Origin of the sequence: Mariniphaga sp., assembly GCF_041687215.1 — a bacterium.
Lineage (GTDB): Bacteria > Bacteroidota > Bacteroidia > Bacteroidales > Prolixibacteraceae > Mariniphaga.
Genome location: NZ_JAWLCI010000005.1, coordinates 57672 through 115342 on the forward strand (window position 1 = coordinate 57672; position 57671 = coordinate 115342).

The following is a 57671-nucleotide window of genomic DNA, read 5'->3' on the forward strand; positions in this document are numbered from 1 at the left end:
GTAGCCGGAATTATTCTCAGCCGGTTGTGGGTTTTGGGGAAATTTGAAACATTCACCAAAGAAATCATCCTGGCCAATTTTATTCTTCTGCTGTATTTCAGTGTGCATGTTTTATTGTATCCACTGCTGATGCCCAATCCGGGTGAACAACTGGTAAAAAATATACGGGCAAACCAGGAGTCAGGAAATGTACAAATTTATGTTTACGGGAACATACGGGCGGCATCAAATATCCGTATTCACAGCCATCACGAAATGAATGTGGTGACCATGGATACGATTTACACACTTCCGGAAAACACAAATCACCTGCTCGTTTTCAGTCCGAAGGAAGAATCATTCCTTGATTTAAAAAACTACGAAATACGTCCAGGTTCGGAAGAGTGGAGTCGCGTTCCGGTGGAAAAGTTTCCGGGCTTTATGCAGCCAACTGTGCGGAATTTAAAAGAAAGCGGCACAAAATATTTTATTGCAAAACCTAAATAATCAGCTATGAACAACCTGACCAGAAAGCATTATTACCTCATTGGAGCCTGGTTTTTCATCAATTTGTTGCAAGCCATTTTTACCGGGTTACATTCCGATGAATCGTATTACTGGATGTATTCTGAAAATCTGGCATGGGGTTTTTTCGACCATCCGCCCATGGCAGCACTGTTCATTCACCTGGGACATTTGCTTTTGCCAGGAGAACTGGGCGTAAGGCTTTTTGTAATTCTTTTATCTACTGCAACTTTTGCGCTCATTTTAAATGAGTTAAACGAAAAAGAAGACCTTTTTTTTCTGGGTGTTTTTGTGTTTTCATTTCCACTCATCCACACTCATATTGCAGGATTCCTGGCCATTCCAGATGTACCACTTTTGTTTTTCATACTCTGGTTCCTGATTTTTTACCGAAAATTTTTACAAAAACCCTCAATTCTGCTATCTGTTTTGCTGGCAGTAGTTGTTGCCGCTATGATTTACAGTAAATACCACGCTTTTCTGGTTATCGGATTTACCGTACTTTCCAACCTGAAACTGCTTCGAAACAAATATTTCTGGATTACCGTTGTAATCTCTGTTTTGTTATTAATTCCGCATGTTTGGTGGCAAATTGAAAATGAATTCCCCACATTTAAATACCATTTGGTGGAACGTGCCAAACCGTTTCGTTTAAAACACATTACCGATAATTTGCTGAACCAACTGGTGATGGCCGGACCTCTTACCGGCCTTTTGGTATTCTGGAAACTCACCAAATTCAAAATTAAAAATGATTTCGACCGTGCGTTGGTTTTTAATATTGTTGGATTTTATCTTGTACTTTTCCTGCTTAGTTTTAAAAATCGCATCGAAGCCCACTGGGCGGCAGCCATTATGCCCATGCTCATGCTGGCAACTTATCCGCTGGTAAAAAACGATTTCAAAATTAAAACATGGTTTAAACGGCTGGCCGTTCCGGTAATTGCACTCATGTTCCTGTATAGGATTTATCTTGCCCTGGACGTGATTCCCAACGTGGGTTACACCAAAATTACTTTTTATAACCGCGAGGCGCATGCACTGGAAATTAAAGAACTGGCGCAGGGGAAAAAGGTCGGTTTTTTTGATAATTACGCTGCCATTAGCAATTATATTTTTTATACCGACGACTCGGCTGTGCACCTTTCAACGCCCACTTACAGGTTTAATCAGTACGATTTGTGGAACGAAGAAAAATTTGCTGAAGGCGAACCGGTTTTCACGGTGCAGTCGAAACACCTGAATCCGCCAAATCTTCAGCTTATGGCAACCGGGCAGGAGAAAGGTTTTATTGTAATTGAAGAATTTCAGTCGCTGAAAGGCCTCGAAATTGAGGTTTTAAATACGGTAAAAAAGGATGGTGTTTTTTATTTTGAAGTCGGGTTGCACAACAATAATCCACATCCCATTTTAATAAATCACATTTCAGAACCCACATTGGCTTTAATGCAAAACCGTGATGAAATGGAGATATTCCGACTTGCATCATACTTAAACAATGAAAAAATTGATGCGGAAGAGGTAGTTACTTTTCGGATATCGGTTCCCGAAGAAAAAATAGATACCGATTTGCCGGTAACGATTTATACCCGGACAAAAGAAAATATACGAGGAGAAATTTCGTCTTTAAAAATACCATAATCTTCTCCCGCCTTTAATCCACACCAAACAGATTAAAAACATCTCTTGAACCATCGAGTGTAATAGCATATTCACCTGCCGGTATTTCAGGCACCTCAATTAAATATGAACTCTGTCCATATTTTGAGGCTTCAAACGGAATAAATTCGATGTCTAAAGCAGTGGATTGATTGAAGTTTACGGTGCCGGTAACAATTGTTCTTCTTTCTTTTTTAAGGTCTTGTTCCATTCTGAAAATATTTACCACCTCTACCGGATCTCTGTCGTTTTCCCTTACACGTGCTATCAATCTTAACTTTTCCCCTTCGGCAATCCTTACCGGGCTCTGTAATCCATTTACCATATTCATCCCTTTTCCTTTGGAAACTCCGAATAAAGCAGCACCTATATCTGCTTTGGTCGCAGTTGAAGCTTTTTGTTTTTCCAGTTGTTCAAAAGAAGTTTCACTCGTTACCAGTATAATAATTCCAGAAAATTCCGGCTCTTCAATGGTTATTTCCTGATAAAGTTGCTTAAAACCCAAAATGAATGTGATAAGCAAAATTGAAATTGTTGTTTTCATATTCGAATTATTTAAAACAGTTTTATTTCAACAATTTAGCTCAACTTTTCATAAATTACAATACCTTTTAGTATTTTTTTTGAAGGATTGAAAAAATATTCCAATGATTACATGAAACGAAATTTGCAAATTCTTTTTCTGTTGAGAAATAGTAAAGTACGTGAGTTGTATTGGCATCTGTTGAAACATTGAATATCAGGAACAACTTTAGATGTATTCTTTTAAAGTTAATTAATATCATTTTATAATACTATCTATTTTATTTATGTCTTTTTTCTTGATTATATTGAATATTACAGCTTTTTGGTAATTTACTTATCTCAATTTTAATAATTTGTTAATTTCATGTTTTATTCAAAACAAAAAAGATGTCTATTTAAAATATCATATCATTTTTGAGCCATTGAAATAAAAATAATAGGGTTGTTTGTAAAATATTTAAAAAAAATGATTAAAAATGATGATTATGTAAGGGTATAAATTAAAATCTATTATTTTTTATTAATATGTTAAAAATTAAAGTAAAAGAAAAAACGTTAAACATTTAAAATTAAAACAATGAAAAAGATTTATTTGATTACAGCGGGTTTACTACTCATGATGACATTTTCTCCTGCCCTAAAGGCGCAGGAATGGAGCACAGGACTTGATATTTACAGCAGCTATGTTTGGAGGGGAGCAAAATTTGGTTCCGGTCCGGCTTTTCAGCCATCAGTTGAATTTAGTGCAGGTGGATTTGCCATTGGAGCCTGGGGTTCTTATAATGCCTCCACCGATGAAGCTGCCGAAGCTGACCTTTATGCAAGCTACGGTTTTGACCTTGGAGAAAATGCTTCGCTTACGTTAACGGTTACTGATTATTATTTTCCGGGTTCAAGCTGGCTGGATGGTGACTCGCATTACATTGAACCCATGCTTGGTGTTGGATTAGGTAGTTTTTCGCTTACCGGCGCCTATATGATGAACGCGGGCGAAGGTGACGTTTATCTGGAAGCAGGAGTTTCGGCAGGAGCAGTTGACCTGTTTTTAGGCGGTGGCGACGGCGCCTACACAGTTGACGGAAAATTCAATGTATGCAATATTGGTATTGGCACTTCCAAAGAAGTAAAAATCACTGATTTATTTTCACTTCCTGTTTCAGGAGCAGCCATTCTGAATCCTTCATCCGAACAGTTTCATATTGTGGTAGGAATTTCATTGTAAAATATAAAACAGACTGTTATGAAAAAAATTGAGGCAATTATTCGAAAAACCAAATTCGAAGAGGTTTGGGAAGCCCTGCACGAAGCCGGTATTGAGTTTTTCTCATACTGGGATGTTCGTGGAGTTGGGCAGGCCCGCGAAGGTCGTGTTTACCGCGGGGTGGTTTACGACACCAGTACAATTGAACGTACGAAACTCTCCATAATCGTTCGAGATAAAAACGTGGAAAAAACTGTAAATGCCATACTTGGTTCAGCACGCTCCGGGGAAATCGGCGATGGAAAGATTTTCATTATTCCTATTGAGGAATCTTACCGCATACGCACGGGTGAAAAAGGCGACGAATCGCTTTACATAAAAGGAAAAGAAGAGTAATAAACACACTAAAAAGAAATTATCATGGAAGAACTTTCTATTTCGATTAACAATATATGGGTTTTGGTTGCCACATTCCTCGTAATGTTCATGCAACCGGGGTTTGCTATGGTTGAAGCCGGATTTACCCGTTCTAAGAATACGGCAAACATTCTTACCAAGAACCTGATGGACTTTGCCATTGGTTCCATTTTGTTCTGGTTGATTGGATACACGTTAATGTACGGTGATTCAATTGGCGGTTTTATTGGAATGCCCAGCCTTTTTTTTAACGACAACGGCATTGGCGATTACGCCAACAAAACCGACCTGATGTTCCAAACGGTTTTCGCAGCCACAGCCGCAACAATTGTTTCGGGCGCAGTAGCCGAGCGTACCAAATTTAATTCATACCTGATTTTTACGGTTGTAATTACCGTATTTATTTATCCCATTTCAGGGCACTGGAAGTGGGGTGGCGGCTGGCTCGACCAACTGGGATTTCTCGATTTTGCCGGATCGACGCTGGTGCATTCAGTTGGAGCCTGGGTAGGTTTGGCAGGCGCCATTGTTCTGGGGCCTCGGGCTGGTAAATATGTAAAAGGCAAGGCAAAAGCCATTCCCGGTCATAACCTCACCTTTGCAGCACTTGGCGTTTTTATTCTTTGGTTTGGCTGGTTCGGTTTTAACCCGGGCTCGCAATTGGCTGCAGCCGGTAACGATAATACCCTGGCCATTGCACACATTGTACTTACAACTAACCTGGCAGCAGCCGGCGGCGCAGTTGCAGCACTTTTTGTTTCCTGGTGGCGGTATAAACGTCCTGCCTTGTCGCTTGCATTAAACGGTGCTTTGGCCGGTTTGGTAGCCATTACTGCAGGAACTGATATTGTTAGTCCTGGCGGAGCTCTTATTATTGGCTTGATGGCCGGAATTATCCTGGTTTTCAGTGTAGAAATTATCGACCAGAAATTTAAGGTTGACGACCCAGTTGGTGCAGTTTCTGTGCACGGAGTAAACGGTGCTTTTGGTACCCTTGCTGTAGGATTGTTTGCCACTGAAGGCGGACTGTTTTACGGTGGCGGTTTTGACTTGCTGATTTCGCAGGTAATTGGTGTGGCTGCTGTTTTTGTGTGGGCTTTCGGTTTGGGATTAATTCTGTTTAAAACCATAAAAGCAACAATCGGATTGCGTGTCTCCAAACGCATCGAAGAAGAAGGCCTCGATGTATATGAACATGGAGAAAGTGCCTACAACTAAACACCTTCTTCAGCTTTTTAGTCTGTAGCTGTCTGTATGGAGCCGTTTGTAGGGGCGGCTCCTTTTTTCAAAGAAATATCAGTTTTATTATCAAAGCAATAAACTGAAAACAGAGAAAAGTAGTTTATTTTTTATTTTAGTTAGAAGCAAGAACCGGTTTATTAAAAATGTAACCGGTTCTTTTTTTTGTCTATTTTTGTCCTCTTTAAAAAATTGAAATATGCAAACCTGGTTCGAATGTAAAGTGAAATACACAAAAGTTCTGGAAAGCGGTAAAGAGCAAACCGTAACCGAAAACTTTTTGCTGGATGCCGTTTCGTTTACCGATGCTGAAACACGCATAATAAGGCAAATTCAGCAAATGGTAAAAGGAGAGTTTACGGTAACCGACATAAAAAAATCGAAAATTGCCGAAGTTTTTCCCTATGATAATGGCGAATGGTGGTTTAAAGCCACTATAAATTTGGTTACCATTGATGAAGAAGCCGGAAAGGAGAAAAAACTTCGCACCTATTACGTAGTTATGGCCGACGACATTAAAGAAGCCCTGGCCAGACTGGATGAAAGTCTGTCGTACATGGTAATACCGTATGTGGTTTCATCTTTGGCAGTTAGTACCATTGTGGATGTATTTCCTTACGAACCTTCAGAATCAGTTGTGCCGGAAGGTTTTAAACCGGTTGATTCTTAATCTGCCTCTAAAATATCTGCACCAGATGGCCTGAGCAAGTGATGTAAAATCATTATTAACCTCAGGTCAATAAATTCTTAAGGTCTCAATTCATTGGCATTAGTCCCCAATATTTCGTATTTTCGTTGAAGTACTTAAAGTTACATCAATTATGAAAAATATCGAAAGGAACAGGCAAAAACCAAGGAAGAAAGACCGGAGGGAAATGATTCAATACATAAACCTGCAACTGGCTGCATTGGGCCAACCTTTGTTTACTGATGAAACAGAAGAAGGGGCTAAACTTGCAAGCGCACGTTTTATGTCGCTTACCGAGGGGTTAATCAGTAGCTTCATGGAAAAGTCGAGGTTGCTCACCGGGCATCAGTCACCAGTTGATTCACGTATTCAGAATTTTCTGGATGATTATTTAAAAGACCTTAATTTTGAAAAACCAACACGCTTGCCGGATTCCACTCTGGTTTTAAATCAACCCGGTATGGCCCGCGAAGTCAGTCTTCCGGCCAATGGCAACTCATTCAAAAGCGAATTGTTAAGTTCTTACCGGCTGAAACAGGGAATTCTGAATAATCCGGCTGCTGACAAACGCACAACAAAAGGAACATTTCACATTGTGGAAGGCGGCCTTCCGGTTGCACTCGACAAAAAAGAAGTTCCCAAAATTGCTTTTGCCCACTTGCTTCATGAGGCTCTTCGGCCTACCGATGAAATGAACATTCTTCCGTTTACAGCCAACCAGAACGACAAGGCAAAAACTATGGTTTCTTTATTGCTTCGCCCGGTAGTTTGTCCTGAAGTAAAAGGTGTAATCAGCGAAAAAAGTATGGAGGTACGATTTTTCGCACCCGGCAGTCTGGTTAGTAACCTCGACTTTGTGGAAACTATTTTTGGAAACGCCGGCGACCACAATCTGGCCGAAAACGATGCAGCGCTTGACATTGAGCACTGGACCGGGCATACCGGTTGCATCATTCTGGCCCCACAGCTTACAAAACTCAAAAAGAAGGACGTTGGACTGCCGCATTATAATGATGCTACCGAAAGACAACGTAACGACGGCATGTGCTGGACTGACGAAAATGAGTTGTACAACGATGGAAGTGCCTTTAAGGTAACCTGCCGCGACGAACGGGGAGTTGTTGTAACACTAATTGCCGACAACTATTACGGCTATTCCAAAAAAGAAATTAAAACCCAGATAAGTTATTCGGCCAATCTTTACGGACTGGTTGAAGAAGAACATGCCGGCGGTGCTGTTGCCTTCCCTTGCGGAAACATGGGCGACAATATTTACGGGGAGCCTTTTTCAGGAAAATTCGATCATAAATATTCTTTTGAAGATGTTAAAATACTATTGGATGGCAGAATTGATGTTTTGCCTGAAAATTATGCCATCGACAAAAAATATCCCAATATTATTTACATTCACGAACATGCCGATATTGACATTGATAAGGGCCATGTAACCTGGATGCACACCGGTAAAGAACAAAAGCTGAAGCTTTCTCCGGAAAAAATTTATGTGCACCCAACAGGCCATAAGTTTCAACTTGTAAAACATCCGGAACAAAAGCTTTGGCGTATTGTAGATACAGCACCCGAAGGCATTTTCTGCCATAAACCCAGCACCGTTTCGGGTGGAGGAAAATCGGAAATTTCCAAATCGATGCAAAATGCCATAAAGTATGGTTCTTTCTATATTCAGGATTTGGAAAAGGATTCTGAAATGGTGGACATGCTTATAAATTATGATTATATGCAGCGATGGAAAACCATTTATCCGAATGCCCGGCCTTCACGTCCATTTCTCAGCCCTCACAGAACTCTGGGGTCGGCAGTAAAATTGCTTACCCCGTCTGATCAATATACCGATGAATACAATGAGTTTCTTGAAAGTATTCCAACGCATGTTAAAACACTTGCGCTCTATATAAAACGTATGTACCGGACTCAGCAGGATAAGGGATCATGGAAAGAATATTTGAATGTGGAAATTGTGAATGGCCGGAACGGAAATGCTTTACGCTACAAGCACAATAAAATAATAGCCAGCTACGTCCGTATCGGGTTTAGTCCGGAAGGTCAATGGTACCTCCATAAACTCAGGTCTGATTTTATTCCCAGCCGGAAAATTCAAATGGAAGATGATATAACTGCTACTGTTACACTTCCGGCGCATCAGTTGAATAATCTTAACCCGGAATACAAAAATAAAAGTGTTAAGCTGACAGGCAATTGCGAAAGTTTTTTATTTCAAAGGCCCGACGAAGCAGTAATCAGAGGTTACGACAAAGATGCAGAGGCTGATATTGTTGAAAACAACACCTTCCTTACCAATTACGAACCGCTTACCCGACAGGATGCTATTGATTTATATGAAGATACCATTCATTTTGACCAATACACTGAGCCGGTTAAAGAATTGATTAAAAAAGTGGCAGAAGGACATAAGGATTGTTATTTTGTTGCTCCGTCGCACCCGCGGATTGTTAATGGCGTTCCCACAAACAACCCAAGATACCTGCAACGAAACCTGTTTAAAAATGAAAATGAGGAAACACATTTGGCAGAAGTGGGAGTGAGGCTTTTTAGAAAAGTTCCCAAAGATAAGCCGGTACATTTTCCGGTAAATGCTGTTCTTCCCGGACGTAGAAACAACCCGGCAGAAAAGGAAAAAGGAATCCGGTCTTTGAGCGTTTACAACCCGATTCATTACCAGGAAATTCCTGAGCTATTTATGGATTTTATCTGCAGCCTTACGGGAAAATCACCATCAACAACCGGAGCAGGTTCTGAAGGTGCACTCACAAAAGGCCCGTTCAATATGCTGGTGCCCACAACCGATTTAAATAATGCGTTGCTTTCATATATTCTTTCCGAATATCAGGGATTCAGTTCTGCTGCCGGGTACATTGGCCAAAATAAACGGTTTGACCATGATATCAGTATTTTAGTTCCCGAAATTTGGGCACGGCTTGAACCTGAAGACCGGGATGCCAAAAAATTAATAGAACACAATTGTCTCGACAAGCTGGAGGATTTTGAAAACAACGGAGAAAAAATCCTGGCCAGCCGGTTGGGATACCGCATCAATAAAAATTTTGCCTTCCGCTGTATGAACAAACTCTTTGACGAACCGCTTGAAGTTTTCAATGATGAAATGCTTCATCCCGAAATTCAGAGTATGGAAGATTATGTGGATGGTATTAAAAATATTGTGGAAGCACAACAAAAAGTAGCTCTCAGATATTTTGAAGAAGGAAGTGTGGAATCTGCCATTCCGCCGCTAAAAATATTATTGCACATTATGGCATACTGTCATTACGAAGGAAAAGAATTAAGCGATCCGGATCTGAGAAAAGAGTTTGAAAGAGAATATGTACTTCAAACCGACTGGTACAAAGAAAGACTCCACCTGAAGCAACAAAAGGATGTAAACTTTCTGAAAAAACAAATGCAATATTTAGAGGATTTTATTTCAGAACCCAATAATAAATTGCTTGTTGAAAAAATGGGAATTCAGAGTAAGCTGAAAAAAGCTGAGGAACAGCTTAATTACGTTGATTCTGAAAAATATTTTAATGATTTGGCTGGCACAATTGGTGCCGATCCATTATTCAGAAGAAAATAAAAAAAAGCGGCCTGCCGGAATCCCGGCGGGTCGCCTTTAAAAGCTAATTATCTGGCAAACTAAAGATTGACCATTACTTTGTAAAAATTAAATTCGTCGCGTTTAATCGGATCGAACTGGAAATAGGCAACAGCAATGCGGCAAATATCCTGAATAGTTTCATATATCTCTGCCACTTCTTTCTGAGCGTAAGTATTTAATTCATTCTCGCTCTCCAGTGCTTCAAAGCAACATTTAAAGTCTTCTATTTGCTGTGCAGTTTCAAAAATTTTATTAAACAACGTCTCAGGAACTCCCTTGTGTATAATTTTTTGCTTTGTTTCCTCATCGAGGTTTTTGATAAAAGTGGATAAAAGTTTATAAAGACTTAAATGATCTCCATTTTTTGCATCGCTGAAATAGTCGCTGTATCCCAGCTTTTTAAACACTTCTTTTAAAAACGATTTGTCATTTTTAAAGTCCACTTTTAAAGCAGCACGAAGAACTTTAAGGCTTTGCAGCCCGGCTACCATTACCTCATGCCAGTCGCGGTACTTTTTATCGTAAACACTGTCGAGGTTTTCTTCATAATACTTTTCAATGGTATCGTTAATCCAAACATTTAACGAGGTAGCGTACTCCGGGTCCCAATCTTTTCTGATTCTGGACAGTTCGTAAATGTTTTCCTTGAACGATCTGGCTATTTTTTGGCAGGCCAGAATTGTGGCAGTGCTGGTTGGACATGCAGTTGCGGTTTCCATGATACAGTTTTTTTTATTGAGTTAGCAGTACTTACAAAACTACCAACTATATCGGAAAACACCTGACAAATGACCAAAAATCTCAGATGTTTTACAGTTATGTTTTGAAACTATGTTACATAACAATGTTCTGGAAAATAATTTCTTATGAATATAAAGAAATTTTTCTGTAATAAACTTTAAAATAGCAAGTTATGGCAGATACGTCAGGAATGCCTCTTTTTTAATTCATTTACCACATCGTCGATGCGATGCCCTTTGTGCGACAATAAAACAATTAGGTGATACAATAAATCACTGGCTTCGTAAATAAAATTTTCATTGTCGTTGGCCATGGCGCCTATAATTGTTTCAACAGCTTCCTCTCCCACTTTTTGTGAAATTTTGCCGGTTCCTTCTTTAAAAAGAGAGGTTGTGTACGAACCTTCGGGCATTTCCTGCTTGCGTTTGTCTATAAAATCCTGAAGGTAACTCAGAAAACCAATACCGGATTCTTTGTTTGTTTCGAAAAAGCAGGTATCGGCGCCGGTATGGCAAACCGGTCCCACCGGATTGGCTTTAATGAGCAAGGTGTCGTTGTCGCAATCCACCAACAGGGAAACTACGTTCAGGAAATTTCCCGACTCCTCGCCTTTGGTCCACAACCTGTTTTTGGTTCGGCTGAAAAAGGTAACTTTTCCAATCTCTTGTGTTTTTTCCAGGGCTTCTTTATTCATAAAGCCCACCATTAACACTTTTTGGGTTGAATTATCCTGAATAACTGCCGGAACCAGTCCGTTCAATTTACCGAAGTCAATTTGTTCAATTCCTGAAAATGGATTCATTTGTATATATTTTGCCGCGAATTTAGCGATTTACAATTTAACGCACCACAATTCCATGTTCCCGCAAATACTGCTTCAGCTCGGGAATGGGAATTTCGTTGTAATGAAAAATGCTGGCTGCCAGTCCGGCATCGGCTTTTCCTTTGGTGAAAACATCCACAAAATGCTCTTTGGCGCCTGCTCCGCCCGATGCAATAATTGGAATTTTCAACGAATCAGCCAGTAGGGCAAGCTGTTCGTTGGCAAACCCGTTTTTGGTTCCGTCATGGTTCATTGACGTAAACAGAATTTCGCCAGCGCCCCGGTCTTCTGCTTCTTTCGCCCACGAAAACAATTCCTTGTCGGTTGGAATACGTCCGCCGTTTACGGTCACTGTCCAGTGGTTGTTTTCATCTCCGCGCGCATCGATGGCCACAACTACAAACTGGCTTCCGAAACTTTTGGCCAAATCGTCAATCAATTGCGGATTGCGTACTGCCGAAGAGTTGATGGAAATTTTATCGGCCCCGGCGCTGAGCAGTTTGTCGGCATCGATTAATTCGCTAATTCCTCCTCCAACAGTAAAGGGAATGTTCAGATGAGCGGCAATGCGTTTCACTAACTCCACAAAGGTTTTGCGGCCTTCGTGCGTTGCCGTGATGTCGAGAAAAACCAGTTCGTCTGCGCCGTCGGCAGCATATTTGGCACCCAGTACCACCGGATCGCCCACCTCTTTAATATCCACAAAATTTATCCCCTTCACGGTTTGCCCGTTTCGGATATCGAGACACGGTATAATTCTTTTTGCAAGCATTCGCAGTTAAATGTTTAAAGTGTTTTAATTAACCAATTAATCAACAATCCCACTACAATCGCTAAAGTAAACGAAAGCAAGGTTCCCAAAAGAAAATATTCGGCTTTTTTGTTCCCGTCTTCATGGGTATCGTTAAACCGGAAAATGGATTTGGCTGCAATAAGAAATCCAATGGCAGCAAATTGGCCGGTGGTTATAAATATTATAATCAACACACGTTCGAAAATACCAATCCATGCCGAAACATCAGGTTTGCCCTTTTTGTTTTTATCCGGAATTACAGCATTTAAAAACATGCCTGTAAAAATTCCTGTAGGATTGGTAATTAGAACAAATCCGGCAGCATAAGTCCAAAACCTGGTCAGGTTTTCTGAAATCGATACATGGGTTGCGAGAGTTGCCAAAATCCACAAAACTGCAATATGCAAAAGCTGGTCAGCCAGAAATGCCGGAATCGTATCCGGTAATCTCGATTTAAAAAAGTCAGTTATGAAATGCAACACAAAAATTACCGGGATAAACAACCACAGGTCAAGTTGAAAAGTGAAAAGTACCGGTAACAGTGAAGCAAGACCGGCATGTAAAATCAGCTTTTTCGACTTCCAGCCGTTTTTTCTTTTATGCTGCACCCATGTGTCGGGCTGCAGCCAGAAATCGGCAATCAAGTGCCCGGTTAACATGGGTAAAAAAACGCTATTCAGAGCTTCCATAGTGTTTTTCTATTATTTGTTCGTAGCGCTCCAGAAACTTCTCAACTACTTTCCAGTTAGCGGCTTTCAGCGTTTTACTTACTGATGGCTGAGAAATCTGAAGTATTTCCCCAACCTGTTCCTGAGATAAACTGTTCAGCTTGTAAAACAACATATTCGCCTGAACCGACGAAAGATTTTTTAACAGGACATCAGCCATGTAACAATAGGTTTCCAGTTCACTGTCCAGTTCTTTATTCCCTGTTACAATAATGATATTGAGGTCTTTCTTTTTTAAACTGTCCAGGTTTTTGCCGGAAAGGACAAAAGCAGGTCCATCGGCCAGTAATACATCTTCGTTCCAGGAAGAAACTTCACCAATACCGATCGCGACTCTAAGGTCAGCAGCTTCATTTTTCCTCCGAACTTCCATCCTGAATTTTAATGCCAGCAATAAAGCATCCACTGGTTTTACAGCCAGTTGAAAACTGTCTCCCCTGTAAAACTTTGGCCTCAAAAGAATTCCCTCATGCATAAATTGCTCAATCCCGTTTTGGATAAAAACCTTCTGTGCTTCATCTAAAACTGAAGAATTTACAATGTCTCCGGTTATAACGGCTATTTGTCTACTTTTTTTCACAGTGCAAATATAACCAAAAAAGGTTATAAAATAAAAATATAACTAAAAATAGTTATATTATATAATTATAACCAATTCCGGTTATAATTTTCAATATCCTTTAGACTGATTTTTCCTTCATAAATCGCTTTGCCGGTTATTACGCCCGGTACACCCATTACAGCCAGTTTGAAGATATCGTCCATGGATGCGATGCCTCCGCTGGCAATAATTTCAACGTCAGGTAAAATTTCCATAATTTCACCGTACAGTTCAAACGCCGGTCCGGAGAGCATTCCGTCACGGCTGATATCGGTGGAAATAACTTTGGAGATTCCTTTTTTATGAAATTCAGCAATGAACTCAATTACCGATAATTCCGTACTTTCCTGCCAGCCGCTTACGGCAATTTTTCCGTCTTTGGCATCGGCGCCCAGGATGATTTTTTCGCTGCCAAATTTTTCGAGCCAGTTCAAAAACAGTTCCGGCTCTTTTACAGCAATGCTTCCGCCGGTTACCATAGCGGCACCCGATTCAAAAGCAATTTCCAAGTCTTCGTCCGATTTCAGTCCGCCGCCAAAATCGATGATTAAATTTGTTTTGGATGCAATTTGTTCCAGCACTTTGTAATTTACAATGTGTTTGGCTTTGGCGCCGTCCAAATCAACCATGTGCAGCCTGTTGATTCCGGCATCCTCAAACATCCGCGCCACTTCCAGCGGATTTTCATTGTAAACCGTTTTCCGCTCGTAGTCGCCCTGCGAAAGTCGCACACATTTTCCGCCAATAATGTCGATGGCCGGGATTATTTCGATTTTACTTTCCATCATTTCTTTTTATAAACATCTCCTCTTTTACCTGCTGAAATCACTAAGATCAGTAATTCCTGTTTTTCAATCTGGTAAATAATTCTGATAGTTCCAATTCTCAGGCGAAAAACATTTTCAACTCCTATAAGCTTCTTAATATCGAGTAGCTGATGTGTGTAAGGATTTTCTTTTAATAATTCCAGCTTTTTAACAATAATTCTTTTTGTGGAAGAATTACGGGATTTCAAAAATTTTGCAGCTTTTTTATGAATTACCAGGGAGTACATCAAAAATTCTTTTTCAAATCATCCCAATCTTCAAAATCGCTAAAGTCTCCCTTTTCAATTTTCTTTTTTACTGAATAGTAAGCCTTTTCTTCTTCAGCAGTTAATTCATCCGGGTCGTTATCATAAATTGTAAAACTGTCTTTGGGTAACAAATCCAAAAAATCCCGAAACGTTTTGTACACCTTTTCTGAAATATCAATTGTAATGGACTTCATAACGCTATTATCTGTCACAAAATTACGACTTCTTAACCATCTTCCAAAATCATTTTCAACACAGCCTGTGCTGTGACTTCGCGATTGGCGGCTTGCTCTACCACAATGGAAAAAGGGCCATCAAGCACACCGTCGGTAACCACTACATTACGGCGAACGGGGAGACAGTGCATAAATTTGGCATCGTTGGTTATAGCCATTTTTTCTTCGTTCACCGTCCAGCCAAAATCTTTGGAAAGGATTTGCCCGTAACTGGTGTACGATGCCCAGTTTTTGGCGTAAACAAAGTCTGCGCCTTCAAAAGCTTTTTTCTGGTCATATTCCACCTTTACATTGCCCATAAAATCAGGCGCCAGTTCGTACCCTTCGGGATGGGTAACCACCAGTTCGTAATCGGTTTCGCTCATCCACTCCACAAAAGAATTTGCTACAGCCTGTGGCAATGCACGTGGGTGCGGCGCCCAGGTAAGCACCACTTTGGGTTTTTCTTTGGTCTTGAACTCCTCAATGGTAACCAAATCGGCATAACTTTGCAGCGGATGCCGGGTTGCGCCTTCCATGCTCACAACTGGTACGCCTGCATAGTCAATAAACTGGTTCAGGATTTTTTCAGCATAATCATCCTCTTTATTCTGAAATTTGGCAAAAGCCCGCACGCCAATCACATCGCAGTATTTGCCAATTACCGGAATAGCTTCTTTTAGGTGTTCCGGTTTGTCGCCGTCCATAACAACGCCCAGCTCCGATTCAAGCTGCCAGCCATCTTCGCTCACGTTCATCACCATAGTGTTCATGCCCAGGTTCATGGCTGCCTTTTGAGTACTCAGGCGGGTACGCAGACTGGGGTTAAAAAATATCAGCACCATGGTTTTGTTCTTCCCCAGATGTTGGTATGCGAATTTGTTTTTCTTTACGTCAAAGGCAATTTCTACCGCCTTTTTTAAATCGGGAATATCTTTTACTGAAGTGAAATGTTTCATGAAAGTAATTATTGTAAAATGTTCATTAAAAATTAAAGCTATTTTTCCATCAAAACCTTGATTTCGCTTTTCAATTTTGGAAGATGATTTACTACGATACTCCAGATTAAATCGTCAGAAATTGTATCGTATCCGTGAATGATGCGATTGCGGGTTCCAATTATCTTTTGTGCATTTTCAAGCCGAAATTGCTTGTCTTTTTTAAAAATTCTGTTCACTGCCTCGCCAATTATTTCGAGGTCTCTTTCAACTGCTCTTTTAGTTTTTATGTCAGATAAATAATCATTGAACCGCATTGGCTTTTCAGAAAAATAGCCTTCAATTTCTTCAACAGCCTGAAGAATATCAAACAACCAGGTTTTTATCTCGTTGTCCATAAATTAATTTTTTGGAAGAATCAATTGATTTTTTTAGAAATGGATTTTTAATTGCCTTTTTTTCAAGCAAATCAACCTTTCTGTTTAAAACACTTTCCAAAGCGAATTTAAAATCAAAATAGTTATCGGCATAACCGAAGACATCCATATCGTCAAAATCAACTATCAAATCGATATCACTGTCGTTTTTGAAGCGTTCCGTTAAAACTGAACCAAACACATAAAGTTCAGAAACATTGTACTTAGCGCACAATTCATTAATTTTTTCGATATTTTTCTCAATAATATCCATTTCGAATGCTAATAAACAAATATACGATTTCTAACCGACTATTTCGGCCTCACCTGGCCATTACCTTCGATAATCCATTTGTAGCTGGTAAGTTCTTCCAACGCCATGGGGCCTCGTGCATGCAGCTTTTGGGTACTTATTCCTATTTCGGCCCCGAGCCCAAACTGCGCCCCGTCGGTAAATGCCGTGGAAACGTTGGAGTAAACCGAAGAAGCATCGACCAGTTTTCGGAAAGTTTCAATCCGCTGCTGGTTTTCAGAAATAATAGCTTCGCTGTGTTTTGAACTATTTTTGTTAATTTGCTCAAGCGCCTCATCAAACGATTCCACTGTTTTAACAGCCATTTTCAGCGAAAGAAATTCCGTGCCGAACGACTCTTCGGTAGCCGGCAACAACAAATTTTCCGGGTAGTTTCCTTTCAGTTTTTCGTATGCTTTTTCGTCGGCGTAAATGACTACGTCCGCTTCGGAAAGAAGTTGACCAAATGCCGGGAGTTCGTCCAGGCGGCTTTGATGAATGACAAGGCAATCCAATGCATTGCAAACCGAAGGACGGCGGGTTTTTGCATTGAAAATAATTTCGCGGCCTTTTTCGGCATCGCCGAATTCATCGAAATAGGTGTGGCAAATGCCGGCTCCGGTTTCAATTACCGGAATGGTGGCATTTTCTCGCACAAAGTTAATAAGCCCCTGACTTCCGCGTGGAATAATCAAATCGATGTACCCGTGTGCACGCAGCATTTCATGGGTTTCCTCGCGACCGGCAGGCAGCAGCGCCACCGTGTTTTCGTCGAGGTTATTATTTTTAAGTACTTTCTGAATAATGGAAACAATGGCGGTGTTGGAATAAATGGCATCGCTGCCGCCTTTTAACACGCAGGCATTTCCCGATTTCAGACAAAGCGAAAAAACATCGAAAGTCACATTGGGGCGGGCTTCGTAAATGATGCCGATAACTCCGAACGGAACCGTTACTTTTTTAATTTTCAGTCCGTTGGGACGGACAGAATTTTTTATTACTTTACCCACCGGACTTTCCAATCCGGCCACATTCCGGATATCTGAAGCAATTCCCTCAATGCGTTCTTTGGTGAGTTTCAGCCGGTCGAACTTTGGGTCTTCCGGATTCATCCGGTCCAAATCCTTTTGGTTTTCGGACAGGATAAAATCCGTATTTATTTCTGCCTCATCGGCCAATTCAAGCAAAACCTTTTTTACTGATTCATTTTCCACCAGATTCAGTTTTCGTGAAGCAACCAAAACCTGTTGCAGTTGTTTTTCAATTTTCATGCTAACCGTTTGTTGTTTTTTCCATGTACAAATAATCGTAGTGCACCAGCGCTTTTTGTTTTTCCGACTGTTTTTCAACTTCCACTTTATCGGAGCCATACTGCGCTTTTCCCAATCCGATGGTATTTCCCGATTCATCCACGATTCGAATCAGGTCGCCTTTCTTGAACTCATTTTCAATGGTGACAATTCCAACCGGCAAAAGGCTCACAGCTTTTTCCGATTTTAAGGCAGCCGCAGCGCCTTTGTTCACCACCACCCTGCCTTTTGTAAATCCATCGGAATAGGCAATCCATTTTTTCACGCCGCTGGCAGGTTTTGGTACCGGTTCAAACCAGGTGTGGGCAACTTCTTTTTCCGAAAGGATATCAACCAGGATATTTTCCTTAATACCGTTTGCCAGGTGCACACTGATGCCGTCGCTGGCGAGCTTTTTGGCAATCCGGAACTTGGTGAGCATTCCACCGCGCCCAAATTCCGAATGGTTACCCGAAATGGCATTTTCGGGTTCGCCATCATTTATCCCCACTTTTCGAATAAGCTCAGCGTTTTCATTTTCGGGATGTGCAGTGTAAACGCCGTCCACATTGCTTAAAATAATCAACGCTTCCGAATTTACCATGGAAGCAATCAACCCCGAAAGTTCGTCGTTGTCAGTAAACATCAGCTCGGTAACCGAAATGGTATCGTTTTCATTTACAATGGGAATGACTTTGTTTTCAAGCAACGTAGTCATGCAGTTTTTCATGTTCAGGTAGTGGCCGCGGCTCGAAAAATTCTCTTTGGTGGTTAAAACTTGGGCACAGGTAAGGCCGTGTTCATTAAAAAAATCGGAGTAGCGGCTGATGAGTTTTACCTGGCCCAATGCAGCCCAAAGCTGGCGTTTGGAAACGGCATCAGTTTTACGTGATGGTTCGAGCACTGCCCGTCCGGCAGCCACAGCACCCGAAGAAACCAAAACCACCTCCATACCTTTTTTACGCAGGAAAGCAATCTGGTCAACCAGGTGGGCAATGCGAGAAACATTTAATGTTCCATCGGCTTTTGCCAGCACGTTGCTGCCCACTTTTACCGTTATTTTATGGTACCTGAACTGCACAATTATTTCCTCAAATCCTTTTCAATTTTTTTGTACGAAGCCAAAACACCCTGAATCAACGACGAACTGAATCCCTTGTGTTCCATCTCATTCAAACCGGTGATGGTTACGCCACGCGGCGTGGTTACTTTATCGATTTCCCGTTCTGGATGGTGCCCGGTTTGTAAAATAAGTTCGGTAGCACCTTTTACGGTTTGGGCAGTAATGAACTGCGCCATTTCGGCACCAAAACCAATTTCAATGCCACCCTGCATGGCTGCCCGGATGTAACGCAAAGCGTAAGCAATTCCGCATGACGATAAAACCGTGGCAGCGGCCATCAGTTCTTCCGGAATTTCAACTGTTTTTCCGAGTTTGTCGAATAACTCAATTACATAATCGCGATGGTCAGCGGTATTGCCATTGGCCGAAATGCAGGTCAGCGACTCCTGTAAGGCAATAGCGGTATTGGGCATTACCCTGAAAATGGGAATGTCTTTTCCAGCCATTTTTCCCAACTCTTCAATTCCAACTCCGGCAACAATAGAAATCAGAATTTTTTGCGGATTTAATGCCGGTTTAATTTCTTCCAACACCTGCTCGATGTGGTAAGGCTTTACTGCCGTAATTAGTACATCAGCCTGCTGAGCAGTTGCAAGGTTGTCTTCGGAAGCATGCACGCCTTTTGCCTTCATTTCTTCCAAAACACTCTCCTTTCGGTCGGAAACAAAAATATCGGCAGCATCAACAAATCCTGATTTCAGCAGCCCCACCACAATGGCGCCGCCCATGTTGCCAACTCCAATAATTCCTATTTTCTTTTTTTCCATATTCAATTCGTTTATTTTATCAAAGATGCAGAAACTTCGGCAAAGGCTTTTGCAAATGCCTTTAAAAAAATGTCAGCTTCGACTTTTTTCAAACTCAAAGGTGGCAGCAACCGAATCATATTCTGCCCGGAAACACCGGTGAAAATTTTGTGCTCGAACAGCAGTTTTTTTCTGAGTTCCGAAACCGGATAGGGGAACTCCAGTCCTATCATCAACCCTTTACCACGAATTTGTATTTCACTGCTTATTCCAGCCAGTTTTCCCATGAGGTAATTCCCTGTCTCTTCTGCATTTTGAATGAGTTTTTCATTTTCAAGCACATCTAAAACGGCAATTCCGGCGGCACAGGCCAAATGGTTTCCGCCAAATGTGGTGCCCAGCATTCCCGGCCAGGGTTTAATTTCTGGGTGAATGAGGACCCCGCCAATGGGAAAACCGTTTCCCATTCCTTTGGCAACCGTTATGATGTCTGGTTTTACGTTGGTATATTGGTGGGCAAAAAACTTTCCGCTGCGCCCGCACCCCGACTGGATTTCATCCAAAATCAGCAGGCTGCCGTATTTTTCCGTTAGTTTTTTCAGACCTTCCAAAAAATGCGGGTCAGGGATATTAATTCCGCCAATTCCCTGAATACCTTCGATGATAATCGCCGCAACTTGTTCGGATTTCAGTTTGGCTTCGGTTGCTTGTAAATCGTTAAATGTCAGAATTACTGCATTTTCGGTTTCATTCACCGGAGCTATTATTTTCGGATTGTCGGTTAATGCCACGGCTGCCGATGTGCGCCCGTGAAACGCTTTTTTATAACTGATGAATTTTTTTCTTCCGGTAACAAACGAAGCCAGTTTAATGGCATTTTCGTTGGCCTCGGCACCCGAATTGCAAAGGAAAAGCTGGTAATCATCGTAACCGGAAAGTTTCCCCAGCTTGTCAGCTAACTCCTGCTGCAACGGATTTTGTATGGAATTGCTGTAAAAACCTATTTTTTTGAGTTGTTCCGAAATAAGCGAAACATAGTGCGGGTGGCTGTGTCCGATGGAAATAACGGCATGGCCTCCGTACAAATCGAGGTATTTGTTGCCTTCTGAATCCGATACATAACAGCCCTCAGCTTTAACGGGAGTTATATTGAAAAGCGGATATACGTCAAAAAGTTTCATGTTTTTAAGAAGTTGGAAGACGGAAGGCCGAAGTCGGAAGTTTAAACTTAAATCCGGCAAATCCAATCTTCATCCATATTTTATTTTAAAATCATCGTCACAACAAAATAAATCTGTGTATCTGTGGCTATTTATTCTTAAAATGCCATCGGTTTTAAATTCAAACCGGTTGTTTCATCCAGTCCAAACATCAGGTTCATATTTTGTATCGCCTGTCCCGAAGCGCCTTTTATGAGGTTGTCGGTCAGACTGATTATCACCAGTTTATATTTATGCTTTTCGAGATAAAGAACAGCTTTATTCGTGTTTACCACCTGTTTCAGCGACGGATTTTTTTCTGCCAAAACCACAAACGGATGGTCGTTGTAAAAGTTTCGGTATAATTCATTTGCGCTTTGAAGTGATCCTTCAAATTTGGTGTAAGCCGAAACAAAAATTCCGCGGGTGTGATTTCCGCGGATGGGAACAAAATTGAATCCTTCGGAAAAACCTTGTTGCAACTGACTAAGACTCTGCAAAATCTCTCCTTCGTGCTGGTGTTCAAAAATTTTATAGGCCGAAAGGTTGTTGTTCCGCCAGCTAAAATGCGAAGTTTCGGTAGGTTTTTGGCCGGCGCCAGTGGAGCCGGTGATAGCTTGAACATGCACTTCGTCAACCAGCAGGTTTGCAGCAGCGAGCGGCAGCAAAGCCAGTTGAATTCCCGTGGCAAAACAGCCCGGATTAGCAATTTTCAAAGCTTTTTTTATTGCTTCGCGATTCAATTCCGGCAGGCCGTAAACAAAGTCGTTTCCTTCCCGTTTGAGTCTGAAGTCGTGGCTTAAATCAATCACTTTCAAATTTTCCGGAAGTTCTTTCTTTTCCATGAATTCTTTGGATTTTCCATGACCCATGCAAAGGAAAATCACATCCACTTCATTTAAAGGAAGCGCATCGGTAAATCGCAAATCGGTATCGCCCAGCAAATCAAGGTGCACATCGGAAACCAGGTTGCCGGCATTGCTCGAGCTTTGCACAAAAACAATTTCTGACTGCGGATGGTAAAGTAAAATCCGCACCAACTCTCCTGCCGTGTATCCTGCTCCTCCTATGATTCCAGTTTTTATTATTCGTTTTTCCATATTTATTGCAAAAGAACGATTAACGATTGCAGAATGATGATTAACGATCGCAGATTGCAGATTTCCAAAATCGTTATTCGTTAATTGATATTCATCATTCGCTCTATATCTTCTTGTTCACCTTGTGGTAAATTTTTAGCGAGTTGCCCAGAATTTTCGTAAATCCTTTCACATCGTCGGCTGTCCAGGCTTTCACCGTTTCGCCGTATTCTCCAAAACCGGATTTCATCAGGTCGTGTTCCGATTCAATTCCCTGCAATTCAAAACGATATGGCATCAGTTTTACAAATACTTTTCCAGTTACATTTTCCTGAGTGGTTTCTAAAAACGTTTCAATGTTGCGCATCACCGGTTCGTGGTACATGGCTTCGTGCAAAAACATGCCGTACCAGTTGGCCAGTTGCTCTTTCCAGTAGGCCTGCCATTTTGTGAGGGTATGTTTTTCAAGCAGGTGGTGCGCTTTGATTATGATGAGCGGAGCCGCCGCTTCAAATCCCACCCGGCCTTTAATGCCAATAATGGTGTCGCCCACATGGATGTCGCGGCCAATGGCATATTTCGAAGCAATTTCTTCCAAAGCCTGAATGGTAGCCGGACCGCTGGCAAACGACTTCCCGTCAATGGTTTTCAGTTCGCCTTTTTCAAAGCCCAGTTCAATGGTTTTTTCTGCTTTAGCCTCCAATTGACTTGGATAAGCTTCGTTTGGCAATCCTTTGTCGGAAGTCAGTGTTTCCTTGCCGCCAACGCTGGTTCCCCAAATTCCCTGGTTAATGGAATACTGCATTTTTTCGAAATCGTCTTCCACGCCGTGTTTTTTCAGAAAATCGATTTCCTGCTGGCGGCTAAGGCTCAAATCGCGAATGGGCGTAATGATTTCAATTTCGGGAGCTAAAACCTGAAACGTAAGGTCGAACCGCACCTGGTCGTTTCCGGCGCCGGTGCTGCCGTGAGCAATGTACCCGGCCCCAATTTTTTTGGCATATTCAATGCTGGCAATCGCCTGGAAAACGCGTTCAGAACTTACAGAAATGGGATAGGTGTTATTCCGCAAAACATTGCCGTAAACCATGTAACGAATGCACTTTTCGTAGTATTCTTCGGTTACGTCAAGTGTAACATGTTCCTTTGCTCCAAGTTGGTATGCTTTTTCTTCTATCTTTTTTAACTCAGCTTCAGAAAATCCGCCCGTATTTGCAATGGCGGTATAAACTTCAAATCCTTTTTCTTCCTTTAAATACTTCACACAGAAGGAGGTGTCGAGCCCCCCGCTGAATGCCAAAACCAATTTTTTTCCCATAGCGATTTTTTTAAAAAGAGTGACAGCAGTGCCCAAATCCAATTTAAAAACTATTCATTTAGGGTGATTACCCTGCTATACTGTTTAATTTAATACAACGGCGCGCCGTCACTCTTCAGGTTTCTCTTTTTTTTTATGAATTCCAGTTTTTGACTGCCGAAACTGTTTTTTGGTTTCAGCTTTTTTACAACATCCATCAAACTTCTTTTTCTGATTCCATTTTCTTTTTTAGGTACTTTTTCCCAGGCCGGATCGTATAACATTCCGGTACAGAGACACTTTGTGCGCTCCATTCGTTCCAGAATATCGTAGTTAACACAACTCTTGCATCCGTTCCAAAATTGCACATCATCCGTCAGTTCCGAAAAAGTTACCGGTTTGTACCCCAGTTCATGGTTAATTTTCATTACAGCCAAACCGGTTGTTAATCCAAAAATTTTGGCATCCGGATATTGTTGACGGGAAAGTTGAAATGCCTTCCGTTTAATTTCTTTTGCAAGCCCGTAACCGCGGTATTCTGGAACTACAATTAACCCCGAGTTGGCTACGAAACCTTTGTTGCCCCAGGTTTCAATGTAACAGAAACCGGCAAAAGCTTCACCGTCGAGAGCAATAATCGCCTTGCCTTCCTCAATTTTGGAAGCCAGATATTCGTAGGTTCTTCTGGCAATACCGGTACCACGCTGTTTTGAAGCAACATCAATGGCATCGTTTATTTCATCCACATATTTTAAGTGCTCTTTCCCAGCCACTAAAACTTTTATATTTTTCAACTCCTTCATTTCTAAAATTTGTTTTTCAATTTAGGGATTATTGAAACCAGGGCGTTAATTAAATCATTGTTTGTTGTGCCTTCACGCCTGATAATCAATATAGTGTCGTCACCGGCAATTGTTCCCAATATTTCCCATTGCCTTGAACTGTCAATAACAGCCGCAATTGTACTCGCATAGCCCGGCAGTGTTTTCATTACGGCCAGGTTTCCCGAAAATTCAAGACCTTTAAAACCTTCGGCTAAAAAATTGTCTTTCGACCTGGCAGGTTTTACTTCTTGCTGGCCATCATCCGGAATTATATAAATGTATCCGTTCAACGGATGAGGTACTTTGGCCACCTGCAAAAACTTCAAATCGCGCGAAAGGGTAGCCTGAGTTAAATCAAACCCTTTTACTTTTAGTGCAGCCAATAATTCTTCCTGGCTATGCACATTTTCTTTTGCAATTATCCGTCGTATTTCAAGTTGCCGCTGTACCCGGTTTTTCATCCTGAATAATTATACATTTTGGTTGCAAAATTATACATTTTTTTATCAATACAAGTTTTTTTATAAGAAATATTACTATTTTTGTCCCGGTTTTTACAAAAACTTTTTAATTAAAAGTTCATGGGGAATAAAACAGGCACAATACAAATAGTAATTCAAAGAAATGCGTTTGAACCAATTGCGGGGCAGGCGCATTTTTTTTAACAGATAAATTGAACATGTTACAAGTAAAACAAGCAAAACTCACCCTCGAAGACGGGACAGTTTTCGAAGGAAAATCGTTTGGGAGCGAAAAACCGGTGGCAGGCGAAGTAGTTTTTTATACCGCCATGACAGGTTATCCTGAAAGTCTTACCGACCCGTCTTACACTGGTCAGATTTTGGTTTCTACCTATCCGATGATTGGCAATTACGGTGTTCCGTTTGGTGAAATTCATGAAGGGATTCACAAATTTTTTGAATCGCACAAAGTGCACATCAGCGGTTTGATTATTGCCGATTACTCGTTCGAATTCAGCCACTGGAATGCAGAAAAAAGCCTTTCAGACTGGTTGAAGGAATACGAAGTGCCGGGAATTTTTGATGTGGACACCCGCGCCTTAACAAAAATTTTACGTGAAAAGGGCTCCATGTTGGGTAAAATTGAATTTGGAGACGAGGTTATTGACTTTTACGACCCGAATATGGAAAACCTGGTGGCACGCGTAAGTTGCACCCAACGGGAAGTTTATGGAAATGAAGGGCCCAGGGTGGTTTTGGTTGATTGTGGTGTAAAAAACAACATCATTCGCTGCTTGCGGAAACGGGGAGCCACTGTGATTCGTGTACCATGGGATTACGATTTTAGCGTTGAAGATTACGACGGCGTGTTTATTTCCAACGGTCCTGGTGACCCGGCTATGTGCATTGAAACCGTTCAGAACATTCGGAAAATAATTGATGAAGAGAAGCCTGTGATGGGAATTTGTTTGGGGAACCAATTGCTTGCGCGTGCGGCCGGAGCAGATACGTATAAACTGAAATACGGACACCGAAGTCACAACCAGCCGGTTTTGCTTCATGGAACCGATAAGTGCTACATTTCTTCGCAAAACCACGGCTATGCTGTAGCTACCGAAACGCTTCCTGCTGATTGGGAACCACTTTTTACCAATGTGAACGATGAAACCAACGAAGGAATCCGGCATAAAACCAAACCGTTTTTTTCTACACAATTCCATCCCGAGGCCTCTAGTGGTCCAACAGATACGGAATTTCTGTTCGACGATTTTATTCAGAGTATTAAAGTTTATAAACAGTCGGTTAACAAGTAACGTATTTCATCATGATAAATTCAAAAATAAAAAAAGCGATAGTTCTGGGTTCGGGAGCGTTAAAAATCGGTGAGGCCGGTGAATTTGATTACTCTGGTTCGCAGGCACTGAAAGCGCTGAAAGAAGAAGGTGTGGAAACAGTCCTCATCAATCCGAACATTGCTACCATTCAAACTTCAGGGGAAATTGCAGATAAAATTTACTTTTTACCGGTTACGCCCTTTTTTGTAGAGGAAGTAATTAAAAAGGAAAAACCGCAGGGAATTTTACTGGCTTTTGGCGGACAAACTGCATTGAATTGCGGTGTAGCCCTTTTTCAATCAGGCGTTCTTGAAAAATACAATGTCGAGGTGGTCGGAACTCCGGTTCAATCGATTATCGATACCGAAGACCGGGATATTTTTCGTATAATGCTGGGTGAAATTAATGTAAAAACACCTCAAAGTATTGCCGCTGCCAACATGGCTGAAGCCAGGGTTGCGGCACAAAAAGTCGGATTCCCTATCATCATAAGGGCTGCTTACACATTGGGCGGACTGGGTAGTGGTTTTTGCGAAAATGAGGATGAACTGGAGAAACTGGCTTCCAAAGCATTTTCTTACTCTCCGCAAATTTTGGTGGAAGAATCCATAAAAGGCTGGAAAGAGGTGGAGTACGAAGTGGTGCGCGACCGGTTCGACAATTGCATTACCGTTTGTAACATGGAAAACTTCGACCCGCTGGGAATTCACACGGGGGAAAGTATTGTTGTGGCGCCGTCGCAAACCCTTTCCAATGCCGAATATCACAAACTCCGGGAGGTTTCTATAAAAATAATTCGCCGGGTGGGAGTTATTGGCGAATGTAATGTGCAGTTTGCCCTCGATCCGCATTCAGAAGATTACCGGGTGATTGAAGTGAATGCACGGCTTTCGCGTTCATCGGCACTGGCATCAAAGGCAACCGGTTATCCGCTGGCATTTGTAGCTGCCAAACTGGGATTGGGTTACGGATTGCACCAGTTGAAAAACTCGGTTACCAAAGTAACCACAGCTGCTTTTGAACCGGCACTGGACTACTGTGTGGTAAAAATTCCGCGTTGGGACCTCAACAAATTCATCGGGGTCTCCAAAAACATCGGAAGCTCTATGAAAAGTGTGGGCGAAATTATGGCCATCGGGCGTACTTTTGAAGAGGCTATTCAAAAGGGGATACGTATGGTTGGCCTGGGAATGCACGGTTTTGTGGGAAACAAAGAGGAAATCAATATTGAAGAAATTGAAGCGGAACTCACAAATCCGACTGATCGCCGAATTTTTGCCATTGCCGAAGCATTTAACAAAGAATTATCCATTGACGATATTTATGAAAAAACAAAGATAGACCGGTGGTTTTTGTATAGGCTGAAAAACATTCATAAAATTAAAACAGAACTGGAACGGGTAAATAAACTGGAGAATCTTCCAATTTATTTACTGAAACTTGCCAAACAGGCCGGATTCTCTGATTTTCAGATTGCTCGTTTGGTGCTTGAAAGTTCGAATAAAAACATTCAGGAAGATTTACTGAAAGTAAGGGAATTCAGAAAAAAACATGGCATTACCCCAGTAGTAAAACAAATTGACACCCTTGCCGGGGAATATCCGGCGCTTACCAATTATCTCTACCTGACTTACAACGGCAGCGAAAACGACATCGAATTCTTTAAAGACGACCTGTCGGTGATTGTGCTGGGTTCAGGCGCTTATCGCATTGGCAGCTCGGTGGAGTTCGACTGGTGCAGTGTAAATGCCATCGACGCCATTAAAAAGGAAAACTACCGCTCGGTAATGATAAATTACAACCCCGAGACAGTTAGTACCGATTACGATACCTGCGACCGGCTCTATTTTGATGAATTGACTTTTGAGCGGGTTTTGGATATTGTTGATTTGGAAAACCCGCACGGGGTAATTATTTCGATGGGTGGACAAATTCCCAACAATCTGGCCATGAAACTGCACAGTCAGAATGTGCCGGTACTTGGAACTTCGCCGGTAAAAATTGATAATGCCGAAGACCGCGAAAAATTTTCTTCGTTGCTCGATAAACTGAAAATAGACCAGCCGCGCTGGGCCAAACTTTCCACCTTCGAAGAAATTTACAAGTTTATTGACGAAGTGGGCTACCCGGTTCTAATTCGCCCGTCGTATGTGCTTTCGGGAGCGGCCATGAACGTGGTTTCAAATTCCGACCAACTGGAGCATTTTCTGGATATGGCTTCCAACGTTTCAAAAGAACACCCGGTGGTGGTTTCAGAATTTATTGAGGAAGCCAAGGAAATTGAAATTGATGCAGTAGCACGCGATGGCGAAATGGTTGCGTACGCTATTTCGGAACATGTGGAGTTTGCCGGAGTGCACTCGGGCGATGCCACCATAGTTTTTCCACCGCAAAAATTGTACGTGGAAACCATCCGGAGAATTAAAAGAATTGCACGGCAAATTGCAGAAGGACTTGAAATTACAGGACCTTTCAACATGCAATTCCTGGCGAAAGACAACGACATTAAAGTGATTGAATGCAACCTGAGGGCATCACGGAGTTTCCCGTTTGTTTCGAAGGTAATGAAACTGAACCTCATTGAAATTGCCACCAAAGTGATGCTTGGCGTGCCGGTTGAAAAACCCGACAAATCGTTGTTTGAGTTGGATTACGTGGGCGTGAAAGCACCGCAATTCTCCTTCGCCCGTTTGCTTAACGCCGACCCGGTACTTGGGGTGGATATGGCTTCAACCGGCGAAGTAGGCTGCATTGGCGAAAATTATTATGAAGCCATTTTGAAGGCGATGCTTTCGGTAGGCTACCGCATTCCAATAAAAAATATATTGATTTCTTCCGGTCCGTCGCGTTCGAAAATTGAATTGCTGAAAAGTGCACAAATGCTCGAGGCAAGGGGTTACAATTTATTTGCAACTGAGGGCACACACAAATTCTTCCACGAAAACGGGGTGAAAACTACTTTACTCCACTGGCCCGACGAAGAAGACAGGCATCCGAACACCATTGAGTACCTCAGGGATAAAAAAATTGATTTGCTGATAAATATTCCCAAAAATTATACGAAGCGGGAATTGAAAAACGGCTACCAAATTCGAAGAAATGCCATCGATTTTAATGTGCCGCTTATCACCAATGCGAGGGTGGCAAGTGCGTTTATTTATGGAATCTGTAAATATGATTTGAAGGACATCAGCATTAAAAGCTGGGACGAATACCAATAAAAAAAGAGGCTGTCTCAAAAGGACAGCCTCTTTAGTTTGTTTTAATTCCCATTTTATTTGTTCCAAACAGGCAATCGTCCCGGTGTCCACGGTGCGTTAATTTTATTCAATTCGGCTTCCAAAGCAGGAATATCCTGTTCTACAATTCGTTTCATGGCGTTCAGTACCGGTGGGAATTCTTCTTCCAGAATTTCAAATCCCTCTATTTGGGTGGTGGTTAATCCGCTGGTTGAACTGGCAGTAGCTCGCGTTACATGTCCCAGCCGATCGTAAAGCGGAACCTGCGCCGGCGGCACTTCTTCGCCACTGGCTTTGGCCGGTACGCCGTTCATTTTGAAGCTTAGCTCTTCCAGTTCTTCGCCTAAATCGCGGGCTTTGTTCATTAGTTGCTGACTGGCGCCGGATGTGGAATATATGGCTTCTTTAAAGTGTTCCACTTTCGAAATCAGTTCTTCTATAAGGCGGTTGCTGCCTACCATGGCAATAGCCAGTTTCCCTGCTTTTTCATTGAATTCCACGTTTTCGTTGTAATTTTCAGAAGGTAGCGTGGCCAGATTTAACTTTTGAACATTGAAATCCACCGGTCCGGCAAGTTCGGTCAATTCGCCTTCGTGCCAGAGTTTTAAATCTACTGAATATTTTCCGGGCAGTACAAGTATTCCATTGCTGCGGCCACTACCCGAAGTTGGATTAAAACTGTTATTTACCCGCACCGCTGTGGGCATGGAGTAGCGCAAATCCCAGTTGATGCGGTTTATCCCTTTTGAAGGCGATTGCGTAAGTTGACGCACCACATTTCCACCGGCATCGTACACAGTAAAAATAAGGTGTGAAGGTTCTGCTTTTTCTTCCAGTTGCATTTCGCGCCAGGTGGGTTGAGGAATGGGCTCACCTTTTTCAAACAGCTCTTTTTCTTTTTCCTTGCGAAGCTGTTTTTTTGTTTTCGGAACCTCTTTCATGTAATAGGTAAAAGTTGCACCAAATGATGGATTGGGCGCTTTGTAGTAAGTATCGCCCTGGTTGTCTTTATTGCTGGTCTGAATGAACATCAGTGCATCTTTTATATTGAAAAGATGAGCATCATTTTCCACCGTTTCGTGGCTGAGTTCGCGCAACGGACTGTAATCATCAAGAATGTAAAATCCGCGTCCAAAAGTGGCCAGCACCAGATCATTTTCGCGTTCCTGAATGGCGATGTCATAAACAGCAATGGTTGGTACGCCAGATTTTAATTGCACCCAGTTTTCGCCATTATCGATGGTGAAAAATGCGCCAAATTCAGTTCCAACGAAAAAGAGTTCAGGACGAATATGGTCCTGAATAATGGTGTGTACCGTGCCATTTTCGGGCAGGTCGCCGCTTATGCTTTGCCAGGTTTGTCCCTTGTTGGTGCTTTTTAAAACATACGGTTTAAAATCGTCGCGTTTCAGGTTGTTGAAGGTGGCATAAACTACATTTTCATCGAAACGGTCAGGCCAGATGTCGCTTACATAGGTGTATTCCGGCACGCCCGGAAACGACTTTGCCTGCGTCCAGGTTTCACCTCCGTTTTCAGTTACCGAAATTACGCCATCATCAGTACCGGCATAGATAAGTCCTTCTTTTACTGGCGATTCAGCAAGTGAAACGATGGTTCCCCAAAGTGAGGTTGATACATCTTTTACAACAGCATCTGCCGGCCAGTATTTTCCCATCACCGGGAAACTGTTGCGGTCAACCTGTGCGGTAAGGTCGTCGCTAATCACCTCCCAGGTGTCGCCCCGGTCGTCGCTGCGGAAAACTTTGTTGGCAGCATGGTAAATGCGTGTTCCCTTGTGCGGGCTTACAAACATGGGCGCATTCCAGTTCCATTTGTAGGTCAGTTCGCCTTTGCGTTCACGCGGTTTAATATTCACAGTTTGTCCGCTTTTTTTATCGTAGCGAAAAAGGTTACCGTACTGATATTCAGTATAAACGATGTCCGGATTATCAGGGTCGGTTGCAATCCAGAACCCGTCGCCGCCCATGGTAACATACCATTCGTCGTTAATAACACCATCGCGGGTAAGGTTGCGCGACGGGCCGCCCATGGTGTTGTTGTCCTGCGTTCCCCCATATACATTATAAAAAGGTTCAGCATTGTCCACATGCACCCTGTAAAACTGGGTTACCGGCAAATTTTCTTTAAAATCGAAAGTGGAACCTGCATCCCATGTCTCGTAAATTCCGCCGTCGCCACCAATAATGTAATGTTCTGTATCTGAAGGATCAATCCAAAGTGCGTGGTCGTCCACATGTCGTGTGCCTACAGGAATATTTGTCCAGGTTTTGCCTCCGTCGAGCGTGTATTTTGAAACGGTTTCCACCGAATATACTTTATTTACATCTGCCGGGTCGCAGTAAATTTCGTTGTAATACTGTCCGCTGGCGTTGTGATTACTCATCTTTTCCCAGCTCTCGCCTTTGTCGGTGGAGCGAAAAAAACCGCTTTTGTCTTCGGCCGCTTCTACAATTAAATAAACGTAATTGGGGTTTACCGGCGAAACATCGATTCCCATGCCGCCAATGTGCACCGATGGCAATCCTTTCATAATTTTACGCCAGGTTTCGCCATTGTCGGTCGATTTGTAAACAGCCGATTCCGGACCACCGCCAATTTTGGTGAAGTGGGTCCGCCGACGTTGTTCCGAGGTGGCATATAGAATATCCGGATTCGATGGGTCCATCACCACATTGTTTACTCCGGTGTTTTCACTAATTTCCAAAACTTTATTCCAGGTTTCGCCACCGTCGGTTGATTTGTAAAGCCCCCGGTCGCCGCCCGGTCCCCAGGCTGAACCTTCGGCAGCCACAAAAACCACATCGGAATTTCGCGGATCGATAACGATTCCCCCAATCTGGCGACTTTCTTTCAGTCCCATGTTTTTGAATGATTTGCCCCCGTCGAGCGATTTGTAAACTCCATCGCCGTAACCAAGCGCCCGCTGGTGATTGTTTTCGCCGGTTCCCACCCAAATTACATTATGGTTGTTTGGGTCCATTTTTACAACGCCAATGGAATAGGCGCCATATTTATCAAAAATGGGCTCCCAGGTGGTGCCGTTGTTGGTGGTTTTCCAAACGTTTCCGCTGGCAACGGCCACATAGTATTCTTTCGGATTATCGGGATTAACTGCAAAATCACCAATCCTTCCGCTAGCCCAGGCTGGCCCAATACTTCTGAATTTGAGTCCGTTAACCAGGCTGCTGGTAATTAATGTGTCGCCTTTTTCTTTGGTTTCTTCCTTCTTTTTTGCAAAAGTTACTGTCCCGGCTAAGATTAAGCTGGTCAGAATTAGTAAAGCTTTTCTCATAATTAGTATTAAGATTTTAATTTTTGATTTCCGTTGGAAAAATACAAAGATGAATAATAATTGAACAGGACAAAAATCACAAATTCTTTTTAACTGAAAAATGTAATATTGAGATATTTTAAATCCGAATCTTAATGTTTACTGCTTAAAGTTAAATTTTATTTCGACTTATGTTTAATATTGTATAAAAAATAATACTTTTTAGTCTGAATTATGTTTTTTAGAATGATTATATATTAGCAAAGTATGTCGTATAACACATGATGTAAAAGTTTGATTTATAACGGTTTGTAGGTTGTGTTAAAGAGTGAGACAGTAGCTTCAAATTTTTTATATTTGAATATGTAGATAATTAGATATTTTTGCAAAAATAATTGATAGTTGTCGACCAGATGGTCAAAAAATATTCAAATATATGTCCAATTCAAGACGCGATTTCATTAAAATCACTTCGTTAAGTGCCGCCGGGCTGGTGTTTGGTGGTCACTATGTACATTCGGCCATGCAGACGAAACGTATTCCGCTGGCTGGAGATGGTGGACCCTTGCGCACACCAACCTATTGCGAAGTGTGTTTCTGGCAATGTGCAGGCTGGGTTTATAAAAACGATGAAGGTCAGATTCAGAAGGTTATTGGAAATGACGATGATCAGAACTGCAACGGACGACTTTGTCCGCGGGGAACTGGAGGCGTTGGAATGTATTACGATGAAGACCGCCTTAAAACTCCTTTATTGAGAGTTAAGGGGCCTGATGGAAAACAAACCTATAAGGAAGTTTCGTGGGATGAAGCTTTCGATTTTATTGCTGAAAAACTTCAGCACATTAAAAAGGAACACGGTCCGGAATGTACCGCATTGTTTACACATGGTTCGGGAGGAAAATACTGGGGCGATTTACTGAAAGCATTTGGTTCCAATAATATTGCTGCTCCATCGTATTCACAGTGCCGCGGACCGCGCGAGGTAGCTTTTATAGCAACTTATGGCGAAGGCCTGAACTCTCCTGAACCACTCGATATCAGGGATACCCGGTGCCTGGTTCTTATTGGCTCGCATCTGGGCGAAAACATGCACAACGGGCAGGTACAGGAAATGTCGGACGCCATCGATAACGGAGCTTCCATTATTACGGTCGATCCGCGTTACTCCACGGCTGCAAGCAAATCGAAATTCTGGCTGCCCATTAAACCTGCCACTGATATCGCACTGCTGCTTTCCTGGATTCGGGAAATCATTAACAACGAATGGTACGACAAGCCATACGTGGAAAAATACACCTTCGGTTTTGAGGAGTTGAAAAACTACATTCAGCCATTCACTCCTGAATGGGCTTACGGAGTAACAACAATCAAACCCGATCAGATTCGTGAAAGTGCACGTGAAATGGCTAATGCAGCACCTTCAGTAATTATTCATCCGGGGCGACATGTAACCTGGTATGGCGACGATACTCAACGACTTCGTGCCGTTGCCATTTTGAATGCACTGCTTGGCTCCTGGGGCAGAAGAGGAGGGTATTATCTCCCTGATAAATTGAGCCTGCCTGATTATCCGCATCCTGAGTTTCCAAAAATAACCCGTACCTGGCGAGATGCTATGAACGGAAAGTATAAACTGGCCGATCTGGCGCTGGCTTCGGGTGTTTGCGATGCGACCATTCCGTCACCCGATCTCGATTGCAATATCAAAGGGTGGATTGTGAATGGCACCAACCTGATTATGACACTGCCTGACCAGAAAAAAACCATTGATGCCATTAATAACCTGGAACTGCTCGTGGTGGTGGATACCATGCCTATGGAAATTACTGGTTATGCTGATGTGGTGTTACCGGAGTGCACCTACATGGAACGGTGGGACGATTTGAGGGTTGCACCGGGCCGCACTCCGAGCATTGCTTTACGCATGCCGGCTGCTGAGCCTAAGTACAATTCAAAACCGGCCTACTGGATGGCCAAGGAAGTTTCAAAAAGACTGGGCCTGGAAGAATACTTTGCCTGGGAAACCTTCGAGGAAAAACTCGACTGGCAGTTGAAACAGGTAGGCTCGTCGCTCGAAGAGATGAAACGTATTGGCGTGAAAAATCTGCCACGCGAGTATGGCAATTTGTTTTATGCTGAAAATGAGGAGGTTGATTTTTATACCAACACAGGTAAAATTGAATTGTATTCAACCGCACTCGAAGCTGAAGGTTTTGACCCGTTTCCGGTTTACACACCGCACATGGAACCGCCCGAAGGTTATTATCACCTGAATTACGGACGCGCACCCATGCATACTTTTAGCCGCACGGCAAACAATCCGAACCTGACTGATTTGATGGATGAAAATACCGTTTGGGTTAATCCGAAAGTGGCCAAAGAGTGGGGACTGCAAAACGGTCAGCCGGTTTATTTGCAAAATCAGGATGGTGTGGTTGCCGACTTTCCGGTGAAAGTGCGTGTAACCGAACGTACCCGGTTTGATTCGGTTTACATTGTTCATGGTTTTGGCCATGCCGATAAAAAACTGAGCCGTGCTTACGGCAAGGGAGCCAGCGATTCCCAGTTAATAACCCGCGTGCTGATGGACCCCGTGATGGGTGGTACCGGCATGAGAGGAAATTTTGTAACATTTCTGTTTGAAAAAGAAAGCGAGGTGCAGTCATGAGATATGCAATGGCCATAGATACCAAAAAATGTGTGGGATGTTCCGATTGTGTGGTTGCCTGCCAAACCGAAAATGACGTACCCATCGGGTATTGCCGCGACTGGATTGTGGAAGTAACCGACGGAACCTATCCACAACTCGAAATTGAAATTCGTTCCGAACGGTGTAACCACTGCGAAAACTCACCGTGTGTAAGATGTTGCCCAACCGGGGCAAGCCACTACGAAGACGGTGGAATTGTTACTGTTACACACAATGAATGCATTGGCTGCGGAGCCTGTGTTGTTAGTTGTCCCTACGATGCGCGGTATTCTCACCCCGAAGGGTATGTAGATAAATGTACGTTTTGTCTGCACCGGATTAAAAAAGGTCAGCAGCCGGCATGTGTGGAAGTTTGTCCTACCAAATGCATGTATTTTGGCGATCTGGACGACCCCAATAGCGACGTTTCAAAAATGCTGAAAAAGCGTAAATACAAAACACTGATACCCGAAGCGGGTACAAAACCTCATGTGTATTATCTGATATAAAACCAGAAAAATGAGAGAAGAAATTATTATTTCGGGAAGATTGAATCCAAATATCGATCCCCACCTGGAAATCTGGCACTGGCACATTCCGCTCTACCTGTTTTTGGGCGGTCTGGCCGCCGGAATTCTGTTTTTCGCCAGTCTTTATACCGTTTTGGGCCAGGAAAACAAATTTCGTGGCGCTGTTCGCCGCGCACCCATCATTGTACCTTTTTTGCTGATTATTGGTTTGGCCGCTTTGTTTCTCGACCTGCGGCATAAACTTTATTTTTGGCAACTGTACACCACCATAAAAATTCAATCACCCATGTCGTGGGGCGCATGGACCCTGATGGCCGTTACGCCGCTCTCATTTGCGTGGGCAGCCATTCACATCCGCGAGTTTTTTCCCAAATGGGACTGGAAATTCTCCATTCTGAAAGAGTTGGAAAAATTTCTGGTCAGATACAAATTGTACATGGCCTGGATTATCCTGTTTTTTTCGGTTATTCTGGGAATTTACACCGGAATTTTGTTTTCGGCATTTAATGCCCGACCGCTCTGGAATACATCCATTCTGGGCCCCTTGTTTTTAACATCCGGGCTTTCAGCAGGCGCTGCGGTAATTATCCTTTTTTCGAAACGAAAAGGAGAACGAATCAATTTTGCCAAAATCGATATCATGCTTATTGGCATCGAACTCTTTTTAATCGTTCACATGTTTATGGGATTTCTGGCGAGCACCGAGGTTCAGATTGAAGCGGCCAACCTTTTTCTTGGCGGGCCATACACCGCGCCATTCTGGATTTTTGTAGTTGTTTTGGGAATGATTCTGCCGGCAGTGCTCGAATTTCTGGAGATTCGAAAATTTCATATTCCAACAGTTATTCCGGTGGTGCTGGTGCTGTTTGGCAGTTTAATGCTGCGTTTTATAATAGCCTACGCCGGCCAGATTAGCCGCTGGCTGTATTAATAATGTTTTAGAAGAAAAATCAAAAATCATTAACATCATAGTATTATGAAACAGAAGAAATACATGAATCCGTACCTCGGAGGCGTATTGCTTGGACTTGTTCTGATTGTTGCATTCTGGGTTTCGGGCAGGGGTCTTGGCGCCAGTGGTGCTGCCAAAAGTGCCATTGTTGCAGGGGTAAAAACTGTTGCGCCTGCACATATTGAGAAATCGGTATTTTACAGCGATTACATGGAAACCCACCCCAATCCATTAAGTGAATGGCTGGTATTTCAAATGTTGGGTGTAATAGTTGGTGGCTTTGTGTCAGGTGCCATTGCCGGACGGTTAAAATTTAAGGTTGAAAAATCACCGAAAATCACCAACAAAACCCGAATCATTTTTGCCGTTTTAGGTGGGATTTTCTTTGGATTTGGTTCGCAACTGGGACGCGGTTGTACCAGCGGTTCGGCACTAACAGGCATGGCTGTGCTTTCACTCAGCGGCTTTTTGTCCATGGCAGCCATTTTCGGAACCGCCTTCGCGCTGGCGTACTTTGCCCGCAAATTATGGATTTAATTTTCTAATTATTAATCAATTATCATTTAAAAAATGGGACCATTAATTGTAAACGAAATAATTTCACAGAATACCAACCTGTTTCTGGCATTTGTCATCGGAATCGGGTTCGGTTTTGTGCTTGAAGCCAACGGTTTTTCTTCCAGCCGACGATTGGCTGGCATGTTTTACGGCTACGACACCACTGTTTTAAAAGTTTTCTTCACGGCAGCCATTGTTGGCTCAGTCGGACTGTTGTTTATGAGTCTTTTCAAATGGATTGACCTGAGTTACATTTACATCAACCCGACTTACCTTTGGTCCACACTGGGTGGCGGTGTGATTATGGGGGCCGGATTTATTCTGGGCGGCTACTGCCCCGGAACCTCTTTTTGCGCGGCTTCCATCGGAAAACTCGATGCATTGGCGTTTATTGGCGGAATGTTCATCGGCATTTTTATTTTTGCCGAAGGTTATCCGTTATGGGAAAACTTTTACAATGCCAAATTTCTGGGAGCTCCATTGTTAAGCGATTATTTCGGCGCATCACGCGGGTTATTAACCTTTTTAGTTATTTTGGTGGCGCTCGGAATGTTCTGGGTTGGCGAATGGGCCGAGAAAAAATTTGCACGCGAAGATTATAAAATGAATCAATAGGTTAAAAGTGAACTAAAATTTAATAAATTTGTTGAAAATCAAAATAATACAATAAGATGAAAGCACGATTAATACTGGCATCAACTTTAATTCCATTGGGATTAATTATTGCAGCTGTGCCTGAAAATACCACAAAACCTTACAAATTAACAGCCGATGAGTTACTGGAAGAGGTGAAAAGCGGAACACAGTTTATTGGCCCCGACCAGGTTGCCGACATGGTGATTTCCAACGACCCGTCGTTGCAACTGATTGACGTGAGAAGCGCAGCGGAATACGAAAAGTTTAACCTGCCCAATTCCATCAACATTCCACTGGTGGATATTCTGAATCCCGAGTGGGAAGAGTACATCAACCAGGATGTAAATTTGAATGTGTTTTACTCCAACGGCACAAACGATGCTAACCAGGCGTGGATGATTACCCGCCAGCTTGGCTACAAAAACAATTACGTTTTGCAGGGCGGTTTAAACTACTGGGCTGAAACGGTTTTGAATCCTGAAGCGCCGGCCAGTACAAGTCCTAACGAAGAAATTTTAAAGTACAATTTACGCAAAGGCGCCGGAATGGCCCTGGGTGGCGAAGCGGCTGAAACCGCACCTGCCATTGGATCACCCAGCACACCAAAACCTCCGGTGCAGAAAAGAGCAACCAAAAAACCTGTGCAGGGAGGTTGCTGATGTGTAATTGAAATATTTGTATTTGTTCTCCGAGTTTATTTTCCTAAACTTGTAAGGCAAGGAATTTAAACCGACGGGATGGGCCGGAAACAGCAAATCCTCCCGAGTTCAGCAGTTGTTGGAATGAATTGGAAAGGAGAAATCTGAATGGAATTTGGAGTCATTTTTTACATTTTAATTTTTGTGACCGCTGTGTTGTACTCTTCGGTAGGACACGGCGGCGCCAGTGGTTATCTGGCCATCATGGCACTGTTTGCAGTTTCTCCCGAAAACATGCGGGCATCGGCTCTGATTCTGAATCTTTTTGTTGCCGGCATTTCGTTTTATTCCTACTTCAAAGGAGGGTTTTTCAGACTGAAACTGCTTTTTCCTTTTATTTTGCTTTCCATTCCCATGTCGTTTTTGGGAGCACGCCTGCAGATTAATCCCGACGTTTATAAAATGATTCTGGGCATATTTTTACTTTTCGCCATTGGCCGAATGCTTTTTGTAGCCAAAAAACCCGAAAGTACCCGGCCGGTAAAAATCCTGTTTGCACTGACAATCGGGGCTTTTCTGGGATTCTTCTCGGGAATGATTGGCATTGGCGGCGGTATTATTTTAAGCCCGATTCTTTTACTGCTTCGGTGGACTACCATAAAAGAGACTGCAGCTATTTCGGCCATTTTTATTTTTTTGAATTCTGCGGCTGGTATATCAGGTCTCGCTTCCAAAGGAGTTTTGAATCCGGTACCTGAGATTTACCTCCTGATTGCGCTGGGCATTGCCGGAAGTGTAATCGGTTCGCATTTGGGAAGGGTCAAACTGACGTCCTTCAAACTTACTTACCTGCTTGCTGCTGTGCTGCTTTTTGCCAGTTTTAAACTGATTTATTTTTAACCATGGAAGTCACAGCAATCATACTGGCAGGAGGTAAAAGTTCACGAATGGGGCGCGAAAAAGGCCTTGCCGGGTTTAACGGAAAACCGTTGGTGCAATCCGCAATCGATGTCTGCAAACAAATTACTTCTGAAATTTTTATCAGCACTGGAAATGCAGATTACAGTCGCTTTGGTTTTCCGCTCATTCCAGATAATTTCAGGGAACACGGGCCCATTGGCGGAATTGAGGCCGGATTGACTGCCGCCAAAACTTCCGGAATTCTTGTTTGTCCGTGTGACATGCCGGGAATCAGCCTGGAGATTTTAAAACGTATTTTACATCAAACCGAAGGGAAAAGGGCTGTGGTTGCTGCTTCCGTTCAGGGAAAAGTTTTTCCCGTGCTGGGATGGTACAGCAAAACGGCGTTGTCGGTTGTTCAAAAACAGATTGAAAAGGGCGATTTTAAACTGATGGCACTGCTCAATGAACTTCAGGCCGAAACTGTGGTAGTGGCTGATGACGAAGCGCTTTTAAATATAAACTATCCGCATGATTTGAAATGATACAGAAACCCAACATATTGCTTGTAGCTGGTACCGGACGGAATATTGGAAAAACCATTACGGTTTGCCGGATTATCGCCCGTCTTGCGCAAGAACACGAGCCGGTTGGCGTTAAAATTTCACCTCATTTTCACGAATTGGATGGAGACCCGAAATATCTCTTTCAGTCAGAAAATTTTGTGATTGTTGAAGAGAAAAACATTTCCCGGAAAGACAGTTCACGGATGTTGCAGGCCGGGGCTAAAACGGTGTATTACGTTCAGTGTAAACCCGGTTATTTAGCCGGCGCAATGGATTATTTGCTTCCATTGCTGGGTTCTGAATCGCCTGTAACTGTTGAGTCGGGCGGATTGTACGATATCCTGGAACCCGGGCTGTTGATTTTCATCACGGGTAAAGAAGTGAAAAAAAATTTTCTTTTCAGGTCCGAAACTCGTGTTTTGCATTTGAATGCTGAAGATGTACAGCAATTTACAGGAGAAAATATTCATTTTATTAACGGAAAAATTGCAATCGATGCTTGAATATAAAACTGCGCTTGATTTAATTCTTTCAACGGCTCAACCGCTGTCAGCCGAAAAAGTTGAACTGCAAAAATCACTGAAACGGGTTTTGGCAGAGGATATTTTTCACGACATGGACATGCCGCCCTTTAACAAATCGGCAATGGACGGCTTTGCCTGCCGGCGGGAAGATTTGCACAACGAGCTGGAAATCATTGAAACCATTTATGCCGGCAAACTGCCCGAAAAAAAGCTGCAGAAAAATCAGGGTTATAAAATAATGACAGGAGCTGTGGTTCCAGAAGGCGCCGATGTGGTATTTAAAAAAGAAGATGCCGAATTGATTGGTATCAACAAGGTGATTTGCAGAAATCCGGGAACCCGAAATAACATTTGTTACCGCGGCGAAGACATTAGAACCGGGGAAAAAATTCTTGGAAAAGGTACATTGATTGCACCGAAGCATCTGCCGGCGCTGGCCGGAGCAGGAATTACCCATCCCATGGTTTTACGGCGACCTTTAGTTACGGTTTTTGCTACCGGCACCGAGTTAGTAGAACCTGGTGAAAAACCATTGTCGTTTCAGATTCGCAATTCCAATTCAGCACAACTGATTGGCCAGATTTCGGAATTAAATATTCAAGCCGGTTACGGCGGAATCATTAGCGATGAAGAATCTCTGCTGGCTGAAAAACTATCCGGAGCGCTGAATTTCAGTGATGTTGTGATGCTTACCGGTGGTGTTTCGGTTGGCGATTTCGACCTGATTCCCGAAATTCTTGCAAAACTTGATTATGAAATTCTGGTCACTGCCACTGCAATTAAACCTGGCAAACCAATGGTTTTTGCTCGTAAAGGGGAAAAGTATTGTTTAGGTTTGTCGGGAAACCCGGTGTCGTCGTTCGTGCAGTTTGAGCTGTATGCAAAACCATTTTTGTACGCTCTGATGGGATACAATTTTCAACCTGAAATATTAAAATTACCTTTGGGAACAGCATTGAAATGGAGAAAACAGGACCGGCTGAATTTTATTCCGGTAAACATTACTTCCGAAATGGAAGTTTTACCGGTGGAGTTTCATGGTTCTGCACACATCAATGCATTGAGCAATGCAACCCATTTGATGGAGATACACAAAGGCGTTGAGAAAATTGAAAAAGGGGAATTGGTAAATGTTCGACCGATATAACAGAAATATTACCTATTTGCGCATTTCGGTTACCGACCGTTGTAACCTGCGTTGTGTTTACTGCATGCCTGCAGGGGGAATTCAACTGCTTAAAAAAGAAGAGATTCTGAGTCTCGAAGAGATTGCAGAAGTGGTAAAAGTTGGTGCAGAACTGGGCATAAAAAAAGTGCGCCTGACCGGCGGTGAACCATTGGTGCGAAAAGGTGTAACAGACCTGGTTGCCATGATTTCTGCAATTGACGGAATTGAAGAGGTTACCATGACAACCAACGGCGTTTTGCTTTCCAAATATGCGGCAGGTCTGAAAGAAGCGGGGCTTAGCCGCGTGAACATCAGTCTCGATTCGGTTTCATCCGAAAAGTATTCTAAAATTACGCGGGGCGGAAAATTGCAAGATGTTTTTACAGGAATTCGTGCAGCCCAAAAGGCCGGATTAACACCCATCAAAATAAATGCGGTAAAACTCAAAAACGAAAACAATGAGCAATTTGATGAAATCAGGAAATTTGCTGCTGATGAAGAACTTAAGCTGAGATTTATTACCCAAATGGATTTGAGAACCGGCGAATTTTCGCAGGTTGAAGGCGGGGAAGGCGGAAACTGTGTGATTTGCAACCGGCTTCGGCTGACGGCAAACGGGATGATTAAGCCCTGTCTGTTCAGCAACAAAGAGTACAACATCAGAGAATACGGAATTAAAGAAGCATTTTTACTGGCACTGAACGCTAAACCCAAAGAGGGAGCAGTGAACAGCAATGGCAGCTTTTACAACATCGGAGGATAATATGGCAGAAAAATTTTCACATTTGAACGAAAGGGGAGAGGCAAGCATGGTGGATGTAGGTGCAAAACCAGACCAGCAGCGTGAAGCCAAAGCTTCGGGAAAAATATTTCTTCAGCCCAAAACGCTGGAACTCATAAAAAGCAATTCCATTGAAAAAGGCGATATTTTTTCGGTGGCGCGTATTGCCGGAATTCAGGCGGCAAAAAACACATTCAACCTCATTCCGCTCTGTCACCAGTTGCAGCTGACCAAAATTGCAGTGGATTTTTCGGTGGAAGACGATGGCATCCGGGTTTTATCGTTGGCAAAATGCACCGGAAAAACCGGTGTGGAAATGGAAGCACTTACAGCGGTAAATGTAGCACTGCTAACTATTTACGACATGTGCAAGGCGGTGGATAAACAAATGACAATGGGCGAAATTAAACTGGTGGAGAAACATAAAAAATGACGCAGGTAAAAATAAAATCACTGAATCTTTCCGAAAAGAAAGGCACAATAAAAGTGCCTGTTAATGCGGTTGAAATAACCGAAACCGGCCTAAAAAACGATGCACATGCAGGCCACTGGCACCGCCAGGTGAGTATGCTGGGCTTGGAAAGTCTGAAAAAGGCGGAGGAACAAAATAGCCGGGCATTCCAATTTGGCGATTTTGGCGAAAACATTACCACCGAAGGACTGGAGCTGCACAAAACCAATATTCTCGACCGGTTTGTGTCGGGCAATGTTATTTTGGAAGTAACCCAGATTGGCAAAAAGTGCCACAAAGGTTGCGAAATCATGAAAATTACGGGGAATTGCATTATGCCCATCGAAGGAATTTTCTGCCGGGTGATACAAACCGGAAAACTACAGGTGAACGATGAGTTGACCTATATTCCGCGTAAAATTAAAATTTCGGTGATTACGCTGAGTGACAGGGCTTATAATGGCATTTACAAAGATAAAAGTGGACCCCATGCCGCCAAAATGCTAAAAGACTTTTTTGCCGGGAACAACAGGCCGGTTCAACTGGAAAAAGTAATAATTCCCGATGATGAAACCATGCTGCAAAAAGCGATTCAGAAAGCGGTGCACGAAAATGCTGACATCGTGGTAACCACCGGTGGAACCGGCATCGGAAGCCGCGACATCACTCCCGATGTTGTTCAAAAAATGCTTGATAAGGAAATTCCGGGAATTATGGAGCTCATCCGGTATAAATACGGTTCGGCAAAACCCAATGCGCTGTTAAGCCGCAGCATTGCCGGGGTGATTAAACAATCGTTGGTTTATGTGCTGCCCGGCAGCGTTGGCGCTGTGAATGAATACCTGACAGAAATTACACCAACCCTGGAGCACTCACTGCGCATGATAAACAACATCGATTCGCATTAGATCTTAAGTTGAAATTGTTACTTTCTGTTTTAAGCTGTTCAGTTGGTGGGCAGCTTTTTTTCTTGAAAATTTGGAGGTTCAAAAACTTTATTTTTTGTGATTTGATATATTTTATTTTGAGTATATGTCGTAAAACATATATAATTAAATCATTGAATATAAATATTATATTCTATTTTGGTATAAAAAATAAAGTGTAATATTATGTTTTTATATTGACATATGTGTATATTTGTATGATTTTTTTGAAATAAAATGACAAGGTGTATCTAAAAACATTCAGGAATGAAACGAACAATTTTAACGGTAATTTTATCTGTTATTGCAATTCTGGTATTAATCAATCTGTTTAATACCGAAGATGAATATTACAACCTGAAACTGGAAGAGTTAAAACAAGAGTACGCTATTAAACCGGTTTCTTCCATCAATCACAGTCTGTTGCCCCAGCTTCAGCGCGAATTTGCCACACCGCAGGAAGTAACCGAATCTTGCATTGGTTGCCATACCGAACGGCACAAGGAAGTGATGAATTCGGCTCACTGGAACTGGGAGCGGGTTTCATACGTGGAAGGCCGCGGACTGGCTGCTGCCGGAAAAAAAAATGTACTAAACAATTTTTGTCTGGGTGCGCAGTCGAACGAATTGGCCTGTGCAAAATGCCACATCGGCTACGGAATGACCAACGACCATTACGATTATAACAACGCACGAAATGTGGATTGCATGGTTTGTCACGACAACAGCGACCTTTATTTGAAAGGTGCTTCAACAGCAGGCTATCCGGACCGTGAGGTAAACCTGACTTTGGTTGCCCAAAGTGTTGGTACTCCTGATAAGATTAACTGCGGCAGTTGCCATTTTTACAGCGGAGGTGGAAATAATGTGAAACATGGTGATTTGGAAGCCGCCCAACTGGCCTGCGATCGCGAAGTGGATGTGCACATGGCAGCCAACGGAATGAACATGTCTTGCGTGGAATGCCATGCCGGCGAAAACCATCAGATTAAAGGACGGCTTTATTCCGTATCGTCAACCAATACCAACCGGGCAACATGCGAACAGTGCCACACTTCAACACCTCATTTCGATGATATTCTCAACCGGCATAATGCAAAGGTTTCGTGCCAGGCTTGCCACATTCCTGAATATGCCAAAGTAAATCCAACAAAAATGGCATGGTACTGGTCCGATGCCGGGAAATTACGGAACGGAGAACCTTTTCAGGAGTTCAACAGCGACAGTACTCAGGAGTACCAATCCATAAAAGGTTCGTTTACCTGGGCTAAAAATGTTAAACCGGATTACATCTGGTTTAATGGCACAGCCGATCACTATTTGCTGGGCGATACCATCAAATCTGTTCCGGTACAGATGAATACATTGTTTGGCTCGCACGAGGACCCGGAATCAAAAATTTTCCCTGTTAAAATTCACCTGGGCGACCAGATTTACGACAAAAAATACAACATTCTGATACAGCCCAAGGTATTTGCAGAAAACAAGGGTGACAGCGCCTACTGGAAAGATTTCAACTGGGAAACGGCCTCAGCAGCAGGAATGAAAAGGGTTGGCCTCCCCTTCAGCGGGGAATACGGCTTTGTGGAAACGGAAATGTATTGGCCCATTAACCACATGGTGGCGCCTAAAGAGCATACTGTTGGATGTGCCGAATGTCATACCCGTAGCGATGACGGGCGTTTAGCCTCACTTGCAGGCTTTTATTTGCCGGGCCGCGATTACAATAAACCGCTTGATTTTCTGGGTACGCTGATGTTTTTTGGTGCACTTGCCGGAGTTATAGTTCATGCTGCAATACGAATTTTGATCTCCATTCGCCGGAAAGAGTATGATACAGATATTATTGATTACCAAAATAAAACCGGAATAAAAGAATAAAGTATGAAACACGTATATGTTTATAAAGGTTTTGAACGCTTTTGGCACTGGACACAAGCGTCACTGATTATATTTCTGGCTTTTACCGGATTCGAGGTTCACGGAACTTTTGATATTTTGGGATTTGAACATGCAGCACGTTTCCACCGTCTTGCCTCGTGGATGCTCATTGGTTTGATTGTTTTTGCCATTTTCTGGCACGTGGTTACAGGCGAATGGCGACAATACATTCCCACAACAAAAAAACTAGCTGAGCAAATCCGGTTTTATAGCGTTGGCATGTTTAAAGGTGAAAAACATCCTACCAAAAAAACCGAAGTTAAAAAGCTGAATCCGTTGCAAAGATTGGTTTACCTCGGTTTTAAACTGGTGTTAATTCCTGTAACTGTAATTTCAGGAATCATTTATATGTTTCACAAAACCATAGACAGGAACGATATTGTTGTTGTCAGCGAATTTTCACTCGAAAGCGTTGCTTTCTGGCACACACTTGGAGCATTTTTATTGATGGTTTTCCTTGTGATTCATGTATATATGACCACAACCGGGCATACGCCAACTTCAAACATACAGGCCATGATTACCGGCTACGAAGATTTGGAAGAGGAAGAAGATGAACCGGTATTAAGCGAGGCCATGCAAAAACAGTAAATTCAGAATTTCAGCATAAAAAAAACAACACAATGAAAACAACAGAATCCATAAAACCAAAGCCTTATATGAATCCATACCTGGCAGGCTTTCTGCTTGGTTTGGTTTTGCTTGCAACCATTTACATTACCGGGCGCGGACTTGGCGCCAGCGGGGCATTTAAAAGTGTGGTAATTGCTTCGGTTGAAACCGTTGCTCCGAAACATGCTGAAAACACAGCCTACTATACAGATTTTAAGGCCGAAAATCCTGAAGGACCCTGGAAAAACTTTCTGGTTTTTGAAGTTTTTGGTGTGCTGGTGGGCGCATTCTTTTCGGGAGTGCTGGCTAACCGTACCGGTCTTAAACTGGAAAAAGGTCCGCGGGTTACCAACGGTGTACGTATTGCCGGAGCTATTTTGGGCGGAGCACTTTTTGGTTACGGCTCGCAATTGGGCCGCGGCTGTACAAGCGGTTCGGCACTAAGCGGAATGGCGGTGCTTTCGCTGGGCGGAATTTTGACCATGCTGGCCATTTTTGGCGGAGCTTATGCGTTGGCTTATTTTTTCAGAAAACTTTGGTTAAAATAGAACAAAATGGGACCATTAGTACCTTTTATTATAAGTGAAGAATTTAGTTTGGTAATTGCTTTCTTTTTAGGCATCGCCTTTGGATTTATTCTCGAACAAGCCGGTTTCTCGTCTACAAAAAAACTGGTTGGCCTTTTTTATGGCTACGATTTTACCGTATTGCGTGTATTTTTCACTGCCGGAATTACAGCCATGGCCGGTGTGCTTTTAATGGGGCATTACGGAATACTCGATTTGAGTGTCATTTATGTGAATCCCACATTCCTGAAATCGGCACTTTTAGGCGGAGTGATTATGGGCGCCGGATTTATTATTGGAGGTTTTTGCCCGGGAACCAGTGTTTGTGCTCTGGCCATAGGCAAGCTCGATGCGCTGGCTTTCGTTTTTGGAGCCATTCTGGGTGTATGGGGATTTATAGAATCTTTTCCTTTGGTTGAAAACCTTTACAATGCCAATAATATGGGAATGCTTCGTATTTCCGATTATCTGGGAATGTCAAACATTACATTTGGATTTTTGCTGGCTTTTATTGCTGTTGGAGCTTTTGTAGCCACCTGGTTTATCGAAAATAAAGTGAATAACCGCGAATCGAAAATTGAACCGGCAAAAAGAAATCGTTATGCACTGGCAGCAGCATCAGTTTTTGTTGTGCTTGCAGTGGTTGCTTTTTTACCCGGCAAACAGGATATTATAAACATGCGGATTGCCGAGGCCAAACGCCAGCAAATCTGTGTGTTTAAAGAAATTCCCGCCGATAAACTAGCCGACGAAATTGTAAATCATTATTATGCGTTAAATATAATTGATGTTCGTTCGCCCGAAGAGTTTGAAAAATTTCACTTGCCCATGGCCATCAATATTCCTTTTGAAAATATGATGGAGCGGCAGTATGAACCGCTTTTCAGGCAACGGATTAAAACCAACGTTTTTTATGCCGACGGCGACACGTTGGTTCGTATGGCTTGTTTGAAGGCAAAATATATTGGCAATTCAGAAAATTTGATTATGCGCGAAAGTGCCGGTGAATTTCAGAAAATGTTTTATCTGGCTAAAGCGCCACCACCCGAAGCGCCCAAAAACGAATTGCAGGCTTATGTTTTTCGCACCGAATCTGCCCGAAAAATGGATAATCTGGTTGAAGCGCTGAAAAATATTGGCGCTCCGGTTAAACGCGAAGTGGTTCAGGTAAAAGGTGGCTGCTGAACCAATTTTAACGGAAATAAAAAAAGCTGCTCATTCGGTTTTAGCCGTGAGCAGCTTTTTTTGTTTCTTTTTCGGTACTTTTGTGGTTTATAAAAATTGAGGAGTATGTCAAAAATTCTTGTTATCGACGACGAACGCAGCATTCGAAATACATTAAAAGATATTCTGGAATACGAAAAATACGAGGTCGATTTGGCCGAAGACGGTAAAAAGGGCCTCGAAATGGTGAAGCAAACCGAGTACGATATTATTCTGTGTGATATTAAAATGCCCGGGATGGATGGCATCGAAGTACTGGAACAACTGAATATTATGGCGCCCGATTCGCCAGTGGTGATGATTTCTGGGCACGGAAATATTGATACTGCGGTGGAATCTATTAAAAAAGGCGCCTACGATTTTATTGAAAAACCACTGGATTTAAACCGGTTGCTGATTACTATCCGCAATGCCATGGACAAATCAACTTTGGTGAATGAAACCAAAATTCTGAAAAAGAAAGTCAGCAAGAAATTTGAAATTATAGGGGACTCGAAGGCAATAAAAAAGGTGACAGAAATGGCCGATCGTGTGGCACCAACAGATGCGCGTGTTTTAATTACCGGCGCCAACGGTACAGGAAAAGAACTTGTTGCCCGGCGCATTCACGATCAGAGCAACCGTGCTTCGGGCCCTTTTGTGGAAGTAAACTGTGCGGCAATCCCATCTGAACTGATTGAAAGTGAATTGTTTGGCCACGAGAAAGGTTCGTTTACCTCGGCAGTAAAACAAAGGATAGGAAAATTTGAACAGGCCAATAAAGGAACCCTTTTTCTCGACGAAATTGGGGATATGAGTCTTTCGGCTCAGGCTAAAGTGCTGCGTGCCCTGCAGGAAAACGTTATTACACGGGTTGGTGGCGACAAGCACATTAAAGTGGATGTGCGTGTGGTGGCTGCTACCAACAAAAACATTTCAGACGAGATTGAAAAAGGAAGGTTTCGGGAAGATTTATACCACCGCTTAAGTGTAATATTAATTCATGTACCTTCGCTGAACGAACGTTTGGAAGACATTCCTCTGCTCGCCAATCATTTTGTAACCCTTATTTGCAATGAATATGGCATGCCCGAAAAAACGGTTACTGACGATGCAATTAAAGAACTGCAAAAAATAACCTGGACTGGCAATATCCGCGAATTTCGAAATGTGATTGAGCGGCTTATTATTTTATGCGACAGGCAAATTACGGGCGAAGATGTTCAGAAATTTGCTGCACCCCTGAAGTAGAATTTTAATTTAGGCTATTCAGGAGTTTCCCATTCATCATTTTCCTTGTCCTGAATGTACGTTTCAATATGACGGTCGTATTTTACTTCGTAAATATCTTTAATGGTAACAATGATGCCTGTTTCCAAAACACCGCCAAACTTTTCATTCATGGCTGTGCCAAAAGTTTTCATCGAGGGTGACAGGTTCATGTAGGCATTTATAAGTGGCGGAACATTCTCACCAAACTGGCGAACAGACTGCACAAGAATTCTGTAATCTTCTTTATAGTCATTCCCGGTAAAAAGAGCATTCATTTCATTTTCGTCGTAATCAAATTCCACCGGGTTTTTCGGATAGACCAGGTTTTCTTTGTCACGGAAGTATTTCTTGAAAAAATATTGAATCAGATTTCGGGCAATGCTGTGAAAGTGCTGATACATAGTTACTTTTCCGAAAAAATATTTGATTTCAGAATGATCGACGGTCAATGCGCCCAACCCGTCCCAAAGATTATCGAGCGCAAATAGGGCTTTGGCCCCAGCCTTGCTCGATTGATAAGCTGGTTGAACAAAAGAGCGTCCCAGTTCCAGTGTGTGCGGAAGAAATTCTTTAATAAACCGTTCAGACAAATTAAAAAGCCTTGATGTAGCCATTTGTATTTCACCATTTTCGTCAACTGGCGCTTCCGAACACAGGATATAACGGTACCCGCCCAAAATTTCCCGGGCGTCCGGGTCCCAAACAATTAATTGTTTATATGGATTATCTGAAATGTCGAAGTTGTCAATATCCGTTTCCTTTCCGGTACCTCCACCAGCATCTCTAAAGGTAATCTCTCGTAAACGCCCTATTTCATGCATTAAAGCAGGCGAATCGTGATGTGAAATCACATAAATTTCATTTCCACCTTTGTTGGTTTTGCGCAGCATCTTATTGGGTGTCAGTTCGGCTATGATCTGTTCCTTCGGAAGTGGTGCAACAATTTCTTTCATTAGTTATAATTTAAATGAAACGGTGTGCAAAATTAACAAAATTGATGAACGGTGATATTGAACGGCCTATTAATTTGTAATTTCAACACGAACGGGCAATTGATAAACTTTTTCTTTTACCCACTCTGCCCATTGCTGGTGTGTTTTGGTTCTGTTGAATACTGTCCAGGGAATGGGCTTTCCAAAATAAATGTGTACATCGGTATTCTGATGTCTCATGGTTTCATCGGGCAGAAAAAACATTTCAAGGTTCCATTTTATTTTCAGAAATTTTCTGATGTTGGCAATACGGTAAAAACGGTTGCTGTTCCGCCCGCTGACAAATACCGGAATAACATCACGTTTATACTGAATAGCTTTTGTAATGAAATGTTTCTTCCATTCCAAATCTGTAATTTTTCCTTTTATTTTTCTGGAGGCCAATCCTGAAGGGAAAATCAGAATCTGAACATCGGAAAGATAGGCTTCGGAGAGAATTCGGGCAACCTCACGACTGTGCCCGCCATGTTTGTTTACCGGTATAAAAAGCGGTTTTAATTGTGGAATATTCATTAGAATATCATTGGATAAAAATCGGGGTTTCCCTAATTTTTCATCCACAGTTTTAAGCAAAAGCATACCATCGAAACCACCCAGTGGATGGTTGCTGGCGAAAATGAATTTGCCCGAATCCGGTACGTTTTCCAGGCCATGAAGGTAAAGTTTTACATTGAATTCTTCAACAACCTTGTTGATAAAAGCAACTCCTTTCAGGTGACCGTTTTGCTCCAGTAGGTCATTCACAAAATCGATGTGCATAATCCGGTTAAAGTACCGGTAAACAAAGCCAGGTATTAAACGAGCCAGCCCCGGACTTTTAGAGGCAAATACCTCACGAATATCTATAGGTTTGAATGGAACAATTTTTCCCTCTTCATCTGTCATTTCACTTCAAATCAATAAAATTCAGGTACAAAATAAAACGATTCGGGAAACATTTGAAGCTTTTACCATAAAAATATTTTTTGGTTGAGCTAAAACCTGAGTTTAAGTATTTCTTTTTAACCGCTTTGAACAAGGTTTTTCGAGTTATTAACGTTTGTTGAAAAAATACATGTTGAAAATAATTTGCTGAAAATGTGTTCGTTGATTTATGTGGTGGATACATTTTGAAGATTTTATAAACAGGTCATCAACAATTTTTCAACAAAACAGAACTGTAATGTGGTGGAATAAAGTGGAATAAAGTGGAATGTTTTGGAATAAATTCTTACTTTTACCGGTAATAAAAAAACTTGCTGAACGAAATGACAGAATTCACAGGAACATATAACGCAACCATCGACGACAAAGGGCGCATTGTGCTACCGTCGGCCTTCAAGAAGGAGATGGGCGATATGGCCCTGGAACCACTTGTTATTGAGCGAAATCTGTTTAAAGACTGTCTGGATATTTACCCTGAGCGCTTTTGGAAAGACCGCGTGGAAGCTTTTAAAAGTACACTCGATCCTTTCGATGAAGAAGACGATGAATTCCTTCAGTTTTTTTACGAAAACTTTATTAAAGTGGGCATGGCGGCCAACGGGCGAATCAATATTCCTGCTGAATACCTCGGGTACAGCAAGTTGAAAAAAAATGCCCGGCTGATTGGAATGGGCCTTTCCATTCGCATTTGGGATGTGGATGTTTACCAAAGCCAGCGGATGGATAAATCAACATTTGCACAACGGTTCAAGGAGAAAAGAAAACAAAAAACGGCAGAATAAATGACAAACCTGTATCATATACCGGTTATGCCTTCAGAAAGCATTCATGGATTGAATCTGTTTTCAGGGGCGCAGGTTGTCGATGCCACTTTTGGTGGGGGAGGTCATTCCCGTCTTATTCTCAATCAATTGGGCAACGGAAGGTTGTTTGCCTTTGATCAGGATGAGGATGCGGCCGGAAATGTGATACATGACGACCGGTTTTTTTTTATCAGGCATAACTTCAGGTACCTCAAAAATTTCCTTCGGTATTACGATGTTCAAAAAGTGAACTCTGTTTTTGCCGATTTGGGGGTGTCGTCGCACGATTTTGATGTGGCGGAACGGGGATTTTCATTCCGGTTCGATGACAAGCTGGACATGCGAATGAACCGGAAATCAGCCGTTGATGCAGCCGGCTTACTGAACAGTTACGGCGAAGATCAACTGGTGTTCATTTTTAAAATGTATGGCGAAATAAAAAATGCCCGACGTTTGGTGTCCGAAATTATCAATTTCAGAAACCACCAACCTTTTCAAACCACCGGACAGTTAAAAGAAATTGCATCGAAATGTGCTCCCCGAGCCATTGAAAACAAATACCTGGCGCAGGTTTTTCAGGCGCTGCGCATTGAGGTGAACGATGAAATGGAAGCACTGAAAGAATTTTTGGAAGCTGCTCTTGAAGTACTAAAACCGGGTGGAAGACTGGCTGTAATTACCTACCACAGCCTTGAAGACCGTTTGTGTAAAAATTTTATGAAAGCGGGGAATTTTGAGGGGAGAGTGGAAAAAGATTTTTATGGAAATGTACAAAGCCCGTTCAAATTGATTAACAGAAAAGTAATCATTCCTCAGCCTGAAGAAATTGAAAAAAATGTACGCGCACGCAGCGCAAAATTACGCATAGCAGAAAAAGTTTGATATGACTGAAAAGACGAAAAATAGCAAAAGAAAACCAGGGATGAAGTCGTTTTTGGGCGGCACCATCCTTACCGACGAGCGGTTTACAAAACAACTTCCGTTTTTAGGGTTGCTTGCATTTTTCGCTTTGGTGCTCATTACAAACCGCAACTGGTCTGAACGCACCATTCGCCAAATTGAAGTAGTGCAGGACACACTTGACGAATTGCGCTCTGAATCGATTACACTTTCGGCCCGTTTGATGGATGCCAGCCGGCCGTCGGAAGTGATTGAAAAAGTTGAAGAATCCGGGCTTGGCTTGGAAGAACCGGTTCGTCCGCCGCAAAAAATTGTTGTACCAAAAAAATAAAACAGAGTGGAAATCAGAAAATCAATAGTATCACGAATCGCCATTGTCTATTTTTTCCTACTGATATTTGGTGTGGTGGTCATTTTTAAAATGATTTCTGTTCAGCAAATAAAAAATGAACGGTGGGAACAAATAGCCAAAAACCTTAAGGAGAACACCCTGTTAGTTGAACCCAACCGCGGAAACATTTGTGCCGACGACGGAAGTGTGCTGGCTACTTCGGTACCTGGTTATTATGTGCGCATCGATCTGGCCGCAGAAGGAGTAAGGCGGGTTTACAGTGCCGAAAGTGATTCCCTGGCCTGGTACCTTTCCAGCTTTTTTAAAGATGCTTCCCGCCAGGATTACAACACAAGACTGAATGCAGCTTACAAAAACGGCAACCGGGGGTTGATGCTCACACCCCGAAAAGTGGATTACCAGGAACTTCAGCAAATTAAAAAATTTCCCATTCTTCGCCGTGGCCGGTTTGGTGGCGGAATGATTATAGAACAGGAAAACCAGCGCGTTACACCGCTTGGTTCGCTTGCATTTCGTACCATTGGCGACCTGAACAAAGGCGCATACGGAGGCGTGCACGGAAACATTGGTTACACCGGCTTGGAAGGAGCTTACGAACAATACCTGAAAGGAAAAGAAGGAATCAGCTATCGCGAAAATCTTTCGGGCAGGTGGGTTACCCGAACTGAAATTGAACCGGAGGATGGGATGGATATTATTACCACCATCAATGTAAAATTACAGGATATTACTGAAAGTGCTTTGCTACGTACCCTCGAGAAGCACGATGCCGACTGGGGAACCGCCATTCTGATGGAAGTTCAGACTGGCGAAATTAAGGCCATTGCAAATTTGGGAAGGGAAAATGGCGGATATACCGAAAATTACAATTATGCACTTGGGCATGCAGGAAATTACGAACCGGGCTCAACATTCAAATTGATTTCGTTAATGGCTGCCATGGAAGATGGGTTGGTTGACACCAGCGATGTTTATGATACCGGCAGCGGTGTTTGGAAATACCGCGACCGTACTATTTACGACAGCGATTACAGGTATGGCGGACATGGAGAAATGACTGTAAAACAGATTTTCGAAAAATCATCAAATGTTGGAGTTGCTAAAATTATTACAGCTGCTTACGAAAGTAACCCCAGAAATTTTGTGGACCGCATTTATGGATTTGGACTGAACAAACCACTTGGAGTGGAAATAAAAGGCGAAGGAAAACCATTTTTTAAATATCCGGGTGATTCTGACTGGTGGGGAACAACCCTTGCCTGGATGTCGTACGGATATGAGTCGAAAATGACACCTTTACAGGTACTTACATTTTATAATGCCGTTGCCAACAACGGGCGAATGGTAAAACCCCGGTTGGTGCGTGAAATCAGAGACAACGGAGTTTTAATAAAACAATTTAAAACCGAGGTGCTGAATCCGATGATTACCACGCGCGAAACAATTGGGAAAGCACAAAAATTACTGGAGGGAGTTTGCGAAAACGGAACAGGTAAATCGCTGCAAAACCCATGGTTTAAAATTGCCGGGAAAACCGGTACAGCCCAGGTTTCAACAGGTCAGACCGGTTATCAGAAAGGAATGTATCTTGCTTCTTTTGCAGGATATTTTCCGGCTGATGATCCAAAGTATTCTCTTGTTGTAACTGTCAATAATCCAAGGGGTGGCGCTTATTACGGTGGTTCGGTTGCTGGTCCTGTTTTTAAGGAAATTGCCGAGCGGGTTTTTGCCGTGAGAAATATGTTTGAAGAAACAGAGGAGGAAGAACCTGAAATACCTGTAAACCCTGTGTTCCCGGAAGAGGAAAAAGGGAAATCTGAAAATATTATCCGTATTGCTCACGACCTCAAAATTCCCAATGTTTCAGGAAAACCGGGAACAACTTTGGCAATTGCTAAAAAAGTTGGTGAGGGTTTGGTGCTCGATGAGATTGAAATTCAGGAAGGAAGAGTTCCTGATGTTCGGGGAATGGGTGCGAGCGATGCCATTTTTACGCTTGAAAACGCCGGATTGAAGGTAAAAATTAAAGGAGTGGGCAAAGTAAAAACACAATCAATACCTCCCGGTTCGGGTTTTGCACGAGGGGCAATTGTTTATTTAACACTGGGTTGAAAATGAAACTGAAAGAGCTTATAAAACATATTAATTATACAGAAATCAGGGGTGAAGAAAACCCTGAAATCAAAGCGGTTGAATTCGATTCCCGAAAAGTAAAACCGGGAACGCTTTTTATCGCGCAAAAAGGATTACATACCGACGGCCATCAGTTTATTCAAAAAGCGATTGATAATGGCGCTGCTGCAGTTGTTTGCGAAGAGTTTCCTTCTGAATTACCTCAAAATATAGCAATAATCAAAGTTTCTGACTCCATGCAAACCACCGGTCAAATTGCTTCAGTTTTTTACGGAAATCCTTCCCAAAAAATGAAAGTGGTTGGCGTTACGGGAACTAACGGAAAAACGAGCATTGCTACGCTTCTTTTCAGGTTGTTCCGGGAATTGGGGTATAATGCCGGACTGATTTCCACTATTTCATACAAGATTAATGAAACCGAAGAAACGGCTTCGCATACCACGCCAGATGCGTTGAAAATTCAACAGTTGCTGGCAAAAATGGAAGATGCCGGCTGCGAATTTTGTTTTATGGAAGTGAGTTCGCATGCGGTTCATCAACAACGCATTGCAGGAATTGAATTTGCCGGCGGGGTTTTTACAAATATTACCCACGACCACCTCGATTACCACAAAACATTTGCAGAATATATTAAAGCAAAACAACGGTTTTTCGATGTGCTGCCGGCAACAGCTTTTGCATTAACCAACATCGACGATAAAAACGGGCTGATTATGGTTCAGAATACCAAAGCCCGGAAAATCACATACTCGAACAGGGCCATGGCCGATTTTCGTTGCAAAGTGATGGAAACCCATTTTAACGGAATGTTGCTGAACCTTGACGGACAGGAAGTCTGGACACGGTTTGTAGGGAAATTTAATGCATCGAACCTGCTGGCTGTTTATGCTACGGCATTGAACCTGGGTCAGGATTCCAATGAAGTTTTAACCCACATTAGCAACCTGGAACCTGTAAAAGGAAGGTTTGAAACCATCAGAAGTGTGGATGGAAAACTGGCCATTGTGGATTATGCCCACACGCCTGACGCTCTGAAAAATGTATTGACTGCCATCGGTGGAATTCGCACCGGAAATGAACAGGTTATTACCGTTGTGGGCGCCGGCGGCGACCGCGATAAAACCAAACGGCCCGAAATGGCGCAGGAAGCTATTTTGGGCAGCGATAAGGTTATTCTCACTTCCGATAATCCACGCACCGAAGAACCGGCGCAAATTATTCGTGACATGGAAGCCGGTGTGGAACAAGAATGGAAAAACAAAGTGGTTTCCATTGAAAACCGGCGTGAAGCCATTAAAACTGCGGTTTTGCTGGCTCAACCCGGCGATATTATTCTGATTGCAGGGAAAGGCCACGAAAATTACCAGGAAGTGAACGGCGTGAAACATCATTTCGATGACGTGGAAGAAGTGAAGAAATGTTTTGGCATGGACGATTAAAAACGAAAAGGTATGCTTTATTATTTGTACGACTGGCTTGCAGAATCCAATATCCCCGGAATAGGAATGTTTCAGTACATTTCGTTCAGGTCGGGGGCGGCAGTTATTTTAGCGCTTTTTATCACCACTGCTTTCGGGAAAAAAATGATTCGCATTTTGCAGAAAAAGCAGATTGGTGAAGAAGTGCGCGATTTGGGACTGGAAGGCCAGGTGCAAAAAAAAGGAACGCCAACCATGGGTGGACTGATTATTCTTTTTGCCATAATTGTGCCCACTTTGCTTTTTGCGCGCCTCGATAATATTTACATTTTACTGATGCTGATTACCACAGCATTTTTAGGGCTAATCGGTTTTATAGACGATTACATCAAAGTTTTCCTGAAAAACAAAAAAGGATTGGCAGGCAAGTTCAAAATTTTAGGGCAGGTTTTTCTGGGGCTTTTTGTTGCAGCAACTTTATTCCTGAGCGACGATGTTATGGTTCGCGAAAATGTTCAAAATCCTTCAGGAAGTGATTTGCGTGAAATAGTTGTGGACCCTGAAACCGGACAGCAAAAAATGATGTTTGTAACTGAAGACGTGAAATCCACAAAAACCACCATTCCCTTCGTAAAAAAGAATGAATTCGATTACGCCTGGCTGGTTGCCTGGGCAGGCGATGCCGCATCATGGCTGAAGTGGGCTGTTTACGCACTGGCCATTATTTTAATTATTACAGCCGTTTCAAATGCGGTTAATTTGACTGACGGACTCGATGGTCTGGCCACAGGCACTTCTGCAATAAGCGGCGCCACGTTGGGTGTTTTGGCTTATGTGAGCGGTAACGTTATTTATTCCGA

The 57671-nt window shown here is 42.6% G+C and carries 56 protein-coding genes and 1 riboswitch (2 of these 57 cut by a window edge); of the genes, 33 read left to right on the plus strand and 23 right to left on the minus strand.

From position 1 onward, the window contains the following. Positions 1-486: the 3' end of an ArnT family glycosyltransferase gene (locus tag ACESMA_RS03645; RefSeq protein WP_372947408.1), read on the plus strand. Its footprint begins 1152 nt before the window's first position; 486 of the gene's 1638 nt are visible here — the last part of the coding sequence; its start codon lies beyond the left edge, outside the window; it ends in the stop codon at positions 484-486. 6 nt (positions 487-492) lie between these two features. After that, on the plus strand, positions 493-2145 hold the full coding sequence (locus ACESMA_RS03650; RefSeq protein ID WP_372947409.1) for an ArnT family glycosyltransferase: 1653 nt from the start codon (positions 493-495) through the stop codon (positions 2143-2145). 13 nt (positions 2146-2158) lie between these two features. Here the strand turns inward: ACESMA_RS03650 and ACESMA_RS03655 are convergent, their stop codons facing one another. Further along, on the minus strand, positions 2159-2707 hold the full coding sequence (locus ACESMA_RS03655) for a hypothetical protein (RefSeq protein WP_372947410.1): 549 nt from the start codon (positions 2705-2707) through the stop codon (positions 2159-2161). 558 nt (positions 2708-3265) lie between these two features. Here ACESMA_RS03655 and ACESMA_RS03660 point away from each other — a divergent pair. The 5 genes from ACESMA_RS03660 to ACESMA_RS03680 all read left to right on the plus strand — a co-directional run bounded on the left by ACESMA_RS03660 (position 3266) and on the right by ACESMA_RS03680 (position 9846). Then, positions 3266-3910 carry a hypothetical protein gene (locus ACESMA_RS03660; protein WP_372947411.1) on the plus strand — a complete coding sequence of 215 codons (645 nt, stop codon included), beginning with the start codon at positions 3266-3268 and terminating at the stop codon, positions 3908-3910. A gap of 18 nt (positions 3911-3928) precedes the next feature. After that, the gene (locus ACESMA_RS03665; RefSeq protein WP_372947412.1) at positions 3929-4285 is read left to right on the plus strand and encodes a P-II family nitrogen regulator; all 357 of its coding nucleotides are present in this window, start codon (positions 3929-3931) and stop codon (positions 4283-4285) included. Positions 4286-4309: 24 nt separating this feature from the next. Next, positions 4310-5524 (plus strand): ammonium transporter, encoded by a 1215-nt coding sequence (locus ACESMA_RS03670; RefSeq protein WP_372947413.1) that lies wholly within the window; start codon positions 4310-4312, stop codon positions 5522-5524. Between the two features lie 220 nt (positions 5525-5744). Further along, positions 5745-6215 (plus strand): DUF4494 domain-containing protein, encoded by a 471-nt coding sequence (locus tag ACESMA_RS03675; protein WP_372947414.1) that lies wholly within the window; start codon positions 5745-5747, stop codon positions 6213-6215. 151 nt (positions 6216-6366) lie between these two features. After that, positions 6367-9846 carry a hypothetical protein gene (locus tag ACESMA_RS03680; protein ID WP_372947415.1) on the plus strand — a complete coding sequence of 1160 codons (3480 nt, stop codon included), beginning with the start codon at positions 6367-6369 and terminating at the stop codon, positions 9844-9846. A gap of 59 nt (positions 9847-9905) precedes the next feature. Here ACESMA_RS03680 and ACESMA_RS03685 read toward each other — a convergent pair whose 3' ends face one another. The 19 genes from ACESMA_RS03685 to argR all read right to left on the minus strand — a co-directional run bounded on the left by ACESMA_RS03685 (position 9906) and on the right by argR (position 24507). Then, positions 9906-10586: a hypothetical protein gene (locus ACESMA_RS03685; protein WP_372947416.1), complete on the minus strand. Its 681-nt coding sequence runs from the start codon at positions 10584-10586 to the stop codon at positions 9906-9908. 206 nt (positions 10587-10792) lie between these two features. Next, positions 10793-11410, minus strand: a complete 618-nt coding sequence (hisIE, locus tag ACESMA_RS03690; RefSeq protein ID WP_372947417.1) for a bifunctional phosphoribosyl-AMP cyclohydrolase/phosphoribosyl-ATP diphosphatase HisIE — start codon at positions 11408-11410, stop codon at positions 10793-10795. Positions 11411-11447: 37 nt separating this feature from the next. Then, positions 11448-12203 carry an imidazole glycerol phosphate synthase subunit HisF gene (gene hisF / locus ACESMA_RS03695; RefSeq protein ID WP_372947418.1) on the minus strand — a complete coding sequence of 252 codons (756 nt, stop codon included), beginning with the start codon at positions 12201-12203 and terminating at the stop codon, positions 11448-11450. A 14-nt stretch (positions 12204-12217) separates the two neighbouring features. Beyond that, entirely contained in the window at positions 12218-12913 is a 696-nt protein-coding gene (locus ACESMA_RS03700; RefSeq protein ID WP_372947419.1) for a DUF3307 domain-containing protein, read from the minus strand. Continuing rightward, on the minus strand, positions 12897-13532 hold the full coding sequence (locus tag ACESMA_RS03705) for a hypothetical protein (RefSeq protein WP_372947420.1): 636 nt from the start codon (positions 13530-13532) through the stop codon (positions 12897-12899). Before ACESMA_RS03705 ends, ACESMA_RS03700 begins: the two co-directional genes overlap by 17 nt. A 65-nt stretch (positions 13533-13597) precedes the next feature. Then, positions 13598-14341: a 1-(5-phosphoribosyl)-5-[(5-phosphoribosylamino)methylideneamino]imidazole-4-carboxamide isomerase gene (hisA, locus tag ACESMA_RS03710; protein WP_372947421.1), complete on the minus strand. Its 744-nt coding sequence runs from the start codon at positions 14339-14341 to the stop codon at positions 13598-13600. Further along, positions 14338-14607: a type II toxin-antitoxin system RelE family toxin gene (locus ACESMA_RS03715; protein WP_372947422.1), complete on the minus strand. Its 270-nt coding sequence runs from the start codon at positions 14605-14607 to the stop codon at positions 14338-14340. Before ACESMA_RS03715 ends, hisA begins: the two co-directional genes overlap by 4 nt. Continuing rightward, the gene (locus ACESMA_RS03720) at positions 14607-14822 is read right to left on the minus strand and encodes a hypothetical protein (protein WP_372947423.1); all 216 of its coding nucleotides are present in this window, start codon (positions 14820-14822) and stop codon (positions 14607-14609) included. Before ACESMA_RS03720 ends, ACESMA_RS03715 begins: the two co-directional genes overlap by 1 nt. A 32-nt stretch (positions 14823-14854) precedes the next feature. After that, positions 14855-15802, minus strand: a complete 948-nt coding sequence (locus ACESMA_RS03725; RefSeq protein WP_372947424.1) for an N-acetylornithine carbamoyltransferase — start codon at positions 15800-15802, stop codon at positions 14855-14857. 38 nt (positions 15803-15840) lie between these two features. Continuing rightward, positions 15841-16179, minus strand: a complete 339-nt coding sequence (locus ACESMA_RS03730) for a DUF86 domain-containing protein (RefSeq protein WP_372947425.1) — start codon at positions 16177-16179, stop codon at positions 15841-15843. Continuing rightward, positions 16148-16471 (minus strand): nucleotidyltransferase family protein, encoded by a 324-nt coding sequence (locus ACESMA_RS03735; RefSeq protein ID WP_372947426.1) that lies wholly within the window; start codon positions 16469-16471, stop codon positions 16148-16150. The genes ACESMA_RS03730 and ACESMA_RS03735 overlap by 32 nt, the downstream gene beginning before the upstream one ends. Positions 16472-16509: 38 nt before the next feature. Then, the gene (locus tag ACESMA_RS03740; protein WP_372947427.1) at positions 16510-17760 is read right to left on the minus strand and encodes a glutamate-5-semialdehyde dehydrogenase; all 1251 of its coding nucleotides are present in this window, start codon (positions 17758-17760) and stop codon (positions 16510-16512) included. A gap of 1 nt (position 17761) precedes the next feature. Next, on the minus strand, positions 17762-18859 hold the full coding sequence (gene proB, locus ACESMA_RS03745) for a glutamate 5-kinase (RefSeq protein ID WP_372947428.1): 1098 nt from the start codon (positions 18857-18859) through the stop codon (positions 17762-17764). A 2-nt stretch (positions 18860-18861) separates the two neighbouring features. After that, positions 18862-19668, minus strand: coding sequence for a pyrroline-5-carboxylate reductase (gene proC / locus ACESMA_RS03750; RefSeq protein ID WP_372947429.1), 807 nt, complete (start codon positions 19666-19668; stop codon positions 18862-18864). Positions 19669-19679: 11 nt separating this feature from the next. Then, positions 19680-20828, minus strand: a complete 1149-nt coding sequence (locus tag ACESMA_RS03755) for an aspartate aminotransferase family protein (protein WP_372947430.1) — start codon at positions 20826-20828, stop codon at positions 19680-19682. Between the two features lie 137 nt (positions 20829-20965). Continuing rightward, positions 20966-21934: an N-acetyl-gamma-glutamyl-phosphate reductase gene (argC, locus tag ACESMA_RS03760; RefSeq protein WP_411289412.1), complete on the minus strand. Its 969-nt coding sequence runs from the start codon at positions 21932-21934 to the stop codon at positions 20966-20968. A 115-nt stretch (positions 21935-22049) separates the two neighbouring features. After that, on the minus strand, positions 22050-23243 hold the full coding sequence (locus ACESMA_RS03765) for an argininosuccinate synthase (protein ID WP_372947432.1): 1194 nt from the start codon (positions 23241-23243) through the stop codon (positions 22050-22052). Positions 23244-23332: 89 nt separating this feature from the next. Then, positions 23333-24025 (minus strand): GNAT family N-acetyltransferase, encoded by a 693-nt coding sequence (locus ACESMA_RS03770; protein ID WP_372947433.1) that lies wholly within the window; start codon positions 24023-24025, stop codon positions 23333-23335. 2 nt (positions 24026-24027) lie between these two features. Next, positions 24028-24507: an arginine repressor gene (argR, locus tag ACESMA_RS03775; RefSeq protein WP_372947434.1), complete on the minus strand. Its 480-nt coding sequence runs from the start codon at positions 24505-24507 to the stop codon at positions 24028-24030. Positions 24508-24725: 218 nt separating this feature from the next. On the opposite strand from argR, the gene carA reads away from it, so the two are divergent. Beyond that, positions 24726-25820 (plus strand): glutamine-hydrolyzing carbamoyl-phosphate synthase small subunit, encoded by a 1095-nt coding sequence (gene carA / locus ACESMA_RS03780; protein WP_372947435.1) that lies wholly within the window; start codon positions 24726-24728, stop codon positions 25818-25820. 11 nt (positions 25821-25831) lie between these two features. Then, positions 25832-29062, plus strand: coding sequence for a carbamoyl-phosphate synthase (glutamine-hydrolyzing) large subunit (carB, locus tag ACESMA_RS03785; protein ID WP_372947436.1), 3231 nt, complete (start codon positions 25832-25834; stop codon positions 29060-29062). Positions 29063-29115: 53 nt separating this feature from the next. Here the strand turns inward: carB and ACESMA_RS03790 are convergent, their stop codons facing one another. Then, a complete protein-coding gene (locus ACESMA_RS03790; RefSeq protein WP_372947437.1) occupies positions 29116-32394 on the minus strand; it encodes a VPS10 domain-containing protein in 3279 nt (1092 codons plus the stop codon). A gap of 415 nt (positions 32395-32809) precedes the next feature. Between ACESMA_RS03790 and ACESMA_RS03795 the strand changes: the two genes are divergently transcribed. The 18 genes from ACESMA_RS03795 (at position 32810) to ACESMA_RS03880 (ending at position 49268) form a co-directional block, all read left to right on the plus strand. Beyond that, complete coding sequence (locus ACESMA_RS03795) at positions 32810-35044, plus strand: molybdopterin-dependent oxidoreductase (RefSeq protein ID WP_372947438.1); 2235 nt, start codon at positions 32810-32812, stop codon at positions 35042-35044. Next, the gene (locus tag ACESMA_RS03800; protein ID WP_372947439.1) at positions 35041-35574 is read left to right on the plus strand and encodes a 4Fe-4S dicluster domain-containing protein; all 534 of its coding nucleotides are present in this window, start codon (positions 35041-35043) and stop codon (positions 35572-35574) included. The genes ACESMA_RS03795 and ACESMA_RS03800 overlap by 4 nt, the downstream gene beginning before the upstream one ends. 10 nt (positions 35575-35584) lie before the next feature. Beyond that, positions 35585-36526, plus strand: coding sequence for an NrfD/PsrC family molybdoenzyme membrane anchor subunit (gene nrfD / locus ACESMA_RS03805; protein ID WP_372947440.1), 942 nt, complete (start codon positions 35585-35587; stop codon positions 36524-36526). Between the two features lie 45 nt (positions 36527-36571). After that, positions 36572-37084, plus strand: a complete 513-nt coding sequence (locus ACESMA_RS03810) for a YeeE/YedE thiosulfate transporter family protein (protein WP_372947441.1) — start codon at positions 36572-36574, stop codon at positions 37082-37084. A 33-nt stretch (positions 37085-37117) separates the two neighbouring features. After that, positions 37118-37720, plus strand: coding sequence for a YeeE/YedE thiosulfate transporter family protein (locus tag ACESMA_RS03815; protein ID WP_372947442.1), 603 nt, complete (start codon positions 37118-37120; stop codon positions 37718-37720). 56 nt (positions 37721-37776) lie between these two features. Further along, complete coding sequence (locus ACESMA_RS03820) at positions 37777-38400, plus strand: rhodanese-like domain-containing protein (RefSeq protein WP_372947443.1); 624 nt, start codon at positions 37777-37779, stop codon at positions 38398-38400. Between the two features lie 15 nt (positions 38401-38415). Further along, positions 38416-38555, plus strand: a riboswitch (molybdenum cofactor riboswitch). After that, a complete protein-coding gene (locus ACESMA_RS03825) occupies positions 38548-39279 on the plus strand; it encodes a sulfite exporter TauE/SafE family protein (RefSeq protein ID WP_372947444.1) in 732 nt (243 codons plus the stop codon). It overlaps the preceding riboswitch by 8 nt. 2 nt (positions 39280-39281) lie before the next feature. Then, positions 39282-39824, plus strand: a complete 543-nt coding sequence (locus ACESMA_RS03830; RefSeq protein ID WP_372947445.1) for a molybdenum cofactor guanylyltransferase — start codon at positions 39282-39284, stop codon at positions 39822-39824. Continuing rightward, a complete protein-coding gene (locus ACESMA_RS03835) occupies positions 39821-40348 on the plus strand; it encodes a hypothetical protein (protein ID WP_372947446.1) in 528 nt (175 codons plus the stop codon). Before ACESMA_RS03830 ends, ACESMA_RS03835 begins: the two co-directional genes overlap by 4 nt. Further along, positions 40341-41516 (plus strand): molybdopterin molybdotransferase MoeA, encoded by a 1176-nt coding sequence (locus ACESMA_RS03840; protein WP_372947447.1) that lies wholly within the window; start codon positions 40341-40343, stop codon positions 41514-41516. Before ACESMA_RS03835 ends, ACESMA_RS03840 begins: the two co-directional genes overlap by 8 nt. Then, positions 41500-42300 (plus strand): GTP 3',8-cyclase MoaA, encoded by an 801-nt coding sequence (locus ACESMA_RS03845; protein ID WP_372947448.1) that lies wholly within the window; start codon positions 41500-41502, stop codon positions 42298-42300. The genes ACESMA_RS03840 and ACESMA_RS03845 overlap by 17 nt, the downstream gene beginning before the upstream one ends. Beyond that, positions 42272-42751 carry a cyclic pyranopterin monophosphate synthase MoaC gene (moaC, locus tag ACESMA_RS03850; protein ID WP_372947449.1) on the plus strand — a complete coding sequence of 160 codons (480 nt, stop codon included), beginning with the start codon at positions 42272-42274 and terminating at the stop codon, positions 42749-42751. Before ACESMA_RS03845 ends, moaC begins: the two co-directional genes overlap by 29 nt. After that, complete coding sequence (locus ACESMA_RS03855) at positions 42748-43677, plus strand: molybdenum cofactor synthesis domain-containing protein (protein WP_372947450.1); 930 nt, start codon at positions 42748-42750, stop codon at positions 43675-43677. The genes moaC and ACESMA_RS03855 overlap by 4 nt, the downstream gene beginning before the upstream one ends. Positions 43678-43962: 285 nt before the next feature. Next, positions 43963-45576 (plus strand): tetrathionate reductase family octaheme c-type cytochrome, encoded by a 1614-nt coding sequence (locus ACESMA_RS03860; protein ID WP_372947451.1) that lies wholly within the window; start codon positions 43963-43965, stop codon positions 45574-45576. A gap of 3 nt (positions 45577-45579) precedes the next feature. Further along, positions 45580-46227 carry a cytochrome b/b6 domain-containing protein gene (locus ACESMA_RS03865; RefSeq protein WP_372947452.1) on the plus strand — a complete coding sequence of 216 codons (648 nt, stop codon included), beginning with the start codon at positions 45580-45582 and terminating at the stop codon, positions 46225-46227. A 32-nt stretch (positions 46228-46259) separates the two neighbouring features. Further along, positions 46260-46796 (plus strand): YeeE/YedE thiosulfate transporter family protein, encoded by a 537-nt coding sequence (locus ACESMA_RS03870; RefSeq protein WP_372947453.1) that lies wholly within the window; start codon positions 46260-46262, stop codon positions 46794-46796. Between the two features lie 6 nt (positions 46797-46802). Then, the gene (locus tag ACESMA_RS03875; RefSeq protein ID WP_372947454.1) at positions 46803-47999 is read left to right on the plus strand and encodes a YeeE/YedE thiosulfate transporter family protein; all 1197 of its coding nucleotides are present in this window, start codon (positions 46803-46805) and stop codon (positions 47997-47999) included. A 105-nt stretch (positions 48000-48104) separates the two neighbouring features. Then, on the plus strand, positions 48105-49268 hold the full coding sequence (locus ACESMA_RS03880) for a sigma-54-dependent transcriptional regulator (RefSeq protein WP_372947455.1): 1164 nt from the start codon (positions 48105-48107) through the stop codon (positions 49266-49268). Positions 49269-49282: 14 nt separating this feature from the next. On the opposite strand, the gene ACESMA_RS03885 is transcribed toward ACESMA_RS03880, so the two are convergent. Both ACESMA_RS03885 and ACESMA_RS03890 read right to left on the minus strand, forming a co-directional pair. Beyond that, on the minus strand, positions 49283-50242 hold the full coding sequence (locus ACESMA_RS03885) for a GNAT family N-acetyltransferase (protein ID WP_372947456.1): 960 nt from the start codon (positions 50240-50242) through the stop codon (positions 49283-49285). Positions 50243-50311: 69 nt separating this feature from the next. After that, entirely contained in the window at positions 50312-51166 is an 855-nt protein-coding gene (locus tag ACESMA_RS03890) for a 1-acyl-sn-glycerol-3-phosphate acyltransferase (RefSeq protein ID WP_372947457.1), read from the minus strand. Between the two features lie 362 nt (positions 51167-51528). On the opposite strand from ACESMA_RS03890, the gene ACESMA_RS03895 reads away from it, so the two are divergent. The 6 genes in view from ACESMA_RS03895 to mraY are tightly spaced (at most 12 nt apart) and all read left to right on the plus strand, a layout consistent with a single transcriptional unit that may run on beyond the window. Continuing rightward, entirely contained in the window at positions 51529-51987 is a 459-nt protein-coding gene (locus ACESMA_RS03895; protein WP_372947458.1) for a division/cell wall cluster transcriptional repressor MraZ, read from the plus strand. Beyond that, the gene (gene rsmH, locus ACESMA_RS03900) at positions 51988-52890 is read left to right on the plus strand and encodes a 16S rRNA (cytosine(1402)-N(4))-methyltransferase RsmH (protein WP_372947459.1); all 903 of its coding nucleotides are present in this window, start codon (positions 51988-51990) and stop codon (positions 52888-52890) included. A 1-nt stretch (position 52891) separates the two neighbouring features. Beyond that, positions 52892-53239, plus strand: a complete 348-nt coding sequence (locus tag ACESMA_RS03905; protein ID WP_372947460.1) for an FtsL-like putative cell division protein — start codon at positions 52892-52894, stop codon at positions 53237-53239. Between the two features lie 6 nt (positions 53240-53245). Then, positions 53246-55372, plus strand: coding sequence for a penicillin-binding protein (locus tag ACESMA_RS03910; RefSeq protein WP_372947461.1), 2127 nt, complete (start codon positions 53246-53248; stop codon positions 55370-55372). Positions 55373-55374: 2 nt separating this feature from the next. After that, entirely contained in the window at positions 55375-56832 is a 1458-nt protein-coding gene (locus ACESMA_RS03915) for a UDP-N-acetylmuramoyl-L-alanyl-D-glutamate--2,6-diaminopimelate ligase (RefSeq protein ID WP_372947462.1), read from the plus strand. A gap of 12 nt (positions 56833-56844) precedes the next feature. Further along, positions 56845-57671, plus strand: partial view of a phospho-N-acetylmuramoyl-pentapeptide-transferase gene (mraY, locus tag ACESMA_RS03920; protein WP_372947463.1) — the 5' portion only. Its footprint extends 424 nt past the window's final position; the window shows 827 of its 1251 coding nt (coding positions 1-827); it begins with the start codon at positions 56845-56847; the stop codon falls past the right edge of the window.

Excerpts from the sequence above, each read along its gene's own strand:
- ACESMA_RS03885 (WP_372947456.1), bottom strand. The coding sequence starts at position 50,242 with ATGAAAGAAATTGTTGCACCACTTCCGAAGGAACAGATCATAGCCGAA.
- ACESMA_RS03720 (WP_372947423.1), bottom strand. The coding sequence starts at position 14,822 with ATGAAGTCCATTACAATTGATATTTCAGAAAAGGTGTACAAAACGTTT.
- ACESMA_RS03675 (WP_372947414.1), top strand. The coding sequence starts at position 5,745 with ATGCAAACCTGGTTCGAATGTAAAGTGAAATACACAAAAGTTCTGGAA.
- ACESMA_RS03855 (WP_372947450.1), top strand. The coding sequence starts at position 42,748 with ATGACGCAGGTAAAAATAAAATCACTGAATCTTTCCGAAAAGAAAGGC.
- ACESMA_RS03815 (WP_372947442.1), top strand. The coding sequence starts at position 37,118 with ATGGGACCATTAATTGTAAACGAAATAATTTCACAGAATACCAACCTG.
- ACESMA_RS03715 (WP_372947422.1), bottom strand. The coding sequence starts at position 14,607 with ATGTACTCCCTGGTAATTCATAAAAAAGCTGCAAAATTTTTGAAATCC.
- carB (WP_372947436.1), top strand. The coding sequence starts at position 25,832 with ATGATAAATTCAAAAATAAAAAAAGCGATAGTTCTGGGTTCGGGAGCG.
- ACESMA_RS03765 (WP_372947432.1), bottom strand. The coding sequence starts at position 23,243 with ATGGGAAAAAAATTGGTTTTGGCATTCAGCGGGGGGCTCGACACCTCC.
- ACESMA_RS03725 (WP_372947424.1), bottom strand. The coding sequence starts at position 15,802 with ATGAAACATTTCACTTCAGTAAAAGATATTCCCGATTTAAAAAAGGCG.
- ACESMA_RS03890 (WP_372947457.1), bottom strand. The coding sequence starts at position 51,166 with ATGACAGATGAAGAGGGAAAAATTGTTCCATTCAAACCTATAGATATT.
- nrfD (WP_372947440.1), top strand. The coding sequence starts at position 35,585 with ATGAGAGAAGAAATTATTATTTCGGGAAGATTGAATCCAAATATCGAT.
- ACESMA_RS03795 (WP_372947438.1), top strand. The coding sequence starts at position 32,810 with ATGTCCAATTCAAGACGCGATTTCATTAAAATCACTTCGTTAAGTGCC.
- ACESMA_RS03840 (WP_372947447.1), top strand. The coding sequence starts at position 40,341 with ATGCTTGAATATAAAACTGCGCTTGATTTAATTCTTTCAACGGCTCAA.
- ACESMA_RS03880 (WP_372947455.1), top strand. The coding sequence starts at position 48,105 with ATGTCAAAAATTCTTGTTATCGACGACGAACGCAGCATTCGAAATACA.
- ACESMA_RS03830 (WP_372947445.1), top strand. The coding sequence starts at position 39,282 with ATGGAAGTCACAGCAATCATACTGGCAGGAGGTAAAAGTTCACGAATG.
- ACESMA_RS03680 (WP_372947415.1), top strand. The coding sequence starts at position 6,367 with ATGAAAAATATCGAAAGGAACAGGCAAAAACCAAGGAAGAAAGACCGG.
- ACESMA_RS03700 (WP_372947419.1), bottom strand. The coding sequence starts at position 12,913 with ATGGAAGCTCTGAATAGCGTTTTTTTACCCATGTTAACCGGGCACTTG.
- ACESMA_RS03825 (WP_372947444.1), top strand. The coding sequence starts at position 38,548 with ATGGAATTTGGAGTCATTTTTTACATTTTAATTTTTGTGACCGCTGTG.
- hisIE (WP_372947417.1), bottom strand. The coding sequence starts at position 11,410 with ATGAATCCATTTTCAGGAATTGAACAAATTGACTTCGGTAAATTGAAC.
- proC (WP_372947429.1), bottom strand. The coding sequence starts at position 19,668 with ATGGAAAAAAAGAAAATAGGAATTATTGGAGTTGGCAACATGGGCGGC.
- ACESMA_RS03790 (WP_372947437.1), bottom strand. The coding sequence starts at position 32,394 with ATGAGAAAAGCTTTACTAATTCTGACCAGCTTAATCTTAGCCGGGACA.
- ACESMA_RS03895 (WP_372947458.1), top strand. The coding sequence starts at position 51,529 with ATGACAGAATTCACAGGAACATATAACGCAACCATCGACGACAAAGGG.
- ACESMA_RS03820 (WP_372947443.1), top strand. The coding sequence starts at position 37,777 with ATGAAAGCACGATTAATACTGGCATCAACTTTAATTCCATTGGGATTA.
- ACESMA_RS03875 (WP_372947454.1), top strand. The coding sequence starts at position 46,803 with ATGGGACCATTAGTACCTTTTATTATAAGTGAAGAATTTAGTTTGGTA.
- ACESMA_RS03650 (WP_372947409.1), top strand. The coding sequence starts at position 493 with ATGAACAACCTGACCAGAAAGCATTATTACCTCATTGGAGCCTGGTTT.
- ACESMA_RS03740 (WP_372947427.1), bottom strand. The coding sequence starts at position 17,760 with ATGAAAATTGAAAAACAACTGCAACAGGTTTTGGTTGCTTCACGAAAA.
- ACESMA_RS03655 (WP_372947410.1), bottom strand. The coding sequence starts at position 2,707 with ATGAAAACAACAATTTCAATTTTGCTTATCACATTCATTTTGGGTTTT.
- ACESMA_RS03865 (WP_372947452.1), top strand. The coding sequence starts at position 45,580 with ATGAAACACGTATATGTTTATAAAGGTTTTGAACGCTTTTGGCACTGG.
- hisF (WP_372947418.1), bottom strand. The coding sequence starts at position 12,203 with ATGCTTGCAAAAAGAATTATACCGTGTCTCGATATCCGAAACGGGCAA.
- carA (WP_372947435.1), top strand. The coding sequence starts at position 24,726 with ATGTTACAAGTAAAACAAGCAAAACTCACCCTCGAAGACGGGACAGTT.
- hisA (WP_372947421.1), bottom strand. The coding sequence starts at position 14,341 with ATGATGGAAAGTAAAATCGAAATAATCCCGGCCATCGACATTATTGGC.
- ACESMA_RS03870 (WP_372947453.1), top strand. The coding sequence starts at position 46,260 with ATGAAAACAACAGAATCCATAAAACCAAAGCCTTATATGAATCCATAC.
- ACESMA_RS03735 (WP_372947426.1), bottom strand. The coding sequence starts at position 16,471 with ATGGATATTATTGAGAAAAATATCGAAAAAATTAATGAATTGTGCGCT.
- ACESMA_RS03670 (WP_372947413.1), top strand. The coding sequence starts at position 4,310 with ATGGAAGAACTTTCTATTTCGATTAACAATATATGGGTTTTGGTTGCC.
- ACESMA_RS03845 (WP_372947448.1), top strand. The coding sequence starts at position 41,500 with ATGTTCGACCGATATAACAGAAATATTACCTATTTGCGCATTTCGGTT.
- ACESMA_RS03810 (WP_372947441.1), top strand. The coding sequence starts at position 36,572 with ATGAAACAGAAGAAATACATGAATCCGTACCTCGGAGGCGTATTGCTT.
- ACESMA_RS03770 (WP_372947433.1), bottom strand. The coding sequence starts at position 24,025 with ATGAAGGAGTTGAAAAATATAAAAGTTTTAGTGGCTGGGAAAGAGCAC.
- ACESMA_RS03755 (WP_372947430.1), bottom strand. The coding sequence starts at position 20,828 with ATGAAACTTTTTGACGTATATCCGCTTTTCAATATAACTCCCGTTAAA.
- ACESMA_RS03685 (WP_372947416.1), bottom strand. The coding sequence starts at position 10,586 with ATGGAAACCGCAACTGCATGTCCAACCAGCACTGCCACAATTCTGGCC.
- ACESMA_RS03800 (WP_372947439.1), top strand. The coding sequence starts at position 35,041 with ATGAGATATGCAATGGCCATAGATACCAAAAAATGTGTGGGATGTTCC.
- moaC (WP_372947449.1), top strand. The coding sequence starts at position 42,272 with ATGGCAGCTTTTACAACATCGGAGGATAATATGGCAGAAAAATTTTCA.
- ACESMA_RS03665 (WP_372947412.1), top strand. The coding sequence starts at position 3,929 with ATGAAAAAAATTGAGGCAATTATTCGAAAAACCAAATTCGAAGAGGTT.
- ACESMA_RS03835 (WP_372947446.1), top strand. The coding sequence starts at position 39,821 with ATGATACAGAAACCCAACATATTGCTTGTAGCTGGTACCGGACGGAAT.
- ACESMA_RS03660 (WP_372947411.1), top strand. The coding sequence starts at position 3,266 with ATGAAAAAGATTTATTTGATTACAGCGGGTTTACTACTCATGATGACA.
- argR (WP_372947434.1), bottom strand. The coding sequence starts at position 24,507 with ATGAAAAACCGGGTACAGCGGCAACTTGAAATACGACGGATAATTGCA.
- ACESMA_RS03730 (WP_372947425.1), bottom strand. The coding sequence starts at position 16,179 with ATGGACAACGAGATAAAAACCTGGTTGTTTGATATTCTTCAGGCTGTT.
- ACESMA_RS03905 (WP_372947460.1), top strand. The coding sequence starts at position 52,892 with ATGACTGAAAAGACGAAAAATAGCAAAAGAAAACCAGGGATGAAGTCG.
- rsmH (WP_372947459.1), top strand. The coding sequence starts at position 51,988 with ATGACAAACCTGTATCATATACCGGTTATGCCTTCAGAAAGCATTCAT.
- ACESMA_RS03915 (WP_372947462.1), top strand. The coding sequence starts at position 55,375 with ATGAAACTGAAAGAGCTTATAAAACATATTAATTATACAGAAATCAGG.
- ACESMA_RS03860 (WP_372947451.1), top strand. The coding sequence starts at position 43,963 with ATGAAACGAACAATTTTAACGGTAATTTTATCTGTTATTGCAATTCTG.